The 55,124-nt window shown below is 60.5% G+C and carries 56 protein-coding genes (2 of these 56 only partly in view); 34 read left to right on the top strand and 22 right to left on the bottom strand.

Features of this window, described 5'->3' with window-relative positions; translation table 11 throughout:
- Positions 1-601 carry the 3' portion of an acetyltransferase gene (locus tag N005_RS13035; RefSeq protein WP_047701572.1) on the top strand. The gene continues 20 nt to the left of window position 1, outside the view, so the window shows 601 of its 621 coding nt (coding positions 21-621); the start codon falls outside the window, past its left edge; its stop codon occupies positions 599-601.
- Positions 602-681: 80 nt separating this feature from the next.
- Complete coding sequence (locus N005_RS13030; protein ID WP_047701571.1) at positions 682-1,860, top strand: DegT/DnrJ/EryC1/StrS family aminotransferase; 1,179 nt, start codon at positions 682-684, stop codon at positions 1,858-1,860.
- A 308-nt stretch (positions 1,861-2,168) separates the two neighbouring features.
- Here N005_RS13030 and N005_RS13025 read toward each other — a convergent pair whose 3' ends face one another.
- Positions 2,169-2,807: a hypothetical protein gene (locus N005_RS13025; protein ID WP_047701570.1), complete on the bottom strand. Its 639-nt coding sequence runs from the start codon at positions 2,805-2,807 to the stop codon at positions 2,169-2,171.
- 854 nt (positions 2,808-3,661) lie between these two features.
- Here N005_RS13025 and N005_RS13020 point away from each other — a divergent pair.
- The 4 genes from N005_RS13020 (at position 3,662) to N005_RS13005 (ending at position 7,788) form a co-directional block, all read left to right on the top strand.
- Positions 3,662-5,656 carry a polysaccharide biosynthesis protein gene (locus N005_RS13020; RefSeq protein WP_047701569.1) on the top strand — a complete coding sequence of 665 codons (1,995 nt, stop codon included), beginning with the start codon at positions 3,662-3,664 and terminating at the stop codon, positions 5,654-5,656.
- Between the two features lie 114 nt (positions 5,657-5,770).
- Positions 5,771-6,106 (top strand): ComEA family DNA-binding protein, encoded by a 336-nt coding sequence (locus tag N005_RS13015; protein WP_047701568.1) that lies wholly within the window; start codon positions 5,771-5,773, stop codon positions 6,104-6,106.
- Positions 6,107-6,268: 162 nt separating this feature from the next.
- Positions 6,269-6,922 (top strand): GntR family transcriptional regulator, encoded by a 654-nt coding sequence (locus N005_RS13010; RefSeq protein WP_047701567.1) that lies wholly within the window; start codon positions 6,269-6,271, stop codon positions 6,920-6,922.
- 14 nt (positions 6,923-6,936) lie between these two features.
- Entirely contained in the window at positions 6,937-7,788 is an 852-nt protein-coding gene (locus tag N005_RS13005) for an urea carboxylase-associated family protein (RefSeq protein ID WP_047701566.1), read from the top strand.
- Between the two features lie 165 nt (positions 7,789-7,953).
- Here N005_RS13005 and N005_RS28225 read toward each other — a convergent pair whose 3' ends face one another.
- The gene (locus tag N005_RS28225; RefSeq protein ID WP_072408389.1) at positions 7,954-8,121 is read right to left on the bottom strand and encodes a DUF2897 family protein; all 168 of its coding nucleotides are present in this window, start codon (positions 8,119-8,121) and stop codon (positions 7,954-7,956) included.
- 257 nt (positions 8,122-8,378) lie between these two features.
- Between N005_RS28225 and kdpF the strand changes: the two genes are divergently transcribed.
- From kdpF to N005_RS12975, 6 genes are all read left to right on the top strand, one after another.
- Positions 8,379-8,468, top strand: coding sequence for a K(+)-transporting ATPase subunit F (gene kdpF, locus N005_RS13000; RefSeq protein ID WP_047701565.1), 90 nt, complete (start codon positions 8,379-8,381; stop codon positions 8,466-8,468).
- Positions 8,469-8,476: 8 nt separating this feature from the next.
- Complete coding sequence (gene kdpA / locus N005_RS12995; RefSeq protein ID WP_047701564.1) at positions 8,477-10,171, top strand: potassium-transporting ATPase subunit KdpA; 1,695 nt, start codon at positions 8,477-8,479, stop codon at positions 10,169-10,171.
- Between the two features lie 10 nt (positions 10,172-10,181).
- A complete protein-coding gene (gene kdpB / locus N005_RS12990; RefSeq protein ID WP_047701563.1) occupies positions 10,182-12,233 on the top strand; it encodes a potassium-transporting ATPase subunit KdpB in 2,052 nt (683 codons plus the stop codon).
- Between the two features lie 50 nt (positions 12,234-12,283).
- A complete protein-coding gene (gene kdpC, locus N005_RS12985) occupies positions 12,284-12,829 on the top strand; it encodes a potassium-transporting ATPase subunit KdpC (RefSeq protein ID WP_047701562.1) in 546 nt (181 codons plus the stop codon).
- Between the two features lie 158 nt (positions 12,830-12,987).
- On the top strand, positions 12,988-15,639 hold the full coding sequence (locus N005_RS12980; protein WP_047701561.1) for a sensor histidine kinase: 2,652 nt from the start codon (positions 12,988-12,990) through the stop codon (positions 15,637-15,639).
- A gap of 47 nt (positions 15,640-15,686) precedes the next feature.
- A complete protein-coding gene (locus N005_RS12975) occupies positions 15,687-16,385 on the top strand; it encodes a response regulator (RefSeq protein ID WP_047701560.1) in 699 nt (232 codons plus the stop codon).
- 144 nt (positions 16,386-16,529) lie between these two features.
- On the opposite strand, the gene N005_RS12970 is transcribed toward N005_RS12975, so the two are convergent.
- Complete coding sequence (locus N005_RS12970; RefSeq protein ID WP_047701559.1) at positions 16,530-17,567, bottom strand: patatin-like phospholipase family protein; 1,038 nt, start codon at positions 17,565-17,567, stop codon at positions 16,530-16,532.
- A gap of 207 nt (positions 17,568-17,774) precedes the next feature.
- Between N005_RS12970 and N005_RS12965 the strand changes: the two genes are divergently transcribed.
- The 3 genes from N005_RS12965 (at position 17,775) to N005_RS12955 (ending at position 19,964) form a co-directional block, all read left to right on the top strand.
- The gene (locus tag N005_RS12965) at positions 17,775-18,065 is read left to right on the top strand and encodes a hypothetical protein (RefSeq protein WP_047702214.1); all 291 of its coding nucleotides are present in this window, start codon (positions 17,775-17,777) and stop codon (positions 18,063-18,065) included.
- Between the two features lie 105 nt (positions 18,066-18,170).
- A complete protein-coding gene (locus tag N005_RS12960) occupies positions 18,171-18,932 on the top strand; it encodes a CHAD domain-containing protein (RefSeq protein WP_047701558.1) in 762 nt (253 codons plus the stop codon).
- A 234-nt stretch (positions 18,933-19,166) separates the two neighbouring features.
- Complete coding sequence (locus N005_RS12955; protein ID WP_047701557.1) at positions 19,167-19,964, top strand: acyl-CoA thioesterase; 798 nt, start codon at positions 19,167-19,169, stop codon at positions 19,962-19,964.
- Positions 19,965-19,977: 13 nt separating this feature from the next.
- On the opposite strand, the gene N005_RS12950 is transcribed toward N005_RS12955, so the two are convergent.
- The 3 genes from N005_RS12950 to N005_RS12940 form a co-directional block, all read right to left on the bottom strand.
- Positions 19,978-20,184, bottom strand: coding sequence for a hypothetical protein (locus N005_RS12950; protein WP_052126390.1), 207 nt, complete (start codon positions 20,182-20,184; stop codon positions 19,978-19,980).
- A gap of 288 nt (positions 20,185-20,472) precedes the next feature.
- Positions 20,473-21,954 (bottom strand): methyl-accepting chemotaxis protein, encoded by a 1,482-nt coding sequence (locus N005_RS12945; RefSeq protein ID WP_047701556.1) that lies wholly within the window; start codon positions 21,952-21,954, stop codon positions 20,473-20,475.
- A 231-nt stretch (positions 21,955-22,185) separates the two neighbouring features.
- Positions 22,186-22,992, bottom strand: a complete 807-nt coding sequence (locus N005_RS12940) for a TatD family hydrolase (RefSeq protein ID WP_047701555.1) — start codon at positions 22,990-22,992, stop codon at positions 22,186-22,188.
- A 237-nt stretch (positions 22,993-23,229) separates the two neighbouring features.
- Between N005_RS12940 and N005_RS12935 the strand changes: the two genes are divergently transcribed.
- The 3 genes from N005_RS12935 to N005_RS12925 all read left to right on the top strand — a co-directional run bounded on the left by N005_RS12935 (position 23,230) and on the right by N005_RS12925 (position 25,742).
- Entirely contained in the window at positions 23,230-24,651 is a 1,422-nt protein-coding gene (locus N005_RS12935) for an MltF family protein (protein WP_047701554.1), read from the top strand.
- 100 nt (positions 24,652-24,751) lie between these two features.
- Positions 24,752-25,186 (top strand): DoxX family protein, encoded by a 435-nt coding sequence (locus tag N005_RS12930; RefSeq protein ID WP_047701553.1) that lies wholly within the window; start codon positions 24,752-24,754, stop codon positions 25,184-25,186.
- Positions 25,187-25,436: 250 nt separating this feature from the next.
- Positions 25,437-25,742 carry a hypothetical protein gene (locus N005_RS12925; RefSeq protein WP_047701552.1) on the top strand — a complete coding sequence of 102 codons (306 nt, stop codon included), beginning with the start codon at positions 25,437-25,439 and terminating at the stop codon, positions 25,740-25,742.
- Here N005_RS12925 and N005_RS12920 read toward each other — a convergent pair.
- The 4 genes from N005_RS12920 to N005_RS12905 form a co-directional block, all read right to left on the bottom strand.
- Positions 25,729-26,616, bottom strand: coding sequence for a PI-PLC domain-containing protein (locus N005_RS12920; RefSeq protein WP_047701551.1), 888 nt, complete (start codon positions 26,614-26,616; stop codon positions 25,729-25,731). The genes N005_RS12925 and N005_RS12920 overlap by 14 nt on opposite strands.
- Positions 26,617-26,752: 136 nt before the next feature.
- Entirely contained in the window at positions 26,753-27,250 is a 498-nt protein-coding gene (gene greB / locus N005_RS12915; RefSeq protein ID WP_047701550.1) for a transcription elongation factor GreB, read from the bottom strand.
- A 34-nt stretch (positions 27,251-27,284) separates the two neighbouring features.
- Complete coding sequence (locus tag N005_RS12910; protein ID WP_047701549.1) at positions 27,285-29,789, bottom strand: ABC transporter permease; 2,505 nt, start codon at positions 29,787-29,789, stop codon at positions 27,285-27,287.
- The gene (locus N005_RS12905; protein ID WP_047701548.1) at positions 29,789-30,472 is read right to left on the bottom strand and encodes an ABC transporter ATP-binding protein; all 684 of its coding nucleotides are present in this window, start codon (positions 30,470-30,472) and stop codon (positions 29,789-29,791) included. Before N005_RS12905 ends, N005_RS12910 begins: the two co-directional genes overlap by 1 nt.
- Positions 30,473-30,482: 10 nt before the next feature.
- Between N005_RS12905 and N005_RS12900 the strand changes: the two genes are divergently transcribed.
- The 3 genes from N005_RS12900 to N005_RS12890 all read left to right on the top strand — a co-directional run bounded on the left by N005_RS12900 (position 30,483) and on the right by N005_RS12890 (position 32,641).
- Positions 30,483-31,088 carry an arylesterase gene (locus tag N005_RS12900; RefSeq protein WP_047701547.1) on the top strand — a complete coding sequence of 202 codons (606 nt, stop codon included), beginning with the start codon at positions 30,483-30,485 and terminating at the stop codon, positions 31,086-31,088.
- A gap of 56 nt (positions 31,089-31,144) precedes the next feature.
- A complete protein-coding gene (locus N005_RS12895) occupies positions 31,145-31,438 on the top strand; it encodes a hypothetical protein (RefSeq protein WP_024776677.1) in 294 nt (97 codons plus the stop codon).
- Between the two features lie 231 nt (positions 31,439-31,669).
- On the top strand, positions 31,670-32,641 hold the full coding sequence (locus N005_RS12890) for a L,D-transpeptidase family protein (protein WP_047701546.1): 972 nt from the start codon (positions 31,670-31,672) through the stop codon (positions 32,639-32,641).
- A 127-nt stretch (positions 32,642-32,768) separates the two neighbouring features.
- Here N005_RS12890 and oprI read toward each other — a convergent pair whose 3' ends face one another.
- A complete protein-coding gene (oprI, locus tag N005_RS12885) occupies positions 32,769-33,020 on the bottom strand; it encodes an outer membrane lipoprotei OprI (protein WP_011335311.1) in 252 nt (83 codons plus the stop codon).
- Positions 33,021-33,653: 633 nt separating this feature from the next.
- Here oprI and N005_RS12880 point away from each other — a divergent pair.
- Complete coding sequence (locus N005_RS12880) at positions 33,654-33,935, top strand: GNAT family N-acetyltransferase (RefSeq protein WP_024776680.1); 282 nt, start codon at positions 33,654-33,656, stop codon at positions 33,933-33,935.
- A gap of 73 nt (positions 33,936-34,008) precedes the next feature.
- Here the strand turns inward: N005_RS12880 and N005_RS12875 are convergent, their stop codons facing one another.
- The gene (locus N005_RS12875; protein WP_003183777.1) at positions 34,009-35,085 is read right to left on the bottom strand and encodes a 3-deoxy-7-phosphoheptulonate synthase; all 1,077 of its coding nucleotides are present in this window, start codon (positions 35,083-35,085) and stop codon (positions 34,009-34,011) included.
- 388 nt (positions 35,086-35,473) lie between these two features.
- On the opposite strand from N005_RS12875, the gene N005_RS12870 reads away from it, so the two are divergent.
- From N005_RS12870 to cysB, 4 genes are all read left to right on the top strand, one after another.
- A complete protein-coding gene (locus tag N005_RS12870; protein WP_047701545.1) occupies positions 35,474-36,427 on the top strand; it encodes a putative 2-dehydropantoate 2-reductase in 954 nt (317 codons plus the stop codon).
- A gap of 20 nt (positions 36,428-36,447) precedes the next feature.
- Entirely contained in the window at positions 36,448-37,353 is a 906-nt protein-coding gene (locus N005_RS12865) for a 5'-nucleotidase (RefSeq protein WP_047701544.1), read from the top strand.
- Positions 37,354-37,440: 87 nt separating this feature from the next.
- Complete coding sequence (locus N005_RS12860) at positions 37,441-37,941, top strand: universal stress protein (RefSeq protein ID WP_047701543.1); 501 nt, start codon at positions 37,441-37,443, stop codon at positions 37,939-37,941.
- Positions 37,942-38,051: 110 nt separating this feature from the next.
- Entirely contained in the window at positions 38,052-39,026 is a 975-nt protein-coding gene (gene cysB, locus N005_RS12855) for an HTH-type transcriptional regulator CysB (RefSeq protein ID WP_041020064.1), read from the top strand.
- 6 nt (positions 39,027-39,032) lie between these two features.
- On the opposite strand, the gene N005_RS12850 is transcribed toward cysB, so the two are convergent.
- Together N005_RS12850 and N005_RS12845 are read right to left on the bottom strand one after the other, a co-directional pair.
- The gene (locus tag N005_RS12850) at positions 39,033-39,515 is read right to left on the bottom strand and encodes a GreA/GreB family elongation factor (protein WP_047701542.1); all 483 of its coding nucleotides are present in this window, start codon (positions 39,513-39,515) and stop codon (positions 39,033-39,035) included.
- 2 nt (positions 39,516-39,517) lie between these two features.
- Positions 39,518-39,904, bottom strand: coding sequence for a cytochrome b/b6 domain-containing protein (locus N005_RS12845; protein ID WP_047701541.1), 387 nt, complete (start codon positions 39,902-39,904; stop codon positions 39,518-39,520).
- A 121-nt stretch (positions 39,905-40,025) separates the two neighbouring features.
- On the opposite strand from N005_RS12845, the gene earP reads away from it, so the two are divergent.
- Both earP and N005_RS12835 read left to right on the top strand, forming a co-directional pair.
- Positions 40,026-41,159 carry an elongation factor P maturation arginine rhamnosyltransferase EarP gene (gene earP, locus N005_RS12840; RefSeq protein WP_047701540.1) on the top strand — a complete coding sequence of 378 codons (1,134 nt, stop codon included), beginning with the start codon at positions 40,026-40,028 and terminating at the stop codon, positions 41,157-41,159.
- Positions 41,160-41,207: 48 nt separating this feature from the next.
- Entirely contained in the window at positions 41,208-41,777 is a 570-nt protein-coding gene (locus N005_RS12835) for an elongation factor P (RefSeq protein WP_007955690.1), read from the top strand.
- A gap of 145 nt (positions 41,778-41,922) precedes the next feature.
- On the opposite strand, the gene N005_RS12830 is transcribed toward N005_RS12835, so the two are convergent.
- From N005_RS12830 to N005_RS12820, 3 genes are all read right to left on the bottom strand, one after another.
- The gene (locus tag N005_RS12830) at positions 41,923-42,936 is read right to left on the bottom strand and encodes an alpha/beta hydrolase (RefSeq protein ID WP_047701539.1); all 1,014 of its coding nucleotides are present in this window, start codon (positions 42,934-42,936) and stop codon (positions 41,923-41,925) included.
- Between the two features lie 34 nt (positions 42,937-42,970).
- On the bottom strand, positions 42,971-43,390 hold the full coding sequence (locus tag N005_RS12825; RefSeq protein ID WP_024776690.1) for an organic hydroperoxide resistance protein: 420 nt from the start codon (positions 43,388-43,390) through the stop codon (positions 42,971-42,973).
- A 345-nt stretch (positions 43,391-43,735) separates the two neighbouring features.
- Positions 43,736-44,197: a MarR family winged helix-turn-helix transcriptional regulator gene (locus N005_RS12820; protein ID WP_047701538.1), complete on the bottom strand. Its 462-nt coding sequence runs from the start codon at positions 44,195-44,197 to the stop codon at positions 43,736-43,738.
- Positions 44,198-44,341: 144 nt separating this feature from the next.
- Between N005_RS12820 and N005_RS12815 the strand changes: the two genes are divergently transcribed.
- Positions 44,342-45,091 carry a sulfite exporter TauE/SafE family protein gene (locus N005_RS12815; protein ID WP_047701537.1) on the top strand — a complete coding sequence of 250 codons (750 nt, stop codon included), beginning with the start codon at positions 44,342-44,344 and terminating at the stop codon, positions 45,089-45,091.
- On the opposite strand, the gene N005_RS12810 is transcribed toward N005_RS12815, so the two are convergent.
- A complete protein-coding gene (locus N005_RS12810) occupies positions 45,081-45,935 on the bottom strand; it encodes a LysR substrate-binding domain-containing protein (RefSeq protein WP_024776693.1) in 855 nt (284 codons plus the stop codon). The two genes, N005_RS12815 and N005_RS12810, sit on opposite strands and share 11 nt — an antisense overlap.
- Before the next feature lie 97 nt (positions 45,936-46,032).
- Between N005_RS12810 and N005_RS28215 the strand changes: the two genes are divergently transcribed.
- Both N005_RS28215 and N005_RS12800 read left to right on the top strand, forming a co-directional pair.
- Positions 46,033-46,251: a DUF1127 domain-containing protein gene (locus N005_RS28215; protein ID WP_081993263.1), complete on the top strand. Its 219-nt coding sequence runs from the start codon at positions 46,033-46,035 to the stop codon at positions 46,249-46,251.
- A gap of 64 nt (positions 46,252-46,315) precedes the next feature.
- Complete coding sequence (locus N005_RS12800) at positions 46,316-47,581, top strand: winged helix-turn-helix domain-containing protein (RefSeq protein WP_052126389.1); 1,266 nt, start codon at positions 46,316-46,318, stop codon at positions 47,579-47,581.
- A gap of 77 nt (positions 47,582-47,658) precedes the next feature.
- Here the strand turns inward: N005_RS12800 and N005_RS12795 are convergent, their stop codons facing one another.
- Positions 47,659-49,005, bottom strand: a complete 1,347-nt coding sequence (locus N005_RS12795) for a class II 3-deoxy-7-phosphoheptulonate synthase (protein WP_047701535.1) — start codon at positions 49,003-49,005, stop codon at positions 47,659-47,661.
- A 139-nt stretch (positions 49,006-49,144) separates the two neighbouring features.
- Here N005_RS12795 and N005_RS12790 point away from each other — a divergent pair, with 139 nt between their 5' ends.
- Positions 49,145-49,900: a spermidine synthase gene (locus N005_RS12790; RefSeq protein ID WP_047701534.1), complete on the top strand. Its 756-nt coding sequence runs from the start codon at positions 49,145-49,147 to the stop codon at positions 49,898-49,900.
- A 440-nt stretch (positions 49,901-50,340) separates the two neighbouring features.
- Positions 50,341-52,014, top strand: a complete 1,674-nt coding sequence (locus N005_RS12785) for a DEAD/DEAH box helicase (protein ID WP_024776698.1) — start codon at positions 50,341-50,343, stop codon at positions 52,012-52,014.
- 197 nt (positions 52,015-52,211) lie between these two features.
- Here N005_RS12785 and N005_RS12780 read toward each other — a convergent pair whose 3' ends face one another.
- The gene (locus N005_RS12780) at positions 52,212-52,979 is read right to left on the bottom strand and encodes a DODA-type extradiol aromatic ring-opening family dioxygenase (protein WP_047701533.1); all 768 of its coding nucleotides are present in this window, start codon (positions 52,977-52,979) and stop codon (positions 52,212-52,214) included.
- Between the two features lie 103 nt (positions 52,980-53,082).
- Here N005_RS12780 and N005_RS12775 point away from each other — a divergent pair, with 103 nt between their 5' ends.
- Entirely contained in the window at positions 53,083-53,736 is a 654-nt protein-coding gene (locus N005_RS12775) for a thiopurine S-methyltransferase (RefSeq protein ID WP_047701532.1), read from the top strand.
- Between the two features lie 159 nt (positions 53,737-53,895).
- Here N005_RS12775 and htpX read toward each other — a convergent pair whose 3' ends face one another.
- Both htpX and N005_RS12765 read right to left on the bottom strand, forming a co-directional pair.
- Positions 53,896-54,783, bottom strand: coding sequence for a protease HtpX (gene htpX, locus N005_RS12770; RefSeq protein ID WP_041020684.1), 888 nt, complete (start codon positions 54,781-54,783; stop codon positions 53,896-53,898).
- Between the two features lie 299 nt (positions 54,784-55,082).
- On the bottom strand, positions 55,083-55,124 hold the 3' portion of the coding sequence (locus N005_RS12765; protein ID WP_047701531.1) for a pyridoxal phosphate-dependent aminotransferase. Its footprint extends 1,170 nt past the window's final position; 42 of the gene's 1,212 nt are visible here — the last part of the coding sequence; its start codon lies off the right edge, out of view; its stop codon occupies positions 55,083-55,085.

Here is a 55,124-nt window from a genome sequence, read left to right as displayed (position 1 = left end):
TGGTGCAAGTGGGCATGGGAAAGTGGTCGCCGATACTGCTGAATATTGCGGGTGGGAGGATATTACTTTCTTCGATGATGCATGGCCTTCCGTCACTAGCATTGGCGTTTGGGCTGTGATTGGAACTTGCAACCAGTTGCTTGAGCGAGTCCGTGAGTTTGACGGGATAATTGTAGCTATTGGTAATAATGCTGTTCGCCAGACCAAGCAGGCTGCACTCACTCAGCGTGGCGCTATTTTACTGACGCTGATCCATCCTTCCGCTTATGTCAGTTGCCACGCGACGGTAGGGGCGGGTACCGTGATATTTGCTGGAGCTGTTCTCAATGCCGGTGCCAGAGTGGGGCTGGGTGGGATTCTGAATACAGGGTGTAGTGTCGATCACGACTGCGTTCTAGGTGATTTCGTTCATATCAGCCCTGGTGCCAGGCTCGCCGGTGGGGTCGTGGCAGGAGATCGCAGCTGGGTAGGCATAGGCGCGTGCGTAAAGCAAATGCTGACCATCGGTGCCGCCGGGGTAGTGGGGGCCGGGGCTGCTGTCGTGGCAGATGTGGCAGAAGGTATGACAGTGGTTGGCGTTCCGGCGCGGGTTCTAAAATAATTCCACCAATTTTGGCCATGCGACGGTAGACTTTGTAGCCATATGCATTCTCGCCAGTTTGATGAATCAGGATTAGTTCAATGTTGAATACCCCCTTTTCTCCATGGCCATCTTTCTCTGAAGAAGAGGCAAACTGTGCTCGCGATATCATTCTGTCCAACAAGGTAAATTATTGGACCGGGGAGGAGTGCCGCCAATTTGAGCGAGAGTTTGCCGATTGGGCCGAGACTGATTATGCGGTCGCAGTGGCCAATGGTACGGTAGCGCTCGACTTGGCCCTACAGGCGCTGGGTATTGGCGCTGGTGATGAAGTAATTGTGACTTCCCGAACCTTTTTGGCCTCTGTTTCAAGCATCGTTAATGCCGGTGCCATCCCTGTGTTTGCGGATGTAAATGCGGATTCGCAGAATATTGATGCGTCAACCATCAAGGCAGTCCTGTCTCCTCGTACCAAAGCCATCATCTGCGTTCACCTTGCCGGATGGCCTTGTGATATGGACCCCATCATGGCCTTGGCGACTGAGCACGGGATCCGAGTAATTGAGGACTGTGCACAGGCGCATGGTGCCCGATACAAAGGCAGGGCGATCGGGTCGATAGGCCATATTGGTGCTTGGTCGTTCTGTCAGGACAAGATCATGACTACTGCCGGTGAAGGTGGCATGGTTACGACGAATGATCGTGAACTTTGGGCCAGGATGTGGTCGTTCAAGGATCATGGAAAGAGCTGGGAAGCCGTGTACGAGCGGCAGCATGCCCCAGGATTCCGTTGGCTGCACGAGAGCTTTGGCACCAACTGGAGAATGCTGGAGGTACAAGGCGGAATTGGCAGGATTCAGCTGAAACGGATGCCTCAATGGCACCAGTCGCGGGTGGCTAACGCTCGCCGTATCTGGGATTGTGCCAAGGCTTTGCATGGCTTGCGTGTTCCCGAGACTCCCAGTGACAGCGTGCATGCGGCGTATAAGTGTTATGTCTTCGTAGAGCCGGATCAACTCGCAGAAGGGTGGGATCGGGACCGGATTCTTAACGAGATCAGCGCTCGCGGCGTTCCTTGCTTTTCGGGCTCATGTTCAGAGGTCTATCTGGAGAAGGCTTTCGACAATACGCCCTGGCGACCCGAAGAGAGCTTGCCAGTGGCAGCGCGACTTGGAGAAACAAGCCTGATGTTCTTGGTTCATCCTACGCTGACGGACGCCGAAATAGCCAAGACTTGCGAAGTCTTGACAATGGTCATGCGCGACGCCGCTGGAAAATGAAATCCTGGGTGGTATCTAGCGCATGGAAACATTTGATACCGCCCAAGTTCAATTTGTCTGTCTTTTGTCAGGAGAGACGAATACATGGATTAGGACGGGGTCGGTCTGATCCTACGCGAGGTGGGTTTGGCAGCCGCTTACATTTCGGTGGCAATATAAGCCCGGAGCGGCTGTTGATGAGGTGCGAGACATACGCTGGATGACCGGGGGAACTAACCGCAGCAAAGGCGCGACGCTGATCGTCAGACAACGGAGGTAGCCTCTAAAAAACGAAAAATTGGCTTATGTATGTTTCGCCGGACATCTAATCAAGCTGTTTCACCTAACCGCCTAATCCATTCTTTAATGGCGCCAATGACCAACGCTACGAAAAGAGCGGTGAGCGTGGTGCCAAGTAATATTTTATACATGTTACCGCTGTAAGGAAGCTCAGTGGTTGTAATCTCTGACGAATAGGTCATTGACGAGCGGGATGCATTTTGCAACATGCTTAGGATTTTTATTTCTTTCGTATCTGCCATTTCTAACAAATCTAAGTATTTAATAAATTTTATTTCTTGCTGTTGATAGAGATGGTTCTGCGTCGAGGTTATCTCATTGATAGCGAGCTTAAGTTTTTTAATTGACTCTTCGCGATTCGCTGCAACAGTCGAGACCTCAACGATATTGGTTTTCTTTATAGGGTCTATTGTGGCGAGTTGAGCGTATTTATACATCATCGTTTCTGGACTTTCGAGTAGGTTGGAAGCGCTAGAATCCATGTTTAAGCTATCGCCTATCGCTACGTTCGCAATGCTCATGTGCAACGTCGGTCTGGTAATCGCATAGCCAAGGCCTATGGCAACTATCACAACGAAAATCAATATAATGGTTCGTATCTGCGGAGCCAGAAAACAAAAAAAATCACGCAATGAAATTTCGTCTTTAGAAAAATTTGCCGCCGTCATTCTTCAACTTTCTCCGCAGTATGGAAAAGCAATAACTATTAAATAAATTTTAAAGTTTCCGTCCAGTGTAAGCTTGATTTTATAAGTCTAGTGTTTGAGGTGTTTGGATCCTTATGTATAATGCATATAGTAGTTGATATTGTTTTGACATTATACGCGTTGCGGCTCGCCAGCACAATGCTTGGTCATTTTATGCTTGAGGGTAGTAATTGTTGTCATGGAAAATCATTGGCACTGTTCGTCGGGTATTTAGAATGGCGGCAAATAGAAGTGTAGAACTTACGAGTCGTTACTGCCGTGGAACTGCATATCAGAGATCCTACGGTAAACCGAAGTCTTACGCTGGGAAAGGTGGGGTTATGGATCCCGTTCGTCGGCATTCTCCTAAGCCTGCTGTCGCTACATACGGCTCGGGAGTCATCGAGGCTGCTTTGGGTCTGGTTGATTCTGCTAGGTATCCTTATTGTAGATGCAACCGTTACTTTATTACGACTGCTGCTGCAAAAAGAAATCTACGAGGCTCATCGAACCCTATGCTTATCAGTCTGCCTCCCACCAATATGGTCGGCATCTGTCGGTGACGCTGGCGGTGGTGTCGATTAATATGTTCTGGTTGTTGCCGTTGGCGGCATGTGTCGTATTGTGGAATGTGGATAGAATGTTGGCTGTAATCATTGCCTACGTGCATTAGGTACTGCTGGCCGTCAGCATCTCGTGCTGGCGCGCTTGAGAAGGCTTGATTTAAAGGTAAAAATTCGCGTTTTCTGTTTATAGGTTGTCCAACGGTCGATGACAGTGCCGCGTCTATCGGGATCGATTGGGTTTAGGAGCTGGCCGAGGTGCATGAAGGATTTATGGGTAAATTAAGAACAGCGTTGCTGGGGTTGCCAAGACGCCACAAGCGGGCGATTCAGGTGGCTACAGACGTAATCCTGGTCTGGGTCGCGCTATGGCTGGCGTTTGTTGTTCGCCTCGGAGTCGAGGCATTGGCCACTCCGATCGAAACGCATCTTTGGCTTTTCGCATCCGCCCCACTGATCGCCATTCCGATTTTCATACGCTTTGGCATGTATCGCGCCGTCATGCGTTACTTCGGCAACGATGCATTGATTACCATTTGCAAAGCGGTCAGTCTCTCTGCCTTGCTGCTGGCCCTCGTGGTGTATTGGTACAGCAACCATAAAACCGTGGTACCTCGCTCGATCATCTTCAATTACTGGTGGTTGAGCTTGATCACGATTGGTGGTCTTCGGCTGTTGATGCGTCAGTATTTCCTGGGAGATTGGTTCACCGCTGCCCAGCATGTCCCGTTTGCCAACCGTGACGACGGCTTGCCCAAGGTTGCAATTTATGGCGCTGGGGCCGCTGGGAACCAGCTGGTAGCAGCATTGCGCATGGGGAGGGTAATGCGCCCAGTCGCGTTCATTGATGACGACAGCAGCATCGCAGACCGCGTCATCGCCGGTCTTCAGGTCTACGAGCCCGAGCAGATTCAAAAAATGATCGATGCAACGGGGGCGCAGGAAATCCTACTGGCGATACCTTCATCGTCCCGTGGTCGTCGTCGGGAGATCTTGACCTTGCTTGAGAGGTTCCCGCTGCACGTACGTAGCGTCCCGGGTTTCATGGACCTGGCCAGTGGGCGGGTCAAGGTGGATGACATCCAGGAAGTAGATATTGCGGACCTGCTTGGACGTGACCCAGTACCTGCGCAGCCAGATTTGCTTGAGCATTGCATCACTGGGCAATCGGTTCTGGTCACCGGGGCTGGCGGGTCAATCGGCTCGGAACTCTGCCGTCAGATTCTGGCGCTCAAGCCCACCACGCTTTTGTTGTATGAGCATAGCGAATTTAACCTTTACAGTATTTTGTCCGAACTTGAACCACGAACCACCCGTGAGTCTCTATCTGTTCGTTTACTGCCCATACTGGGTTCGGTGCGGGATCAGGCCAAGTTGTTGGATGTGATGAAGACCTGGAGTGTCGATACGGTCTATCACGCTGCTGCTTATAAACATGTCCCCATGGTCGAGCATAATATTGCCGAGGGGGTTCTGAACAACGTGATTGGGACGCTGAACACCGCCCAGGCTGCATTGCAGGCAGGTGTGTCGAACTTCGTCTTGATTTCTACTGATAAAGCCGTGCGCCCCACCAACGTGATGGGTAGTACCAAGCGGCTCGCGGAGTTGACGTTGCAAGCCCTTAGCCGTGAGCTAGCGCCCGTATTGTTCGGCGATAGTGCCAATGTGTCTCGAGTCAACAAGACTCGTTTTACCATGGTCCGGTTCGGCAACGTATTGGGATCGTCCGGTTCGGTTATCCCCTTGTTCCATAAACAAATCAAATCCGGCGGGCCGTTGACTGTTACACACCCGAAGATCACGCGTTATTTCATGACCATTCCCGAGGCCGCACAGCTGGTGATTCAGGCCGGCTCCATGGGGTTAGGTGGCGATGTGTTCGTCCTGGATATGGGCGAGCCAGTAAGAATTGTCGAACTGGCAGAGAAGATGATTCACCTGTCTGGTTTGAGTGTCCGCTCGGAGAGGAACCCTCAAGGTGACATTTCAATCAAGTTCACGGGCCTGCGACCCGGTGAGAAGCTTTATGAAGAGTTGCTGATTGGTGACAACGTCGTTGCTACCCAGCACCCCATGATCATGAGCGCCAACGAAGATCATCTTCCCTGGGATGTGCTCAAGGCCAAGTTGGCTGAGCTGCTGGCTGCAATTGAACACGATGATTACAACCGGGTCCGCCAATTGCTTCGGGACACCGTTAGCGGATACGCCCCAGACGGGGAAATTGTTGACTGGATCCATCAGCAACGTCGCCTTGAGCCCTGATTATTACACAGTCTGTAACGTACACATTTTTGACAGCGACTCATCATCGCCTAGGTTTGAGAGGCAGCTTCGGAAAAGCTGCTTCTCTCTTAACGATGTCATGGAGCGTCACTTATGCGTACAGGCTATTTCTACTCCCTGGTTTTTGCACTGCTGACCAGCGCCTCTATTGCCGCCATTGCTGCACCTTCAGCCAAACCCGAGACACCGACACCGTCACAGACGATGGATATTTCGGTGAAGCCCCAAGACGCCAAAGTGAACCTTAACGAGGCAGATGCCCCTACGCTGCAGCGCGAGCTGGCGGGTATAGGCGAGGCCAAGGCGAAGGCGATTGTTGCATACAGGGAAGCAAATGGGCCGTTCTCCTCGGTCGAGGAGTTGTTGGAGGTCAAGGGAATAGGCAAGGCAATCCTGGACAGGAATCTCGACAAGCTGGAAGTGAATTGAAATGAGATAGCGAAAAAAGGCCGGTCGAATGACTGGCCTTTTGTTTTCTTGGCGGACACGAAACCATGGCGACGATTCGACGCCGGCCGAGAAAAATGACATCTGGCACAAATCATGATTACTCACTACCAGTCGATTGTTGAACAATCTGAGGCATTGAGCATGAACACGGGACTTTCCCTCGCCGACCAGATCACCTTGCAGCTACGCGCGGACATCATCGGAGGCCGCTTGCTGCCGGGCATGGCCTTGGTGGAGAACGATCTGGTCTCGGCCTACAACGCCTCACGCAATACCATTCGTGAGGCGTTGCATCGCCTGGGCCAGGAAGGGTTGACCCGTTATGTGCGCAACAAAGGCGTGATGGTCCGCAGGTTGGGCAGTGACGATGTGCGGGATCTGTTCAAGGTTCGTCGCACTCTGGAGCTTCAGGCGATCATGAACAGCCAACCATTGGGCGCGTATCGATCCAACCGGATGCTTGAGATTCTCGAGGCGGCCGAGCTGGCCCGGGAGCGTGAAGACTGGCGCGCAGTGGGGACCCACAGCCTGGCGTTCCATCAACACATCGTCGGGTTGATGGGCAGTCCTTTACTCGACGAGTTTTTCACCAACGTGGTTGCGCAGTTGCGCCTGGCGTTTTTCTCGGCGCCTGATGAGCCACGTTTCCAGGCGCCGTGGCTGGCCCGCGACCGGCAGATTCATGACTGGCTGGCTGAAGGCGACAAACAGGCGGCTCAGGAGGCGATGAGCCTCTATCTCGACGATTCCGAACAAATGCTTCTGCAGTTGATGACTCCCATCCATAAACACTGATCGAGGACCGCGCCATGTACAAAGATTATCCAGCCGCTTACCAGGTCAGTAAGGGGTCAGCCCTGCAGGTGGACAAGCCGTTCTATGACAGGATCCGCACCCAGCAAGACCAGCGCACGCTGATCGAGCAATTCGAAGTGCCGATCCGCACCGGTCGTGCCTGGCATGTGCCGGCCGGTCACGTGTTTCGCGTCACCACTCCGGTGGGGCCGCAGGTAGGCGATTTCAACGTCTGGAATGCCCACGATCCACGGGAGCGCTTGTGGGCGGCGCGCACTCGGCAGTTGCAAGGCGCTCATGTCAGCACCCATGACCGGCTCTGGTCGAACCTGCCTTTCTTGAGACCACTGGTGACCATTACCGATGACAGTCTGGCCGGCTACGGTATCGATGAGCATGGCGGACGGTTGCACGACCTGCTGGGTACACGCTGTGATCCGTATGTGAACAGGATGCTGACCGGTGAGGATTTTCATCATCACTGTCATTCGAACCTGACCCGCGCGGTGTTGCCCCATGGCCTTACGGAGTTCGACGTGCACGATGTGCTGAACATTTTCCAGTGCACCGGGCTTAACCATGACGACATGTACTTCATGAAAGCCTGTCCGGCGCAGAAGGGCGATTACCTGGAGTTTTTTGCCGAGATCGATCTGCTCTGCGCCTTATCCACTTGCCCTGGCGGTGACCTGTCGTTGGCGATGTGGGGGCCGGATGCTCAGGATCCGCTCAGCGTCTGCCGTCCCCTGGGTGTGGAGATCTATCGGTTGGAAGATGCATTGCTCGAAGGCTGGAGCCAGCCCGAGCGGGCGGCCTACAAGGGCCTGCATGGCTTGCAGATTGCCAAGGCGGATTGGGAAAAGTAACACTTCCTTTGTGGCGAGGGGATTTATCCCCGCTCGGCTGCGCAGCAGTCGTGAACCGGCCAAGCGGTGTACCTGTTAGAGCAAGGTGCTTGGTTAATCCCGGCGACGCGTCGGGTCGCCCCTATAATCCCCTCGCCACAACGAGCGGTGCGCCGCCCGCGCAGTTCAACGATCCTTGGCCTCCTTCGCATCCATCTCCGCGTTCCGTTCGGCCACGCGCTTGCGTTGCTCCTCGGTCAGTTCGACCTTGTTGGCGGTGTCGCGCAGCATCATCAGGCCTCCGACGATGGAGCCGATTGCAACGATCAAAATCAGCCAGGCATACCAGGGCATAGGACTCTCCTTGAGGGCGGGCCAGTGGGCGTCGTTCACCCAATCCGCCACACCTACCACTTATGAGCGAAGGTTGCTCGCAGTGGTTCAATACTACCCCTGTTCTACCGGACACATCTCATAACACGCCCAGCAAGCCACTGTGCATTTTTACGATTTTTTTATTCCTCGATACCACCCTCGGTCTCGTTCCTTTACAGCCTCTCTGCCGACAATCACTCCACACGCGGCCCGACGCCGCACCACGGAGAAGTCCCATGAGTGTCCTGGACGGGGTGTCATTGCTGCTGGCAGTGGCGCTGTTCATTTATCTGCTGGTTGCGCTGTTGCGCACGGACCGGAACTAGGAGCGGTTATGCACGGTTATGACTACGGGCTGATCTTCGCCTTTTTCGCGCTGGTGTTGATTCCGGCTCCATTGCTCGGGCGGTTCTATTACAAGGTCATGGAAGGGCAGCGCACTTGGCTTTCCCCGGTTCTCGGGCCGCTGGAACGAGGCTGCTATCGGCTGGCGGGGGTGGATCCGCAGGTCGAGCAGAGCTGGCGGAAATACACCCTGGCCTTGCTCGCCTTCAACCTGGCGGGCTTTTTGTTGTTGTTCGCAGTTCTGCTGTTGCAGGGGCACTTGCCGCTCAACACCGAGCAAGTGCCCGGCATGGAGTGGACCCAGGCGTTCAATACAGCCGTGAGTTTCATGACCAACACCAACTGGCAGTCTTACAGCGGTGAAGCGTCCCTGAGCTACCTGAGCCAGATGATTGGCCTCACCGTGCAGAATTTTGTCAGCGCCGCCACCGGCCTGGCTGTGCTGGTGGCGCTGTGTCGTGGGATCGGACGTAAATCGGCCAGGACCCTTGGCAATTTCTGGGTCGACATGACCCGTGCCACCCTATATGGACTCTTGCCGCTGTGCCTGTTGCTGGCGTTGTTTCTGGTATGGCAGGGGGTGCCGCAGACGTTCGCGCACTATGTGCACGGGGTGACGGTGCAAGGCGCCGACCAGGTGATCCCGCTGGGCCCGGCCGCCAGCCAGATTGCGATCAAGCAATTGGGCACCAACGGCGGTGGCTTCTTCGGCGTCAACTCGGCGCATCCCTTCGAGAACCCGACGGCCTGGAGCAATGTGTTCGAGCTCGCGTCGATCATTCTGATTCCCGCTGCGCTGGTGTTCACATTCGGCCACTACGTCAAGGATCTGCGTCAGAGTCGGGCGATCATTGCCTGCATGCTCGCGCTTTTCTTGATCGGCGGTGCGACTTCGTTGTGGGCCGAGTACCAACCCAATCCGGCATTGGCCGATGCGGCCGTGGAGCAGGTTGCACCGCTGGAAGGCAAGGAGTCGCGCTTTGGCACCACCGCCTCGGTGCTGTGGTCGGTGACCACCACGGCGGCGTCCAATGGCTCGGTCAACGCCATGCACGACAGCCTCAACCCCCTCAGCGGCATGGTCGCGCTGGTGAACATGATGGTCGGTGAAGTGATTTTCGGTGGCGTCGGGGCCGGGCTCTACGGGATGTTGCTGAACGTGCTGATCGCGGTGTTCCTGGCCGGCTTGATGATCGGCCGTACCCCGGAATACCTGGGCAAGAAACTCGGCGCTCGGGAAGTGCAACTGCTGGTGGTGACCCTGTTGGTCATGCCTGTAAGCGTGCTGGTGTTGGGCGCCGTGGCCGCAAGTCTGCCCGGGCCTGCCGCTGCGGTGAGCAATCCCGGTGCCCATGGTTTCAGTCAATTGCTGTACGCCTACACGTCGGCGGGGGCCAACAACGGTTCGGCGTTCGCCGGGTTTGGTGCGAACACGCCGTTCCATAACCTGATGCTGGGCCTGGGTATGTTGATCGGCCGTTTCGGCTACATCCTGCCCGTGCTGGCGTTGGCCGGCAGCCTGGCGCTGAAGAAAACCGCCCCGATCGGCCAGAACAGTTTCCCCACCCACGGCCCGCTGTTCGTGACCTTACTGACCGTGAGCATTTTGCTGGTGGGCGGCCTGACCTTCCTGCCGACCCTGGCCCTTGGCCCGATTGCTGAACACCTGAGCATGGGCTTCTGAGGATCCGATGATGAATATGCCCGTCCCCCAAGCGGTGACCACCCAGGCACCGCAAGCGAAAACCGCCATCTCCGCCCTGTGGCGGCCGGCGTTGCTACAAGCTTTCGTCAAGCTCGATCCGCGCCAGTTGCACCGTGCACCGGTGATGCTGGTGGTGGCGCTGACGGCAGTATTCACCACCGTGCTGTGCTTCATTCCCGACAGTGCCGTGCCGACATTCGTTGCCGCGCAGATCGCGCTCTGGCTATGGTTCACCGTGCTGTTCGCCAACTTCGCCGAGGCCTTGGCTGAAGGGCGCGGCAAGGCCCGGGCCGACAGTCTCAAGGCTGGCAGCGAAGGCCTCAGCGCACGTCGCCGGACCGCCAATGGTTTTGAAGTCGTCCCCGCCAGCCGTTTGCGCAAGGACGATGTGGTGCGCGTCGAGGCAGGGGAGATGATTCCGGGTGACGGCGAAGTGATCGAGGGCATTGCCGCAGTCAACGAGGCGGCGATCACCGGTGAGTCTGCGCCGGTCATTCGTGAATCCGGCGGTGATCGTTCGGCGGTCACCGGCAACACGCGGTTGGTTTCCGACTGGTTGCTGGTGCGCATTACCAGCAATCCCGGTGAGTCCACCCTGGATCGCATGATCGCCCTGGTCGAAGGCGCCAAGCGGCAGAAGACGCCGAACGAGGTGGCGCTGGACATCCTGTTGATCGGCCTGACCCTGATCTTCCTGTTGGTGGTGGTGACGCTGCAACCGTTCGCTCGCTTCGCCAACGGCAGCCTGCCTCTGGTGTTTCTGGTGGCGCTGTTGGTCACGTTGATTCCCACCACCATCGGTGGCTTGCTGTCGGCCATCGGCATCGCCGGGATGGATCGACTGGTGCGCCTGAACGTGATCGCCAAATCCGGCCGTGCGGTGGAAGCGGCGGGGGACGTACACGTGCTGATGCTGGACAAGACCGGCACCATCACGTTCGGCAATCGTCGTTGTGCAGCGGTTCATGCCGCACCCGGGGTGAACATCAACGCGCTGGCCGAAGGTGCGCTGTTGGCTTCGTTGGCTGACGACACGGCTGAAGGCAAATCCATCGTGGAATACCTGCGAGCGTTGCATCCGCAACCCGAGCCTGCCTTGGAGTCGTTGGCGGCGGTACCGTTCAGCGCTGAAACCCGTTTGTCCGGTGTCGATTATCAAGGGCGGGTATACCGCAAGGGGGCGGTGGATTCGCTGCTGGGTTTCATCGGCCTGTCGCGCAACCAGTTGCCGTCGATGCTGGCCCAAGAGGTCGACAAGATTGCCCAGAGCGGCGGCACGCCCTTATTGGTGTGCGTGGACGGCAAGCTGCTCGGCGCCATCCGTCTCAAGGATGTGGTCAAGCCAGGCATCCGCGAGCGTTTCGCCGAGTTGCGCAAGCTGGGCATCCGTACCGTGATGGTCACTGGCGACAACCCGCTGACCGCCGCCGCGATTGCCGCCGAAGCGGGCGTCGACGACGTATTGGCCGAAGCCACGCCGGAGAAGAAGCTGGCGCGTATCCGCCATGAGCAGAATGACGGTCGGCTGGTGGCCATGTGCGGCGACGGCGCCAACGACGCCCCGGCCCTGGCCCAGGCCGATGTCGGCATGGCGATGAACGATGGCACCCAAGCGGCGCGGGAGGCGGCCAACATGGTCGATCTCGACAGCGACCCGACCAAGTTGCTGGACGTGGTGCAGATCGGCAAGGAACTGCTGGTGACCCGTGGGGCACTGACCACCTTCTCCATTGCCAATGACGTCGCCAAGTACTTCGCGATCCTGCCGGCACTGTTCGCCTCGATTTATCCACAGCTCGGTGTGTTGAACGTGATGCACCTGAGCAGCCCGCAGAGCGCCATCCTCTCGGCCATCGTGTTCAATGCCTTGATCATCGTGGTGCTGATCCCGTTGGCCCTGCGCGGCGTGCGGGTACAGGCGGCGAGCGCGGCGGCGTTGCTGCGGCGCAATTTGCTGATCTATGGCCTGGGCGGGATCGTGGTGCCGTTCGTGGGGATCAAGGGAATCGATGTGTTGCTGACGGCGTTGGGGCTGGTTTGAGCCTTTTACAGCGGCTCGCCACAGATGTGTTCTCAACTGAGGATTTTGGAATGTTCAAGTTAATTCGCCCGGCCCTGAGCCTGTTACTCCTGATGACCCTGATCACCGGCATCGCCTACCCCCTGCTGGTCACCGCAGTGGCGCAAGTCGCCTTTCCCTTCCAGGCCAACGGCAGCCTTGTCGAGGGCGCCGACGGCAAGGTGCGCGGCTCACTCCTGATTGCCCAGGATTTCCAGGGGGATGCCTGGTTTCATCCACGTCCCTCGGCCGGCACTTTCGCCACGGTTGCCAGCGGCGCGAGCAATCTTTCCCCGAGCAATCCGGCTCTGGCCACGCGGATCATCGATGAGGCCCGCACGCTTTTGGTGCCGGGCCAAGGGCCGGTGCCGCTGGCGCTGCTAACCACCTCCGGCAGCGGGTTGGATCCGCACTTGCCACCGGCAGCGATTGCCTATCAACTGGCGCGAGTCGCTGCGGCGCGCAACCTGCCGGTCTCGACCTTGCAGCAGTTGCTCGACACTCATATCGAACAACCTCTGGTGGGGCCGCCGGTGGTGAATGTGCTGGCGTTGAACCTGGCGCTGGAAAAGCTGTAGCCCCCTATGTGGGCGCGAGCTTGCTCGCGATGGCGGTGCGTCAGCTTGCGGATGCGTGACTGATATACCGCTATCGCGAGCAGGCTCGCTCCCACAAGGGGGCCGTGGAGCCTGTGAGAATGGGCATGCCATCAAATTGAGAGCACGAGATCTAGACCATGAGCGACTCCGGCCGCGCCGATGCCCTGTTAGCCAATCTGCCTCGCGCTGGCCGTGGCCGGCTCAAAGTCTTTCTGGGCGCGGCACCGGGTGTCGGCAAGACCTACGCCATGTTGCAAGCGGCCCACACCCAATTGCGGCAGAACGTGAAGGTCATCGCCGGCGTGGTGGAGACACACGGTCGAGCCGAAACCGAAGCACTGCTCGGCGGCCTGGTGCAGCAGCCTTTGGTGCGTTCCCAATACCGGGGCGTGATGCTCGAGGAAATGGACCTCGACGGTCTGCTCGCCGCCCGGCCAAGCCTGGTGCTGGTGGACGAACTGGCCCACAGCAATGCCCCCGGCAGTCGCCACGCCAAGCGCTGGCAGGACATCCAGGAGCTGCTTGCCGCCGGCATCGATGTCTACACCACCGTCAATGTCCAGCACCTGGAAAGCCTCAATGACCAGGTGCGCGGCATCACCGGGGTGCAGGTTCGCGAAACGCTGCCGGATTGGGTTCTGCAGGAAGCCGATGAACTGCTGCTGATCGACCTGCCGCCCCGTGAACTGCTGGAGCGCCTGCGCGATGGCAAGGTCTATGTGCCGGAGCAGGCCCGCGCGGCAATCGATGCTTTCTTCACCCAGACCAACCTGACGGCCCTGCGTGAGCTGGCGATGCAGACTGCCGCCGCGCAAGTGGACAACGATCTGACGCTGGGCTATCGACAACTGGGGCAGGCCGCCCCGGTGGTGCGGGGTCGGCTACTGGTGGGGGTGGACGGCGACGCCCAGGCCGAGCGCCTGGTGCGCCATGCCAGCCGCGTCGCCCAGCGCCGGCACCTGCCGTGGAGCCTGGTGCATGTGGACAACGGTGGTGCCCGGGACGAGTCCGCGCGCCAGCGCCTGCAAAACGCCCAGCAATTGGCGGAACGTCTTGGCGGTGAAGTGGTACTGCTGCGGGCCGGTGAAGTGGCCAGGACCCTGGTCCAGCATGCCATCGAACGTCGGGCCACTCTGCTCTTGGTAGGGCAGTCCCGACCGCGCCTGCGCAGGCGATGGTTCGGCGGCGGCCTGGCCTCACGCTTGTTGCGTGATGCCCGGGGGCTGGAGATCAACGTACTGGACAGTGATGAACAATTGCGCCCCGCCCGCGTTCACTCAAGCCGCGTCCAGACCGGTTTCGACTACGTGTTGGCGTTGCTGGCGACCGGGGCGGCCAGTGCATTGGCCTGGGGCATTGCGGGGCTGCTGGAGTTGCCCAATATCTCCCTGGTGTTTCTGATGGCGGTCCTGCTGGTGGCGGTGCGCAGCAGTCTCGGCCCGGCGTTGGCCTGTGCGGCAATGTCGTTCCTGGCCTACGACTTTCTGTTCATCCCGCCGAACTTTTCCCTCACCATCCAGCGCGACGAAGACGTGCTGACGCTGGTGTTCTTCCTGCTGATGGCGGCCCTGACCGGCAACCTCGCTGCCCGCCAGCGCCGGCAGTTGCAGGCGCTACGTGACACCCAGCAGGAAACTGGCGAACTGCTCGATCTGTCCCGCAAGCTCACGGCTGCCACCGACCGCCAGGCGGTGATCAGCGCCGCTACGCAGCACTTCAATGGCTGGCACGACTTGCAACTGTGCCTGCTCAATCGAGATGGCCAGAGTGGCTGGAAGATCGAGACCGCCGAGCCGCTGACGTTCGCCGAGGCCGAACGCGCGGCGGCCGACTGGGCCTGGCAACACGACCAGCCGGCCGGCGCCGGGACCGGGACGCTGCCGTCCGGGCGCTGGTGGTGGTGGCCGTTGTCGGTGGAAGGTGGACCGCTGGCGTTGCTGGGCGTGCGTTCGAAAGACGACAGCCCCTTGAGCGGCCAACGTCGGCGCTGGTTGGCGGCCCTCAGCCGGCCTCTGGCCCAGGCGCTGGCCCGGGCGCAACTGGCTCAGGACCTCGAAGCGGCGCGCTTGCACGGCGAGACCGAGCAACTGCGCAGCGCCTTGCTGGCCTCGGTGTCCCACGATCTGCGCACGCCGCTGACCGCCATGCGTGGCAGCATCGACAGCCTGTTGGCGCTGGGTGAGGCGATCCCGCTGGCGGATCGTCGCGAATTGCTCGAAGGCACCCGCGATGAGGCCGAGCGTCTGGACCGCTACATCCAGAACCTGCTGGACATGACCCGTCTCGGCCACGGTGCCCTGAAACTGGCGCGGGACTGGGTGGCGCCGGCCGATATCGTCGGCAGCGCGTTGAACCGCCTAAGGGCGGTGCTGGCGCCGCTGATGGTCAGCGTCGAGGTACCTGACCCATTGCCATTGCTGCATGTCCACGCGGCACTGATCGAACAGGCCCTGGTGAATGTACTGGAAAATGCCGCGCGTTTTTCGCCGGCTCACGGGCGCCTGTCGCTGAGCGCCGACACGACGGACAGTGAAGTGTTTTTTGCCGTGGCCGATGAAGGGCCGGGAATTCCTGAACCCGAGCGGGAGAAAATCTTCGACATGTTCTACACCGCAGCGCGCGGTGATCGGGGCGGGCAGGGGACGGGGTTGGGGCTGGCGATCTGTCAGGGCATGGTGGGCGCCCATGGCGGACGGATCAGCGTGGGCGACGGTCTCGATGGCCGCGGCACTTGCATCACCCTGCACCTGCCATTGCAAGCACAACCGGGCATGGATGATGAAGCCTGAGCCGGGCTACGTTACTCTCTGCCATTGATTTTCAGTGAACGGAACCCATGAGCCAGACCGCGACCCTCCTGGTTATCGATGATGAGCCGCAGATCCGCAAATTCCTGCGCATCAGCCTGGCCTCCCAGGGCTACAAGGTGCTCGAGGCCGGTACGGGGGCCGATGGCCTGGCCCAGGCGGCATTGAACAAGCCCGATCTGCTGGTGCTCGACCTCGGCCTGCCGGACATGGATGGCCAACAGGTGTTGTGCGAGTTCCGCCAATGGTCGACGGTGCCGGTGCTGGTGCTATCGGTACGGGCCAGCGAAGCGCAGAAAGTCGAGGCGCTGGACAACGGCGCCAATGATTACGTGACCAAGCCGTTCGGCATCCAGGAATTCCTGGCCAGGGTCCGCGCCCTCTTGCGCCAGGCGCCGGCCGGAGAGGCGCGGGAAGCGGCGCTGACGCTGGGGCCGCTGACGGTGGACCTGGCTTATCGCCGGGTGCTGCTGGATGGCAGCGAAGTGGCCCTGACCCGCAAGGAATACGCCGTGCTGGCGCAACTGGCGCGGCACCCCGGACGGGTCATCACCCAGCAGCAATTGCTCAAGGACATCTGGGGCCCGACCCACACCGAGGACAGCCACTATCTGCGCATCGTGGTCGGCCACCTGCGGCAAAAACTGGCCGACGATCCGACCCGTCCACGGTTCATTGTGACCGAGGCGGGGGTGGGGTATCGGTTGTTGGGAGAGGGTGGGCTTTAGTTCTTCTTCGCCAGGGCGATTGCCTTCGCGAGCAGGCTCGCTCCCACATTGGACGAGCGGTGTCCACAAACAGGTGTCTTGCCTCGATCCAAATGTGGGAGCGAGCCTGCTCGCGATGAGGCCCTGACACCCGCTGAAAGAATCTCAGCTCCGTTCACTCTCATACCGATCCAAAGTATCGCTGGCAATCTCCCGCCCCAAGGCGATCAACTCCGGCGCCTTGTAGAACTCGAAGAATCGGCACACCCGTTTCGGCACGTTGATCAGTACGTCCGGGGGATACCCGGCGATCTTGTATTGGGCCAATGAGGTCTGCATCACTTCGAAACTCTGGTTGATCAAATCCAGTAACGAGGCCGGGCCGACGTTATCGATGATGAACGAACCGGTGGCGGACTTCGGTGCGCCTTCAGTCTCCGGCGCGGCGGCCGGTTGTTGGCCTTCGGGTTCGACGGATTCGAGCCAGGGGTTGATGTCGGCGGCCTCGGCTTTCAACGCTTCCTGCTCCAGCAATAACAATTGCTCGGCCTGCTTGCGCCGAAACGGCAACTTCGAGCCCAGGGAACTGATGAGGTTGTCGAATCGGCTCCGGAATGCGGCGGGACGTGGAATCACTGGCAGGCTGTACTGTCGCTGGTTGGTGGCGTTGAGGTTGACCGCGATGATCAGATCACAGTGGCTGGACACCACCGGCACGATCGGCAGCGGATTGAGCAGGCCACCGTCCACCAGCATGCGGTTGCCTTGCATCACTGGCGTGAACAGGCTGGGAATCGCCGCCGAGGCGCGCATCGCCTGATGCAGGCAACCTTCCTGGAACCAGATTTCCTGTTGGTTGGTCAGGTCCGTGGCCACGGCGGTGTAGGGAATGCGCAAGTCTTCGATGTTGAGTTCGCCGACGATCTTGCGGATCTGTCCGAAAACTTTTTCACCGCGGATCGCACCGAGGCGAAAACTGACATCCACCAGCCGCAAAACGTCCAGGTAATCCAGGCTTTCGATCCAATTGCGATAATCCCGGAGCTTGCCGGCGGCATAGATGCCACCCACTACGGCCCCCATCGAGCAACCGGCGATGCAGGCGATGTCGTAGCCGCGCCGTTCTATTTCCTCGATCACTCCGATATGGGCGTAGCCCCGGGCGCCGCCCGAACCCAGTACCAATGCGACACGTTTTGTCATGACCCGGCCTCTTGTCGAACAGACTTCAACAATGCACTTATCGAGCGCCCGGCTCAATCGTTGTGGCACGGGCGTCGTTTTCTGACACGCAGGTGTGACATTTTTGTATGCTCGCCCACACTTGAATTAAGGCGGTCGGGCCAAGGCACTTTTCGCCTTTGCGACCGTCTTACCAGCACGACTGTTTGACCTGACTGAGGTGTAATGATGAAAGCCCGGAACTGCCTGCCCCTGGTAGCATCCCTGATGGTTCTGGCCCTGGCCGGTTGCGCAGGCAAAACAGCTTATCGTGACAGCTGCGGTAGCCAGCTCGATGCCGCGTGGCATGAACTGGACCTCGCCAAGGCCGAAGGTTTTGCCGGTACTGTCAGCTACTCCAAGGCCCTGTCGCTGCTGACGGGTGCCAAGACCCAGCAGCAATTCGAAGCGTTCGAAGGCTGCTCCAAAAAGGCCGAGAAGGCGCGCTTCTACATCCGCGAGTCCCGTGCGGGACGATAAAAGCAGCGGCAAGTTGTCGGCGACAAGCTGCAAGAGAGAAGCACGCGACACGCCTCTCTTGCAGCTTGAAGCTTGAGGCTTGCAACTGGGTACGGAGTACGTCCCATGATCGATCGGCTGGTGGCCCGGATACTGGGCCTGGAAGTCCGCCTGTTGGCCTGCCAGGCCCGCCTGAACGCCCATACCGACAGCGAAGCGCTGCATGACCTGCGGACCACGGTTCGCCGTTTGCGCAGCCTGCTGCGCCCGTTACGCGGCTTGCCGGGTGTCGAACAGCTGGAAACAGCCGCTTCGGCAGTCGGCACCCTGACTACACCATTGCGTGACCGGGAAGTGTTGGCGGCCTATCTGGAGGAGCACGGCAATACCGACGCGGCACAACGGCGCCGGCTGCAGATGGCCGACGCCTATCCAGCCGTGGCCGCGAGCCGGGAGGTGACGCAACTGTTGATGATCCTCGACGCATTTCCGCGCTTCATTCGCGCTGCCCAGCGTCAGGGCCTGCTCAAGGGGTTGCGCAAACGCATCGAAAAGCGTCTGGACAAACAGTGGAAAAAACTCGGTGAAGCGTTGCGTGATCCGGCCCATGACCGCCACCGGTTGCGGCTGCTGATCAAGCGCGTGCGCTATGCGATCGAAGCCTACCCGGAACTCGATCGCCTGCCGGAAGCGGCCATGCCACGACTCAAGTCCGCCCAAGGCGCCCTGGGCGATTGGCATGACTGCTGGCAATGGCTGGCCCGCGCCGAACAGGAACATGACCTGCAACCCTGCGTGCCGGTCTGGCGCACTACCATGACCCTGGCCGAAGCCAAGGCTGACAAGGTCCTCGATAAGTTGATTGCCAGCTGCTTTCACAAATCCTGAACTCCACACCTATCCCCCTGTGGGAGCGAGCCTGCTCGCGATAGCGCCGGGTCAACGTGCATCCATGTTGCCTGCCCCTCCGCCATCGCGAGCAGGCTCGCTCCCACAATAGTCTTTCGGTGGATTCCAACGTGGCGGCCTATCTGTCAGCCTCTTTGGCCGGAATGAGCGCTGTGTCGCTGATCCCGGCTGGTTAAGATTCCTTCATCTTTTTCCCATGCTTTCGAGGTTGCCATGCGCTTTTCCGATTTGATCGAGGCTGTGCGTCGTCAGCCAGATGCCGTGACCATCGCGCCTGAATGGGGTCAAGGACGCGCTACTTTTGGCGGGCTGGTGGCGGCACTGCAGTATGAGGCGATGCGTGCACAGGTGCCGGCGGACCGTCCGGTGCGCTCCCTGGCGATTACCTTCGTCGGCCCGGTCGAACCGGACGTGCCCGTCAGCTTTGAAGTCGAAGTGCTGCGTGAAGGCAAGGCGGTCAGTCAGGTGCAGGGGCGTGCGGTGCAGAACGGCCAGGTGGTGACCGTGGTGCAAGGCAGCTTCGGTGCATCACGTTCCTCCGTAGTGGCGGTGCAGGCCGATCCCGCACCAGAGTTCAAAAGCGTCGAGCACTGCCAGGAGCTACCATACATCAAGGGTGGTACGCCGGAGTTCATGCGGCATCTGGCGATGTGCTGGAGTGTCGGTGGCCTGCCGTTCACCGGCAATAAATCCCGCAGCATGGGCGGCTGGGTACGGTTGCGTGGGGACGTGAAGGAAGAGCCGCTCAATGAAGCCCACATCCTCGCGCTGGTGGATGCCTGGCCACCCGCGCTGTTGCCTCATCTGACACAAATGGCGCCGGGCAGTACGCTCACCTGGACCATCGAATTCGTCCAGCCGGTGCTGGCGCTGACGACGTTGGACTGGTGCAAGTACCTGGCCGAGATCGAGCACGCCCAGGACGGCTACGGTCACGTCGCCGCGAAGTTCTGGAGCGCCGATGGCCGCCTGATCGCCATGAGCCGGCAGACGGTGACGATTTTCGGCTGAGGTACGTGGGCGCTCAGTGAGGTTGACGCAACAATCCCAGCGAGGCGAATACCGCGATGATGCCAATGCTGATGTCCGCCAGGTTCAGGTTGAGCGCGCCCGAGACGATCAGCAACGACGCGATGATGAGCAAGGGCACGGCGATCAGCTGCAACCCCAGATGGGTCGGGTTGAAGGCGCGCCATTGCCAGCCTGCAAGGGGGAAGTGAGGTTTGTGCATGATGCGGTTCCTTATTCCTGACATCGATTGATACAAGAATAGGCGCGGCGGGGTGGGGCGGCGAATCGCGGTTGGCTATGGATGCGATAGGTGACCATGACTGTGGAGGTGAGAGTTACTTTTGTGGCGAGGGGATTTATCCCCGTTGGGGGGCGAAGCGCCCCTCTCAAAAGCAGCCTTCATAAGACTTGAAACTTTGGTCAGCTGTATTGGGGTCGCTGTGCGACCCAGCGGGGATAAATCCCCTCGCCACAAGGGAAGCGCAGTCGAGGCCTCCCGCACGCAGTTCTAAAGCTTGAGCTGCCCGATCGCCTTGCTCAGTTCGCCCGCCAGGGTCGCCAGTTCATGACTAGTGGTAGCCGAGTCCACGGTCTGGCGCACGGTGTTTTCGGTCACGTCGCGAATGCCCACCACTGCCCGGTTCATTTCCTCGGCCACCTGGCTTTGTTGCTCGGCGGCGACGGCGATCTGCGTGTTGCTCTCGCGCATCTGGGCCACCGCTCCGGTGATCTGCGCCAGTGCCTCGCCGGCTTCGCGGGCCTGCTGTACGCAATCGTCGGCCTTGTAGGAGCTTTCCTGCATGAAGTCCACCGCGTCCTGGGTGCCCGCCTGCAGGGCTGACACCATGGTGGTGATTTCATCCGTGGAGATCTGCACCCGTTTGGCGAGGTTGCGTACCTCGTCGGCCACCACGGCAAACCCCCGTCCCATTTCCCCGGCCCGCGCCGCTTCGATGGCGGCGTTGAGAGCCAACAGGTTGGTCTGCTCCGCGATGCTGTGGATCACGCTGACCACGCTGTTGATCTTTTGACTGTCTTCGGCCAGGCGCTGGATCATTTCGGCGGTCTGCTGCACCCCGGAGGACAGGCCGGTAATTGACTGCTCCACCCGATTGACCACCTCGCGGCCATTGCCGGCCAGGGTGTCGGCGGCTTTCGACAGGTCGCGAGTGGCGCCGGCATGTTGGGCGATGTGATACACCGTGGCGGACATCTCATTGATCGCCGTCGCCGCCTGATCGGTTTCGCTCTGCTGCCCAAGCATGCCGTGGCGAACCTCGCTCATGCTCGAAGCCAATCGTGCCGCGCCACTGTCCAGTTGGCGGGCGGTGCTGGCCACGGTATCGACCACCCGTTGATAACCGGCCTGCATGGCGTTGAATGCGGCGGCCATCTGGCCTACTTCATCCTCGCAGGCCAGGGGCACGCGGGCGGACAGATCGCCGGTTTTCTCCACATGCAGCATCACGTCCTTCAGGGTGTTGAGCTGGCTCAACAGGAAGCGGATCAACAGCTGCGACGCGCCCAGCATGGCCAGCATCAATACGAATACCGCCACGGCGTATTGGCCGAAACGCTCGCCGAATACCTGACTCAGGCTTGCACCCTGGGCCAGGATGGCAAGTTGTTGGCCGTTGCCGCGTTGGATGACTTCAGCGCCCAGCAACGGCTGATGACCGACGAGCGGCTTGGGATCCAGATCGACCCAGCCCTGCGCCTGCGCCAGGGAAGGCAACGACTGAGCGTTGAACGTGGGCGCCTGGCCTTGCTGGAAAGCCAGCAGGTTGTCGGCCTTGGGCAGCGCTTGCCCGGCCGGCCAGGTGCTGAACAGGCGCGCCTGGGCCTGGGCATTCTCCCGGGCCGCCTGATTGCGGGCCTGTTGTTCGAGTTGCACCGCATAGAGCACGAGCAGCAAGGTGGTCACGAACGCGACCGCATTGACCGCCCAGAATTTGTATTTCAATGAGATATTGCTAAGCCAGGCACCCATGGAAGGTCTTCTCTGATAGCGGAAACAGTTTTGGCAAGGTGCCATTATTCTGCCGCTATTTCGGAGGCTGGAGTTTTGATGTGGGTCAACAGAGCTGATGGCTGGCCAGAAGCTTTTGTAGAAGGGCCCCCGTGGGAGCGAGCCTGCTCGCGATAGCGGTGGGTCAGTCACCTATCTGCAAGCTGACTAACCGCCATCGCGAGCAGGCTCGCTCCCACAAGGGATCTGGGTTCAGGAGATCGTGGGCAACCCGAAGAAGGCCCGCGCGCATGCTGTGCTGTGTGCCGCCAGGTCATCCTGGGTTTCGCCCCGATGCAAGGCGATTTCCCGCAAGACTTCCGTCAGGTAGGCCGGCTCGTTGCGACCGTTCTTGGGTTTGGGACGCAAGGTGCGGGGCAGCAGGTAGGGAGCATCGCTTTCGAGCATCAGCCGCCCGCGAGGGATCTCGCGTACCAACGGATGCAAATGCGTGCCCCGGCGTTCATCGCAGATCCAGCCGGTGATGCCGATGTGCAGGTCCAGGTCGAGGTAGTTGAACAGCGCCTTCTTCTCGCCGGTAAAGCAATGCACCACAGCCGCCGGCAGACGGTCGCGGAAATCCCGCAGGATCTCCAACAAGCGCTGGTCGGCGTCGCGTTCGTGCAGAAAGACCGGAAGCTGCAGCTCTGCCGCCAGGGCGAGGTGTTCTTCCAGGACCTTCTCCTGTTGTGGGCGAGGGGCGAAGTCCCGGTTGAAATCCAGTCCGCATTCTCCCACCGCACGGACGCGGTTTTGCTTCAGCAGGTCCTTGAGGTGCCGGGCGCTGTCGGCGGTCCAGTCGCTGGCGCTGTGGGGATGGATGCCGGCGGTGGAGAACAGGCGTTCGCCGCTCTCATCCAGCTGTTGACAGAGTTCAAGCGCCTGTTCGCTGCCCTCGATGCTGGTGCCGGTCAATACCAATTGGCACACCCCCGCTTCATAGGCGCGCTCAAGCACCGCCTGGTGTTTGTCAGCGAAACTGGGGTTGGTCAGGTTGACGCCGATATCGATGAGTTGCATGGTGCTACCTCGGCCCAAAGGCCGGAAAGCATATCAGAGCTGTAGATTTATAAGAAAAGCCAAGAACTACAACGAGTTGAGGCTGTCTGTTGAGGCCACGAGACAGGTCGGGTTGGTATAAAAGCCATCGCTGTGCCAGTCTTGCGCACTTTTCAGCGCCCCAGGTGCTCTGTTTCTGTCGACCCAAGCCTCTTTTTTTCAGGAAGGCGGGGGCGCGGTATTCCTTCCGGAGAGTGGATGACACGTCCCCAGGTGTTGCTACTGCTGTGTTGCTCACTGTTGCTGCCGATGCCGGCCGAGGCGCGGCTGCCCGGGCCCGTGCAGGCGGTGGCGCCAGGGACGGTGCGCGACTTGGCGCAGATCCGCAGCAGTCGCGTACTGAAAGTATTGGTCAACCAAAGCCGCAACAGCTCCGGGGAAGTCCAGGGGCAACCCATCGGTGTCGAATATCATCGTTTGCGGGCATTCGAACAATACCTCAACGGTCATGCCCGGGATGGCCAGGAAATCACCCTCAAGATCATTCCCAAGGCCAAGGACCAATTGCTCGGTGCCCTGCAGCGAGGAGAGGGCGACCTTGTCGCGCCGGGCGAATTGCTCGAGCCCCTGGCCAGTCACGCGGTCAGTGCCAGCGATCCGATTCGCAGCGGCGTGCCGCTGATGCTGGTGGGCATCAAGGGGGAGAAACGCTACACCCGGGTGGAACAGCTGTCCGGCAAGACCCTGGCCTTGCCCAATGGCAGTGCGGCGGGGGAGGCGGTGGGCCAGATCAATCAGAAGCTGGCGCTGCTCAAGTTATCGCCGGTGAAGATCGAATGGGTCGACCCCACCCTGGCGGTGGAGGATGTGCTGGAAATGGTCCAGGGCGGGATTTTCCATCTGACCATTGTCGAGCAACCCATCGCCGAGCGCTGGGGCAAGATCCTGCCCAAGCTGCGTTTCGATCGGCAGTTGCTGATCGGTGACCCGGATAACGAACATTGGTTCGTTCGCCGCGACGCCGCCATGCTGCGAGCGAGCATCAACGGCTTCCTGACGACCTACAAGGCACCCTCCAACGAGGACGCGGCTTTCCTGCGCATCTACCGCCGTTTGTACCAGGTTCATTATCCGCTGGCCCGGGCCGACCGCCAGCGGCTGGAGAAGCTGCGCCCGGTGCTGCAAAAACATGCCGAGGCCCAGGATATGGACTGGCTCAACCTGGCGGCCCTGGCCTTCAAGGAGTCCGCCCTGCTACCCAGCGCCCGCAGCGGTAGCGGCCCCACCGGGCTGATGCAGATCACGCCGGCGGCGGCCCAGCGGGTCGGGGTTGGCAACATTCAGAACCTGGACGCCAATGTCCAGGCCGGTGCGAAGTATCTGGCCATGATTCGCCGCAAGTTTTTCTCAAGTCCCAAGCTCAACGAGCGCGAACGCATGGCTTTTGTGCTGGCCGCCTACAACATGGGGCCCGAGCGCGTCCAGGGCATGCGTGCCGAGGCCCGGCGGCGGGGATTGAATCCCAACCAGTGGTTTTTCCAGGTCGAACGCATTGCCATGGAGCAGGTAGGAATGGGCGCCGTCAGCTACGTTAATAGTGTGAACAAATATTATCTGGCGTTTGATCGGGAGCGGGAGTCGTTGGAACCGAAGGAGCAAAAGGTTGCACTGCGCAAGTGATCGAATAAATAGATTTGTATGGCGCATTTTTTGCGCTTTTCATATGAATTTAACTGATTAATATGGCGCCCCATCCCACACATTCCAAGGAAATGAACCTATGAGCTCCTTCATCAACAAAATCCTGTCTACCCGTGCCGGCTTCGGCCTGACCGTCCTGCGCATCGCAGTCGGTGTCATCTTCGCGGCTCACGGCTCGCAGAAGCTCTTTGGTCTGTTCGGTGGCTACGGGCTGGCGGGTACCGCGCAGTGGATGGAAAGCATCGGCCTGACACCCGGCTACGTAATGGCCACATTGGCCGGTGGCACCGAGTTTTTTGCCGGGCTGGCATTGATCGTGGGCCTGCTGGCTCGTCCGGCGGCGCTGGGGCTGGCCTTCCTCTCCCTGGTGGCCATTTTTTCCGTGCACATCGGCAACGGCCTGTTCATGGCGAACAATGGTTATGAATTTGCCCTGGCGTTGCTGGCCGCGAGTATTGCGGTGTTGATCGAGGGCGCCGGCAAGCTGTCGATTGATCGCGCCATCGCCGGCTGATCACCGAGTCGAACCCTCGAAGGCCCGTCTGGTACGGGCCTTTTTTGTGGCTGCAGATTCTTGACACTGGCCCGTCGGCTTCTCTAGGATGCTGCTCATGCGCCGATTTAAACAGCTACTTGCGGGGCGCCAGGTGACTCATCCAGTCATCGTGAGAAGCTTGGAACAGGCTTCGAAATACCGCTAAAGCGCTGGTTCGGTGTTGCCTCTCACCTGCCATGCAGACTTTTTGAGGCAGAGACACGACACGATGAATGCACCCAGCCCCCTTGTACGTCTTGCGCCGATCACGGCGAGTCTTCAACGCAATCCAAAAATCCTCTTGGGCGGTACCCATCAGCCAACGCTGTTGCGTTATCTCGATGGCTGGCCGCGTCGCAGCCACGGGCCCGCTGCGTTCCTGATCCAGTTTGTCGAAGATGGCGAGTCCCTGGCACGTTTCGCCAACGACAGTTTCGATCTGGCGGTCATTCAATCACCCAGCGCGGCGGATGCTCCTGAAATGATCCGGCAGTTGACCCGTGTGGCGCGGCAAGGGCTGATCACTCGACGTTGAGGCTGTCTGCCTTGGCCATTGCCCTTATTCCGTTGGCGTGCATGCAGTTGAATACAATTCGGCTGCGGGTCGACCAATCGGTATTGATGATGTGGAAGCGCTGGATATAACTGTTGCTGTTCCTGGACTCGAACCACTCATCTATCTTTCCACTGAAGTCGTCGGGAAGATGAAAGGGCAGCACGTATTTGGCGCATTGTATCGAGCGCAATACGAAGTCAGGTTTCTTCCTGGCGGATTGTTCATCCATGAATGTCTTCAAGGCTGCGGTAGTGTTCAGGTTCTGGCCGCTCCATTGATGCTCCACGCCTTTCCAGTACTTGGCCCTCACGCGATGATTGTAGGCAATGACCACGGTCCTCTCCGGGCGATGAGTCCATATATCTCCCAGCGTTGAACGCCGCCAGTTGCGGGGGACCAGCCGTTGTCCGATTTTCGAGTCGATCAGGCTGTGCAATTCCCGGTGGATGGCTCGGTTGAAATGCTTGAACTTATGGAAGTTCAAGATAACGATTTCCCTTGCCCTCGCGGCCTTGTGTTCGGGGTCATCGTAAAACTCATTCAATGGTGCCAGAACGTCACCGCCCACCGTGCGTCCGGAGGAGGTGAGGTGAAACAGTTGGAAGCGCTTGTCGCTGCCGACGGAGGCATTGGCGGAGAACTCCACGCGCAGGTCGAGCACGCGAAAGCCTGCCAGGATCTGTTCGATGATCGGTACGTCCTGGGTTTTTTCCTGAGGCAGTGTAGGGTTTGGGGCTTTTTTGTCCGCGCCGGAGTCATGGGTGCCGGGCAGAATCAGTTCGTCGATGCGCAGTTTGTATAACTGAGGGGTGTTGTACATCCAGCAGTCCAATCCATGGTGGGTAGCCTTCATGATTATTCATCCTTGAATAATGTTCTGAGCGAAAGGCGCGAGGCAGCGCGCGCCGTTCATTCTGCGCAGCGCTGTCATCTTGTCAAAGGATCAAGTTTGCTGGGATGTTTCGAGGCGGAGGGGCTTTATCAGCGGGTCATGGATAAGTGATGTCCACGATATAGACCAGTTTCTCGCCTGTCGGTGTCAGCACCCTGACTTCAGCGTCCAGTGCCTTGCCAATCAGTGCCCGCGCCAGCGGCGAGTCGATGCTGATCAGGTTCTGCTTCAAGTCCAGTTCATCAGGCCCGACGATGCGATAGCGAGCCTCGTTACCGTCCTCGTCCTCGACCGTGACCCAGGCGCCGAAATACACCTTGTTCGGGTCGCTGGGTTTTTCACTGACGACTTTGAGTGCTTCGAGGCGCTTGGTGAGGAAGCGGACGCGGCTGTCGATTTCCCGCAGCATTTTCTTGCCGTAGGTGTATTCGGCATTCTCCGAACGATCCCCCTGGGCCGCCGCCTCGCTGACCGCCTGGGTCACTTGAGGGCGGCGCACATGCCAAAGCTCGTGGAACTCGGCGCGCATCCGCGCCTCGCCCTCGGGGGTGATCAGCGCGGTGCCAGCGGTGCGAGGTGGGCGATAACGGCTCATGGCAATTTCTTGTGATGGTGAGGACGGAAGTCTATCAACCCTCGCGCAACACTGTCAGCGGGCTGGCGTTGAGCGCCCGCCGGGTGCCGAACACCCCCGCCGCACCGATCAGCAAAGCGCCTACCAGCGGCAACATCAATAACCATGGATGCGGATGCCAGGGCAGATCGAAGGCAAAGCGGTAGAGCACCAGGCTGACCAGTTCCGAGCCCAGGGCCGCCAGCAACCCGCTGACCGCACCCAACAGGCCGAATTCGATGCGACGGGCCTTGACCAGCAGGGGGCGCTCCGCCCCCAGGGCCCGCAGCAGCGCGCCTTGGCGAATCCGTTCATCAAGGGTGGCCTGCAGTCCGGAGAACAGCACCGCCATGCCCGCCGCCAGCACAAACAGCAGCACATACTCCACGGCCAGGGTCACCTGGGCCAGGATGCTGCGCAGTTGTTGCAGCAAGGCTTCGACCTGCAGGATCGTCACGGCCGGGAAGGCCCGGGCCAGGTCGACAATCTGCTGGTCGTGACCGGCGGCCAGGTAGAAGCTGGTGAGGTAGGTGGCCGGCAAGTCCTTCAGGGTGCCGGGTTGGAAGATCATGAAGAAGTTGGGTTGGAAGTTGTCCCAGTTGATCTCCCGCAGGCTGGTGACCTTCGCTTCGCGGTTGACGCCACCCACGCTGAACACCAGCCGGTCGCCCAGCTTGATCTGCAGGTTCTCGGCCACTTTGCCTTCCACCGACACCCCTGGTATATCGTCCGGCGGCTGCTGCGGCCACCAGTTCCCGGCGGTGACGACGTTACCTTCCGGCAGGTCCGCGGCCCAGGTCAGGCTCAGGTCGCGTTGCAGTGCGCGGTCCCCGGCCGAGTCCTTGGTGACGAACTCCCTGGCCGGTTCGCCGTTGATGCTGATGAGCCGCCCCGGCACCACGGGATAGAGCGGGGCCGATTGCGCCGACAACTGCAACAGCTTGTCGGTGAAGGCCTGCTTGTCATTGGGCAGGATGTTCAGGGCGAAGTAGTTGGGAGCATTTTTCGGCAGCTGGTTCTGCCAGGTGTCCAGCAACTCGCCGCGCAACAGTGCGATCAAGGCCATGGACAACAGGATCAGGCCGAATGCCAATGCCTGGCCTGCGGCGGCGAGGGGGTGGCGCAACAGCTGGCCGAGCCCCAGCCGCCAGGGCAGGGACGCACGGGCAAGCATCCGACGCAGGCTTTGAAGCAGCAGCAACAGCAGGCCGCCGAGCACCAGCGCGGCGACGACACCGCCGCCGAGCAGGGCGAAGGTCAGCACCAGGTCCAGGCTCAGGCGCCACATGATCAGGCCAAGGGCACCCAGCGCGGCACCATAGACCACCCAGGTACTGGAAGGGATGGGCAGCATGTCCCGGCGCAATACGCGCAATGGCGGCACCCGCCCCAACGCGGCCAGGGGCGGCAGGGCGAACCCCGCCAGCGCCACCAGCCCGGTGCCGATCCCGGCGATGGCCGGCAACAGGCCGCCCGGCGGTACCGTGGCGGGGAGCAGGTCATGCAGCAGGGCGAACAGTCCCAACTGGGCGATCCAGCCGAGCAGGGCGCCGCTGAGACTCGCCAGCAGGCCCAGTACCGTCAGTTGCAGGCTGAACAGCAGCATGGTTTCCCGACGTGACAGGCCCAGGCAGCGCAACAGTGCACTGGCATCGAAGCGCCGGGTGGCGAAACGATTGGCGGAGAGCGCCACCGCGACGCCGGACAACAGCACCGCCACCAGGCTGGCCATGTTCAGGTAGCGCTCGGCCTTGCCCAGGGCGCCACCGATCTGCCGGTTGCCGTCGCGGGCATCTTGCAGGCGCTGGTTGGCTTCCAGGCCCGGCTTGATCAGGTCGCGATAGGTTTGCAGGGCGGATGCCGGGCCTCGCCAGAGGTCGCGATAGCTGACGCGGCTGCCCGGCTGCACCACGCCGGTGGCTTCCAGATCCTTGAGGTTGATCATGACCCGGGGCGTGAGGCTGTAGAAATTGCCGGCGCGATCCGGCTCGTAGGTCAGCACCCGGCTCAGGCGCAAGGTGGTGTTGCCGACGTCGATGCTGTCGCCGATCTTCAGGTCCAGTGCTGTCAGCAGCCGGGCTTCGACCCACGCCTCGCCCGGGTTCGGTCGTCCGCCGGGCTCTTCCGGGGCAAAGGGGGAAGGGGCGCTCTTCAGCTCGCCGCGCAGCGGGTAGAGGTCGTCGGCAGCCTTGACGCTGGAAAGCTGGATGCCGTTGTCGGTGGCGACGACGCTGGAAAACTCCACCACACGGGCATGCTCCAGGCCCAGCTCGGTGCCGCTGCGGATCTGCTCGGGACGGGCAGGCGAACTGCCTTCGAGCAGCAGGTCCGCGCCGAGGAATTCGGTAGCGCGCAGCATCATCGCGCCGTTGAGCCGGGCGCCGAAATAGCCGATGGCGGTACTGGCCGCCACGGCGACCAGCAAGGCGAAAAACAACACGCGCAACTCGCCGGCGCGGGCGTCGCGCAGCAATTGACGGACAGCGAGACTGAACAGGCGCAACAGCGGCAAGCGTGCCATCAAGGCTCCAGGGGCGCGACCATCTGGCCGGCTTCAAGTCGGATCAGGCGCCGGCAGCGATGGGCCAGGCGTTCGTCGTGGGTGACCAGCACCAGGGTCGTACCGCTTTCCTTGTTCAGTTCGAACAAGAGATCGCTGATGCGCTCGCCGGTGTGGCTGTCGAGGTTGCCGGTGGGTTCGTCGGCAAAGAGCACATCGGGCTCGGCGGCGAAGGCACGGGCAATTGCCACGCGCTGCTGCTCGCCACCGGAGAGCTGGCGAGGCGAGTGGGTCAGGCGCTGACCCAGGCCGACCCGTTGCAACAGTTCCGTGGCGCGTTCGCGGGCATCCTTGCGACCGTCCAGTTCCAGCGGCAGCATGACGTTTTCCAGCGCATTGAGGCTGTCGAGCAGTTGGAACGACTGGAAGACGAAGCCGACATGCTCGGCGCGGATCCGCGCCCGCTGGTCTTCATCCAGTGCGCTGAGGGCCTGCCCGGCGAGGGTCACTTCACCGCCGCTGGGCAGGTCCAGGCCGGCCAGCAGGCCCAGTAGGGTGGATTTGCCGGAACCGGACGCGCCGACAATGGCCAGGCTGTCGCCCTTGTTCAGTTCCAGGCTGAGTTCGTGCAGGATGGTCAGTTCACCTTCCGCGCTGGGAACCACTTTGCTAAGGTCCTTCGCGGTGAGAATGCTTGAGCCCATGGAGAATCCGATGCGTGTGTGGTTTTTGAGTGCCGGCCTGGCCTTGATGTGCATGGTCCAGAACGCAGCGGCGGGTACAGTCCTGATCGTTGGCGATAGTATCAGCGCGGCTTTCGGCCTGGATACCCGGCAAGGCTGGGTGTCGTTGCTCGAACAACGGCTCAAGACCGAGGGTTTTGATGACAAAGTGGTCAATGCGTCCATCAGTGGCGACACCAGCGCGGGAGGCCAGGCGCGGCTGCCGGCGCTGCTTGCAGCCCATAAGCCGGACCTGGTGATCCTGGAGTTGGGCGGCAACGATGGCTTGCGCGGACAGCCGCCAACACAATTGCAACAAAACCTTGCAGCGATGATCGACAGCGCCCGCGCCAGCGGTGCGAAGGTGCTGCTGCTGGGTATGCAACTGCCGCCCAATTACGGCCGGCGCTACACCGATGCCTTCGCCAAGGTCTACAGCACCCTGGCCGAGGAGAAAAAAGTGCCGCTGGTGCCGTTTTTCCTCAAGGACGTCGGTGGGGTTCCAGGGATGATGCAAGGCGACGGACTGCACCCGTCCGTCGCGGCCCAGGGCAAGTTGCTGGAAAATGTCTGGCCGACACTGAAACCGCTGCTTTGACGCTTTTCTAGAGACGGTCTTTCGGCTAATGTGGCGCCCCCGATTTGGAGCCCCCGATGCCGCGTCCCGCCTGGTCCCTGTTTGCCTACCAACTGATCGAGCCTGACGAACAGCTGGACCTGTTCGCCTGCCAGGAAGTACGGGTGCATCTGGTGACCCGGCAACTGGAGCTCGGTGGTTCGGCGGACCGTACACTCTGCGGCAGCCTGCTGCCGGCCCAGCCGCGCTGGTCGGCCGTCGATCGGCGGATATTCCAGGATCATCGCCTGTGCTCGCTGTGCCGGGCGATCCTTGAGTCCCAGAAGCGCGGTACCTCGCCGATCTGGCCGGAGCTGCGGTTCGAGTTGTAGGCCCCGGGATTCAAACATGCCCCTGTGGGAGCGAGCCTGCTCGCGATGACGCCGGCACATCCAACATCGCTGCAAGCTGATCCACCGCTTTCGCGAGCAGGCTCGCTCCCACAGGTGCGAGCTGGACGGCAATGTATCGGACGGACCATCGCCGCTCTCCCCGTAATACCGGGCTGCGGTGTACAATCGCCGTCTTCATACCCTCTGTTCGATCTGCGAAGGATGTCCCGGATGTTGCTGCGCTTGCCTGCCGTCGCCCGCTGCCTGTCTCTTGCCGCCCTGTGTACGGCGGGGCCCGTTGCCGCACTGGAGCTGCCCCTGCCACCGCCGGGCGAGGACATCGTCGGCCAGGTGCAGGTGATCAAGGCCAAATACGAAGACACCTTCGCCGACCTGGGCACGACCTATGACCTGGGCTACACCGAGATGGTCGCCGCCAACCCGGGTGTCGATCCGTGGTTGCCGGGCGCTGGCACGGAGATTGTGCTGCCGACCCGTTTCATCCTGCCGCCAGGTCCGCGCGAAGGCATTGTGATCAACCTTGCCGAGTACCGCCTCTACTACTTCCCCAAGGGCAAGAATGTGGTCTACACCTTCCCGCTGGGCATCGGTCGTGAAGGGTGGGGCTCGCCCATCGCCCACACCAGCATCACCGCCAAGACGCCGAACCCGACCTGGACCCCGCCAGCCTCGATCAGGGCCGAACATGCTGCCGACGGCGACCCGTTGCCAAGCGTGGTGCCGGCGGGTCCCGATAACCCGCTGGGGCCATTCAAGTTCACCCTGGGCACCCCGGGCTACCTGATCCATGGCTCGAACAAGAAATTCGGTATCGGCATGCGCACCAGCCATGGCTGCTTCCGCATGTTCAACAACAATGTCCTGGAAATGGCCGGCATGGTGCCGGTGGGCACGTCGGTACGGATCATCAACGACCCCTACAAACTGGGCCTGAGCGGCGGCAAGGTTTACCTGGAAGCCCATACACCACTGGATGACAAGGGCAACCCATCGGTGGTGGACAAGCACACCGCGGTGATCAACGCGATGCTCAAGCGCGAAGACATCACCAGCAACCTGCGCATGGACTGGAACGTGGTGCGTGACGTGGTGGCCGCCGAAGATGGCCTGCCGGTCGAGATCGCCGTTCCGAACGCTTCGGCGCCGATGGTTTCGAGCGCACCGATCGACCTGCAGCAGTAAGCTCCTGTTTCGACCCGCCGGCGTCTTGCGATGCGCGGCGGGTTTTTTATTGCCTGGGGGAAAACACCGGGCAATAAAAAAGCCGACCCAGGAAATGGGTCGGCTCGATAACAATCCCGAAGGACTATTACTTGCGGCTAGCTTTTTCCAGCATGCGCAGAGCACGCTCGTTAGCTTCGTCAGCAGTCTGTTGTGCTTTTTGAGCAGCAGCCAGAGCTTCATCAGCTTTACGGTAGGCTTCGTCTGCACGAGCTTGGGCGCGAGCTGCTGCGTCTTCGGTAGCAGTCAGACGTGCTTCGGTTTCTTTCGATGCGCTGCTGCAACCGGTAGCCAGAACTGCGGCCAGGGCCAGAGCAGAGAATTTCAGAACGTTGTTCATCGTGTTCCCCTTCAAGGACTTTCTATTTAGTGACTGTCTCCTCAGAGTGAGGAGTTAGCCGGCGTACATACTACCCATTACTTGTAGTAAGTAAACTGACGTAGCGCAAGAAGCAAAAAAATTGTAGGCGGTGATTCTTTTTCGAGCAACTTTTCTTGCTGTTGTTTAAAAAATATACAGCGCCAAGCCCTTGAATGGAGCGCGCCAGTGCACAAAAGTTCCGCTAGCCCGAGGAACTCTTGAGGGGGCGCTAAAGTCGCTGTTTATTGATTCGCCTACACTTTTGTTCATTTTTTGTGCAGTGTCCGGGCATCTTTATTGGCAGCTCTGGTGACTTTAACTACGCACGCTCGTCTCAAGACTCAACAACTGGCGATGTTCAGCTATTGCACCTTCGCTGACTTCAGTGCAGCGATGGCGTTCAAGTCGCTAAATCCGACGGGGCTACCCTCCAATGACAGGTGTGCCTTGAGCATTTGCGTCATTGGTGCCTACTATTCACGACGTGCTCGGGTTTGAGTGATTGATTTTTTGCGCTCGGTGACCGGACAGGCACGGGGTGGCGTAGATGTTCCTTCGCCGGAAAAACATCGGTAAGGTAGGGGTCAGCATTCAGACCCGCGAGGAGTAGTGATGAGCGAGGCGTTGTCCATCCACCATGACCAGGCTGGTCATCAGTTCGAGACCACTGTGGACGGTCATCGTGCCTATCTGACCTATATGGACCTGGGCAAACAGACCCTGGATATCTATCGGACGTTCGTGCCCAACGCCCTGCGTGGCAGGGGGATTGCGGCGGCACTGACCGAAAAGGCGCTGCAGTACGCCGAAGACATGGGCTACACGGTGATCCCGTCCTGCTCCTACGTGGAGCGCTACATGGAGCGTCACCAGCGGCACGCGGCGAAGCTCTGAGGCAACGGATTCCACAATAAAAAACGCCGGGTTTGAAAGCCCGGCGTTTTTTATTGTGCGGCGAAATGATCGATCAGCTGCGTTGACGCTTCGGCAGCACGTCCTTGAGTTTGGCGTGCATGCTGCGCAGGGTGTTCTCGGTCGCGCTCCAGTCGATGCAGGCATCGGTGATGGAGACGCCGTACTGCAAGTCGGCGAGGTCTTTCGGGATCGCCTGGCAGCCCCAGTTCAAGTGGCTCTCGACCATCAGGCCGATAATCGACTGGTTGCCTTCCAGGATCTGGTTGGCCACGTTCTCCATCACCAGGGGTTGCAATGCCGGGTCCTTGTTGGAGTTGGCATGGCTGCAGTCGACCATGATGTTCGGCTTGATCTTCGCCTTGTTCAGCGCCTGTTCACACAGGGCGACACTGACCGAGTCGTAGTTGGGCTTGCCGTTGCCACCGCGCAGCACCACGTGACCGTAGGCGTTGCCCTTGGTGGTGACGATCGACACGCCGCCTTCCTGGTTGATACCAAGGAAGCGGTGAGGGCTGGAAACCGATTGCAGGGCGTTGATGGCGACCGTGAGGCCGCCGTCGGTGCCGTTCTTGAAGCCCACGGCCGAAGACAGGCCGGAGGCCATTTCACGGTGGGTCTGGGACTCGGTGGTGCGCGCGCCGATGGCGGACCAGCTGATCAGGTCCTGCAGGTATTGCGGGGAGATCGGGTCCAGGGCTTCGGTCGCGGTGGGCAGACCCATTTCGGCCAGGTCCAGCAGCAGTTGGCGACCGATGTGCAGGCCGTCCTGGATCTTGAACGAGTCGTCCAGGTACGGATCGTTGATCAGGCCTTTCCAGCCGACGGTGGTCCGGGGTTTCTCGAAATACACCCGCATGACCAGATACAGCGTGTCGGAAACTTCCGCCGCCAGCACTTTCAGGCGCTCGGCGTATTCGTGGGCGGCCTTGATGTCATGGATCGAGCAAGGCCCGATGACCACGAACAGGCGATGGTCGGTGCCGTCGAGAATGTTGCGGATGACTTCCCGCCCCTTGGTCACGGTGCGCAGGGCAGCGTCGCTCAGGGGGATATCGCGCTTGAGCTGGTCAGGCGTGATGAGGGTCTCGTTGGAGGCGACGTTAAGGTCATTGATCGGTAAATCAGCCATCGTGTTACTCGTCAGGTCACGGGTGCCGGCCGCCAGCGATCCCCGCGCGGCGGTGCACAGCGGATTTAAGCGCGTCGGGGAGCCGAACCTTAGCGCGTTACGAGGTTGCTCGACAATGGGCAGGTCGGGGTTTAATCCCCTGTTGGCAGGGGAAAAGGTGTTGTAAGTGAGTCTTGCAGGGATTGTTCTTCGATTCAGTCTGGATTTCATTGTGGCGAGGGAGCAACGAGGGCGACCCGGCGCTTCGCCGGGCAAGCAGATCAGTTGATCTGACCGGGAGTTGGATGATCAGGTTGTGGGACTGCTTCGCAGTCCGGCGGGAGCAAGCTCCCTCGCCACAGGGGGCTGTGTAATGATTGCCGAGTGTTCCACCAGAGGAGTCGCAAAGATGCAGGCAGGCGTAAAACCCCGGATCGGGATGATGGGTACCGGAGCCATCGGCGGCTTCTACGGGGTGATGCTGGCGCGCGCCGGCTTTGATGTGCACTTTTTATTGCGCAGTGAATTCGGCGCGGTGGCCGAGCACGGCTTGCGTATCGACAGCGCGGTCCACGGCCCCTTGAGCCTGGATCCGGTCCAGGCGTATCGCAGTGCGGCGGACATGCCGCGCTGCGACTGGCTGCTGGTCGGTGCCAAGACCACCAGCAATGCCGACCTGGCCCCGGCCATCGTCCAGGCAGCGGCTGACGGTGCGAAGGTCGTGCTCCTGCAGAACGGCCTCGATGTCGAAGAGGCGCTGCGTCCGTTGCTGCCAGAGTCGTTGCATCTGCTGGGCGGCTTGTGCCTGATCTGCGTACACCGCGTCGGCCCGGGCGTCATCGCCCACCAGGCTCTTGGCTCGGTCAACATCGGCTATCACAGCGGCCCATGTCACGACCAGGCTGAACGCATGACGGTTGTCGAGGCGGCAGCAGCGCTGTTCCGGGCCGCCGACGTGGAGGCTCAGGCAATGCCCGACCTGCAACAGGCGCGCTGGCAGAAACTGGTGTGGAACGTGCCGTATAACGGTCTTTCGGTGCTGTTGGGGGCCAGCACCACGCCGCTGATGGCCGACGATCACAGCCGTGGGCTGATCCAGGCGTTGATGGCCGAAGTGGTGCGCGGCGCCCAGGCCTGCGGTCATCAATTTGCACCGGACTACGCCGGGTATTTGTTCGCGATGACCGAAAAGATGCCCGATTACTGGCCGAGCATGTATCACGATTATTCCCACAAACGCGTGCTGGAACTGGATGCGATCTACGGCCGGCCATTGGCGTCGGCGAAAGCGGCGGGGTGTGAGCTACCGAAAATCGAGGCCTTGTACCAGGCGTTGGCGTTCATGGATCGGCGCAACCGCTGAACAGGCGAAGGGGGAGCGACATGGCAAGCAACATCGATGACAAACTGGTGCTGGCGATTTCGTCGCGGGCGCTGTTCGACCTGCGTGAAAGCCACAAGGTGTATCTGTCGAGCGGCGTCGAGGCCTATCGGCAATACCAGATCGAACATGAAGACGAAGTCCTCGAACCCGGCGATGCGTTCGCCCTCGTGCAGAAGTTGTTGAGCCTCAACCAGCACCTGGGGCGTGCCCGGGTCGAGGTGATCCTGGTGTCGCGCAACAGCGCCGACACGGGCCTGCGGGTGTTCAACTCGATTCACCACTATGGTCTGGCGATCTCCCGCGCCGCGTTCGTCGGCGGGCGCAGTCCTTATCCATACCTCAAGGCGTTCGGCTGTGATCTTTTCCTGTCCACCCATGCCGAAGACGTGCGCAGCGCCCTGGACGCCGGCTTTGCGGCGGCCACGATCCTCTCGGGCGGTGCCAGTCGCGCCGCCAGTGAGGAACTGCGTATTGCCTTCGACGGCGATGCGGTGCTGTTCTCCGACGAGTCGGAGCGCATCTATCAGACCGGTGGTCTCGAAGCGTTCCAGGCCAGCGAACGGCAGTCAGCCCGCGAGCCGTTGCGAGGCGGGCCGTTCAAGGGCTTCCTGGCGGCGCTCAATGCCCTGCAACGAGAGTTCCCGGAGGATGCCTGCCCGATCCGCACGGCACGGGTCACCGCCCGTTCGGCGCCGGCCCACGAGCGGGTTATCCGGACCTTGCGCGAGTGGGACATCCGTCTGGACGAATCGCTGTTTCTCGGTGGCCTGACCAAATCTGCGTTCCTCGAAGCCTTTGCCGCCGACGTGTTTTTCGACGATCAGACGGGCCACTGCGAACTGGCTCGCGAGGTGGTTGCCACCGGCCACGTGCCCCACGGCATCAGTAACGAAGTGAAGCCCTGACTGTCCCGTTTTCCAGGGCCCGTCGCACTCTTCAAGGCACTGCTAAGCTGAATCCATCTCCGCCATTCTGGCACGCGAGGAGGTCACATGATTCGCTCGATGCTGTACGCCACAGACTTGGGGCTCTACGCCCCTTATGTGATGCAGCATGCCTTGGCGTTGGCACGGACGTTTAAAGCCGAGTTGTATGTAGTGCATGCGGTAGAACCGATGGGGCTGTTTGCCGAATCGGTGTTACAAAGCTATCTCGACGAGCAGGCGCTGAACGAATTCCATCGACAGGGTCTGAATACGGTGATGGCCAATATCGAACAGCGGGTGCTCGACAGTTTCCGGGAGGAGTTGGGGGAGGGGCAGCAGGATTTGAAGCTGATCAGGTCGGTCAGGGTGTTTCAGGGCGATCCTTCCCAGGTCATTCTCGAACAGGCTGCGAAACTCTCCGTCGATTTGCTGATCGTAGGCAGTCACTGCCAGGGGGCCAGTGGTGAAACGCCTCTGGGCCGTACCGCCGCCCGGGTTTTGCAGTTGGCTCGGGTGCCGGTCTATCTGGTGCCGCTGGTGCAGCGTCGGCGCCAGGGAGAAGCTTAAGGCCAAATGATGGCTTTTTATAAAAAGTTCTAGATTTATTGCCACGACCATTCATATAGTTATATACCGTCGCTGATGCCCGTGGCGTCCAACTGCTTTGAGGGATACATATGAAGCTTCAACAACTGCGCTACATCTGGGAAGTGGCGCACCACGACCTCAACGTTTCCGCCACCGCGCAAAGCCTCTACACGTCACAACCCGGCATCAGCAAGCAGATCCGCCTACTGGAAGACGAACTGGGCGTCGAAGTCTTCGCCCGCAGCGGCAAGCACCTGACCCGTGTGACCCCGGCGGGCGAACGCATCATCACCACGGCCGGCGAGATCCTGCGCAAGGTCGAGAGCATCAAGCAGATCGCCCAGGAATTTTCCAACGAAAAAAAAGGCACCTTGTCGATCGCCACCACCCACACCCAGGCGCGTTATGCACTGCCGCCGGTGATCAGCAACTTCATCAAACAGTACCCGGACGTGGCACTGCACATGCACCAGGGCTCGCCGATGCAGATCGCCGAGATGGCTGCCGATGGCACGGTGGATTTTGCCATCGCCACCGAAGCCCTCGAGTTGTTCGGCGACCTGGTGATGATGCCTTGCTATCGCTGGAACCGTTGCGTGGCGGTGCCCCAGGGCCATCCGTTGACCAAGTTGCCCAAATTGACCCTGGAAGCCTTGGCCGAATACCCCATCGTGACCTACGTGTTCGGCTTCACGGGCCGTTCGAAACTCGACGAGGCCTTCAGCCATCGCGGGTTGACGCCGAAAGTGGTGTTCACCGCGGCCGACGCCGACGTGATCAAGACCTACGTGCGCCTTGGCCTGGGTGTGGGCATCGTGGCGAAGATGGCGGTCGATGCCAAGCTCGACAGTGACCTGGTGGTGCTGGATGCCAGCGAGTTGTTCGAATCCAGCGTGACCAAGATCGGCTTCCGCCGCGGCACCTTCCTGCGGGGATTCATGTGCGATTTCATCGAGAAGTTCGCGCCGCACCTGACCCGGGAAGTCATGGCCAAGGCCATCCAGTGCCACAACAAGCAGGAGCTCGAAGAACTGTTCGAGGGCGTCGAACTGCCTGTGCACTGATCTTCGCTATATCGCCTCGGTGACAGCGAACTGTTGCCGGGCGCCCGCTACGACGATCTCCACTTCATCCCCTTCGAACTTGCCCAGCAGGCCTCGGCCCAGCGGCGAGCGAGGGGTGATGACCGTGATCGGTTGCCCCACCAGCGAGACTTTCAATCCCGCAGCGTCAGGCCCCAGGAACAACCATTGCTGGCGACCGTCTTCATCCTCCAGCCCGACCAGGGCACCCACCTGGATGCCGCGCTGCGCGTCATAGGGCCTGAGGGCCAGGTTCTGGCAGAGGGCGAGGGCCTGGCGGATTTCTTCCACGCGCCTGGCTTGTCCGGCGGCGAGGTAGGACGCTTCGAGACCCAGGGTGTCGTATTTGTTCTCGGCGATGTTTTCTTCGTGGGTCGCGGTTTCGTAGGCGGTCTGCGCGGCGCGTTCGGCGATGTCGAGATCGACCTTGAGCTTGTCGAGAATCAACTGGTGGACGGTCTGTTTGTTCATGATCAGTCGCAGAATTGCAAAACGTTGGCGCGGGTCTTCTCGCTCGGCGCGTTCCGATCCTGTTCCAGCCAGAACTGGCACTTGGGGTTGGATTGATTGCGCGGGTTGCTGCGCGCCTGGTCGAGGGCTTGCCGTTGTTCGTTACGGTGAAGGTTCTGCTGGTACTGCTCGAACATGGAATTCTGCGGTTCGGGAGGCGGTTGCACGGCTGGCGGTTGCGCCAGTTGGTGCACGGCGGCGGCCACCGGGGCGAGTTGTTCACCCAGGACGAATCTAGACAGCAGCCAGCCCGTCAGCACAATAGCGAGGAATCCCAGCCACAGACCCAGGGCAATGCTGATGGTCAGTTGCAAGGCGGTGAGGCGCGGGGCGGGAGGGTGATCAGGCATGGCTGCTTCCTGGCAGGGGCACGTGTAGGCTGTGATTGTCGCATGAAGATTAATCGCCGTCGGCTCTTCTGCATCATCGGTTTATTCGGGACAATCGAAGCTTTGCCACAGGGAATCGGGAATGACCGTGCGTTGGGACATTTTTTGCACCGTCGTCGATAACTTTGGCGACATCGGCGTCACCTGGCGCCTGGCCCGGCAATTGGTGGCCGAGCACCAGTGCGCGGTCCGGCTATGGGTCGATGACCTGCGAGCCTTCGAACGGCTCTGTCCGGAAATCGACGTCACGCTGGCCGAGCAATGGCAACAAGGCGTGGATGTGCGCCATTGGCCCAAGGACTGGCCGGGCACCGATGCCGCCGATGTGGTGATCGCTGCGTTTGCCTGCCAGTTGCCCGGCGCCTACATGGACGCAATGGCGGAGCGCCAGACCACGCCGCTCTGGATGAACCTGGACTACCTGAGCGCCGAGGACTGGGTGACCGGCTGCCACGGGTTGCCTTCGGTCAAATACAAGCATGTCCAGAAGTATTTCTTTTTCCCCGGCTTTCGCGAGGGGACCGGCGGCTTGCTGCGTGAGTCTGGCTTGCTGGAACGGCGTCGGCAGTTTCAACAGGACGTCACGGCGCAACGGACGTTCCTGCAAGGTTTGGGCGTCGAGCGGGCAGCGGATGCGCGGCTTATTTCGCTGTTTGCCTACGAAAATGCCGGCCTGGCCAGTTGGTTCGATGCGATGGCCGGCGATACCCGGCCGTCCCATGTGCTGGTTCCCGAAGGGCGGGTGCTGGGGGATGTCCAGCGTTGGCTCGGGGTTACCGATCTCAAGGTCGGTGCATTGCATCGACGCGGCGCCCTGACGGTACAGGTGCTGCCGTTTGTCCGGCAGGATCAATACGATCGGTTGCTCTGGTGCTGCGATTTCAATGCGGTGCGGGGCGAGGACTCCTTCGTGCGCGCGCAATGGGCGGGTCGACCTTTCCTCTGGCATATCTACCAGCAGGAAGAAGACGTTCATCTGGAAAAACTCGACGCATTTCTCAGGCTTTACACCCAGGGGCTTCCAGAGGCGGCCGAAAAAGCGATGAGCGGTCTCTGGCGGGCGTGGAATGCCGGCCGAGACATGTCCCAACACTGGAACACCACCTGCGAACAGCTGCCGACGCTGGCTGAACATGCCCGTGCGTGGTGCCTGGAACAGGCTTCGCGAGCCGATCTTGCCGCGGCGCTGGTGAAGTTTTATGGAAATTGGATATGATACGCGGCCTAGATTTTTGTCACTCCCATCCAAATTCGGATATTCGCAATGAAAACTGGTAAAGAACTCAAACCCGGTACCGTGATTCGTATCGACAACGATCCTTGGCTGGTTCAGAAAGCTGAATTCACCAAGTCGGGTCGTAACAGCGCGATCATGAAGACCAAGCTGAAGAACCTGCTGACCGGTTACAAGACCGAAACCGTTTACGGTGCGGACGACAAACTGGACGACGTGATCCTCGACCGCAAGGAAGCGACCCTGTCCTTCATCAGCGGCGACTCCTACACGTTCATGGACACCACTGACTACACCATGTACGAGCTGAACGCCGAAGACATCGAAAGCGTTCTGCCATTCGTGGAAGAAGGCATGACCGACGTCTGCGAAGCCGTATTCTTCGAAGGCCGCCTGGTTTCCGTAGAGCTGCCGACCACCATCGTGCGTCAGGTTGACTACACCGAAGGTTCCGCTCGCGGCGACACTTCCGGCAAGGTGATGAAGCCTGCCAAACTGAAGAACGGTACCGAGCTGTCGGTTGCTGACTTCATCGAAATCGGCGATATGATCGAGATCGATACCCGCGAAGGCGGTTCCTACAAAGGCCGCGCTAAATAAGCGAAGTCTTGTGTATGAAAAAGCCCGACCATTGAGTCGGGCTTTTTTATTTCTCTTGGCCTGAACAGGTTTTTTCGGGGCTGGACGCTGTGGCGAGGGAGCTTGCTCCCTCGCCACAGTGGCTGCGCCTGGCTTTCCTGTGCGCTTATTTCAAGTGCTGCTTGAGCTCTTCAGATGCTTGCAACATCGCCGAGCGCACCGCCGGCACCTGGCTGACCACGTTGAGCAAGCCATAGTCGTGGATCATGCCGTTGTAGCGCACCGCCGTGACCGGCACGCCCGCCGCATCCAGTTTGCGTGCGTAGGCTTCACCTTCGTCGCGCAGTACATCGGCTTCGGCGGTCTGCACCAGTGCGGGCGGCAGGCCCTTGAGTTGTGTGGTGCTGGCCCGCAGCGGCGAGGCGTAGATCTCGTTACGTTGCCCGGCATCGGTGGTGTAGTTGTCCCAGAACCATTTCATCATGTTCTTGCTGAGGAAATGTCCCTCGGCGAATTGGTTGTAGGACGCGGTCTCGAAGTTCGCATCGGTCACCGGCCATAACAGCGCCTGGAAGCGGATCGCCGGCGTGCCCTTGTCCTTGGCCATCAAGGCCACGACGGCTGCCATGTTACCGCCGACACTGTTACCCGCCACGGCCAGGCGCTTGCCGTCGACATTGATCTGCTTGCCGTGCTCGGCCACCCACTTGGTTGCGGCATAGGCCTGGTTGATCGCCACCGGGTAATGCGCCTCGGGGGAGGGCGTGTAGTTGACGAACACCGCCACGGCTCCCGATCCCGCCACCAGGTCCCGAACCAGGCGTTCGTGGGTCGGGAAATCTCCCAGGACCCAGCCACCGCCGTGAAAGAACATGAACACGGGCAACTCACCCTTGACCCCGGCCGGGCGAACGATGGTCAGACTGATCGACTGGCCATCGACCTGGATGGTCTTCTCGCTGATATCCGCCTTGGGCAAGGTCAGTTTCACCCCCGCCTGGGCACCGACCAGTACCGCGCGGGCGTCCTTCGGTGACAGTTGTTCCAGGGGCTTGCCGGTGCCGGCATTCAATGCGTCGAGAAACGCCTGGGTGTTGTGCTCGACGATGCCGTCGGCGAAGGCGCTGCTGACGCCAAGTGCGAGAAGGGTGCCGGTCAGGGCCTTGGTGAACGTGTTCATGGAAATCTCCTTGGGTTCGGTCCGGATCGGTGGGTTAAACGGTCACGTGCAGGCGCACATCAACGTTGCCGCGGGTGGCGTTGGAGTACGGGCAGACCTGGTGAGCCGCGTCCACCAGGCTTTGCGCGTCGGTCTGGTCCAGGCCGGGCAAGCTGATGTGCAGGTCGATGTCGAGACCGAAACCGCCGGGAATCTGACCGATGCCGACATGAGCGGTGATCGAGGCATCGTCCGGGATCTTGCGCTTGCTTTGGCCGGCGACGAATTTCAGGGCGCCGATGAAGCAGGCCGAATAGCCGGCGGCAAACAGTTGTTCCGGATTGGTCGCCGCACCGCCGGCACCACCGAGTTCTTTCGGGGTGGCGAGTTTGACGTCGAGGATGTTGTCACTGGAGATCGCACGACCGTCACGGCCGCCGGTGGAGGTTGCGATTGCGGTGTAGAGAGTTTGCATGATGAGAGCCTCGTTTCTGGGTGGTGTTTTTGCGCTAAATGTTTGCGCGCTAAGTAGGTGTGAAGCGAATATAGATCGCTAATATTTAGTGTGCAAGATAAATTTTTGTTCGAGGGACTGTTTTTCGGGCGCAATGGGCATGAAAGCCTTGAATTAGAGCTGTTTGGTTGAATTGAATTTTTTTTGCGGAGGCTGGAGTGACGCTATCGCGAGCAGGCTCGCTCCCACAGGTGGCCGTGGTGGACGCGATTTCTGTGGACGCTCAGAACCCGGGTGGGAGCGAGCCTGCTCGCGATAGCGGTAAGAGGATGTTTTCGCAAACGAGCCCATCCCCTGGGGATGAGGCTACAGACTGTCCTGCAAGTGGCTGCGCAGTGCCTGCAGGTCGAGTTGCAGCTTTTTCAGCTGTTCCAGTGTCTGGCCGCTGGCGGCGAGGATGCACTGGGGAATATCGAGGGCTTTTTCATGGAGTGCGCGGCCCTGTTCGGTGAGTTCGACGATGACCACCCGTTCATCTTCACGGCTGCGGGTGCGGCTCAGCAGGCCTTCGGCCTCCAGGCGCTTGAGCAGGGGCGTCAGCGAGCCGGGGTCGGTGAGCAGGCGCGTGCTGATTTCACCGACGGTCAAGCCGTCTTTTTCCCACAACACCATCATCGCCAGATACTGCGGATAGGTCAGGCCCAGGGCTTGCAGCAACGGCTTGTAGACCTTGGTCATCATCAGTGACGTGGAATGCAGGGCAAAGCAGACCTGGTTGTCGAGCAACAGGGCTTCGCAGGGTTCGGGAGTGTCGCGCTGGGGGCTCATGGCAAAACCTTCAATCGATAATGCTATGAATCTAGCGTGCGAATCTTTAAGGCGCCAGATAATTCCGACGTTCTGATCAGATGTTGCGTTTCCCCACTGACGCCAACTGCGTAGGATAGACGCCCTGATGAAGGGGGAACGTCTGTGATCGAAGTTGCATTGTATCTGGTGCTGGGGGCTGCGTTGGGCATCTTGGGGGGATTGTTCGGTATCGGTGGAGGGCTGATCGCGATTCCGGTGCTGGGCGTATGGTTCGGTCTGGACCAGCAGATCGCCCAGGGCACCGCCCTGGTGATGGTGGTTCCCAATGTGATGCTCGCGCTGTGGCGTTATCACCAGCGCAATCGCATCGAATTGCGTCATGTACTGCCGCTGGCCTCCATGGGTTTCTGCTTTGCCTGGCTCGGCTCGATCTGGGCCGTCGGTGTCGACGCCGAAAGCATGCGAATCGGCTTCGTCGCGTTCCTGGTCGCCCTGGCGGCCTATAACCTGATCCGAATGTTTTCCGCCACCGCACCGGCTTCAGCGCAGATGCGCCACGGCTGGCCATGGCTGGGGGTGCTGGGGGCGGCATCCGGGACCATGGGCGGTCTGTTCGGTGTCGGCGGTGCTGTCGTCGCGACACCAATCCTGACCAGCGTGTTCGGCACTACCCAAGTGGTCGCCCAAGGATTGTCGTTGTCGCTGGCCTTGCCCAGTACCGGCGTCACCCTGGCCACCTATGCATTCCACCATCAGGTGGACTGGTGGATCGGTTTGCCATTGGCCGTTGGCGGTCTGCTGAGCATCAGTTGGGGCGTCAAAGTCGCCCACGCCATGCCGGAGCGGCTGTTGCGCGGGCTGTTCTGCGGGTTCCTGGTGCTGTGCGCGGTCCTGCTCGCCTTTAAAGTTTGAAGCCTTCGACGATGTGCTCGGCCAGGCACTCGGTGATGGGCGAGGGATTGTGCAGGTTGCGGATCAGCATGATGCTGGCCTCGGGCAGCTCCGGCAGGTTTTCGGCCTCGCCGAGCACGCGCATGTCCGGTGTCAGCAGGCTTTCCAGTTGCGCGGTGATCGCCAGTCCCGCGCCCACCACTGCCATGAGGGCCGACAGGCTGGAGCTGTTATAAGCCACGCGATATTCGCGGCCCATGGCATCCAGGGCATTGCAGGCCCATTGCCGGCAGAAACAATCGCTATTGAACATCGCCAGCGGCAGCGGTGTTTTCTCATGGGCGCTGAAGCACGCCGCTTCAGCCCAGACAAAGCGTTCCTTACGCAATAGCTGGCCGATTTCATCCCCCGGTTTGCGGGTAACGATGGACAGGTCAAGGTCCTGGCGCAGCAGCAACTGCTTGGACGATTCGCAGTGCACTTCAATCTCGATCAACGGATAGAACTGGGCGAAGCGCTGCAGGATGCCGGGCAGGAAGCGCATGACGTAGTCATCCGGCGTGCCGATGCGCACGGTGCCGACCATGTGCGGTTCACGCAGGGTATTGAACACCTCACTGTGCAGCTTGAGGATGCGTCGGGCATAACCCAGCAGCACCTGGCCTTCGGCGGTGAGTTTGACCTGGCGCCCGTCACGCTCGAACAACCGTCGCTGCAATACATCTTCCTCGAGGCGCTTCATCTGCATGCTGACGGCGGATTGGGTGCGATTGACCAATTCACCGGCGCGGGTAAACCCGCCCTGGTCGGCGATGGCGACGAAGGTCCGCAGCACTTCCGTATCGATGCTCGGGTAACTCGACAATTGATCAATCTCCGAGATGTATTGCATAAGAAACATTCGTTGGATTGATCTTAGCCTTGGGGCGAGACTTGAACCACCCCCAACGGAGGACATCACGATGAAAGGTCAGAAAGGATACGTATCGATAGATAGACATTCATTCCATTTTTCCCTCGGCGACCTGCTGCACAAGTTTAGCCGCTGGTATGAATTGCACCACGAGCGTGAGTTGCTCGCCGGTCTGAGCGACGAGGCGCTCAAGGACATCGGCGTCAGCCGTGCAGATGTAGAACAGGAAGTGGTTCGGCCATTCTGGGATGACCCACTGCACAAATGAGCCATCCCTCCCTACACAAATCGATAACTGGTGAGGTAGGTTGCGAGCAGAGAAGGAGATCTCCATGCCCGCGACTGTATCCTTTACCCTCAAACAGGCCCGGCGTCTGGCGTTGGCCGCCCAGGGATTCCATGGGCGGCTGCCGCCGGCTTCGGTGCAACCCTCACGCCTCAATCGCCTGATCGAACGCCTCGGCGTGCTGCAGATCGATTCGGTCAATGCCCTGGTACGTTCGCATTACCTCCCGCTGTTTTCCCGCCTCGGTCACTACAACCCCGAACTGCTCGATCAAGCTGCCTGGAGCCTGGGGCGACGGCGCACGCTGTTCGAATACTGGGGGCACGAAGCGTCGTTGTTGCCCCTGTCGATGTATCCGCTGATGCGTTGGCGCATGGCCCGCGCGGCTCGTGGCGAAGGCATCTATCAACAATTGGCGCGGTTCGGCCGTGAGCGGCAGGATGTCATTCATCGCGTCCTGGCGGCGGTCCGGGAGCAAGGCGCCCTGGGCGCTGGGAGCCTGTCCACTCGGGCGGAAAAGGCCGGCCCCTGGTGGGACTGGAGTGCCGAGAAGCATGCGCTGGAGTGGCTGTTCGCCGCGGGCGAGGTCACGGTGGCCGGGCGACGCGGCTTCGAGCGGCTGTACGACTTGCCGGAGCGGGTGTTCCCGGCTTCGATCCTGGAACAACCGGTTCCGGACGAGGCCCAGGCCCAGCGCGCCTTGCTGCTGCATGCCGCCGGGGCATTGGGCGTAGGGACCGAGAAAGACCTGCGCGACTATTTCCGTCTCGATCCGGCCGATAGCCGTGGGCGCCTGGCCGAGCTGGAGGAAGCCGGTGAGCTGTGGCGCTGTCAGGTGCAAGGCTGGAAGCAGCCGGCTTGGTGTCTGCCGACAGGGAAAATTCCCCGCAACGTGACGACCAGCGCCTTGCTCTCGCCGTTCGACTCATTGGTTTGGGAGCGCAATCGTACCGAACGGCTGTTCGACTTCCGTTATCGACTGGAAATCTACACCCCGGCGCACAAGCGGGTGTATGGCTATTACGTATTGCCGTTCCTGCACAACGAACGCATTGCCGCTCGGGTGGACCTGCGGGCGGAGCGAGCCCATGGCCGGTTGGCGGTGCACGCTGTGCATGAGGAGCAGCCAGGGTTGGACGAGAAGGGGATACAGACGTTGGCGATGAATCTGCGGCGCATGGCCGACTGGTTGGGGCTGGAGCGGGTTCAGCTCAATTGCCAGCGGGCGAGTGGGGTTCGGTTGGCGGGGGCTTTGGCCGGGATCTCGGTGATTGATCCGGCCCCATCGCGAGCAGGCTCGCTCCCACATTGACCGTGCTGTTCACAAATGTTGTGTTCGCCGAATCACCTGTGGGAGCGAGCCTGCTCGCGATGGCAATCTGAACGACGCTAGCGCCGAACCTGCTTCAATGTCTCGGCAATCAAGAACGCCAGCTCCAGCGACTGGTCGGCATTCATCCGCGGATCGCAATGGGTGTGATAACGGTCCGACAGCCCGTCCTCGGTAATCGGCCGTGCGCCGCCGATGCATTCGGTGACGTTCTGCCCGGTCATCTCGATGTGAATGCCGCCGGCGTAAGTGCCTTCGGCTTCGTGGACCTGGAAGAACTGCTTCACTTCGCCGAGGATCTGCGCGAAGTCCCGGGTCTTGTAGCCGCTGCTGGCCTTGATGGTGTTGCCATGCATGGGATCGGAGCTCCACAGCACCTGCTTGCCTTCGCGTTGCACGGCTCGCAGCAGTTGTGGCAGATGATCGCCGACCTTGTTCGCGCCCATCCGCGCAATCAGGTTCAGCCGGCCCGGGTCGTTGTCCGGATTGAGTACGTCGATCAGGCGGATCAGGTCGTCAGGGTTCATGCTCGGGCCGACCTTGACCCCGATCGGGTTGTTCACGCCGCGCAGGAATTCGACATGGGCACCGTCCAACTGGCGGGTGCGGTCGCCGATCCACAGCATGTGGGCCGAGCAGTCGTAGTAATCGTTGGTCAGGCTGTCACGGCGCACGAACGCTTCTTCGTAATTGAGCAGCAGCGCTTCGTGTGCGGTGAAGAAGCTGGTTTCGCGCAGTTGCGGCGAGCTGTCCATGCCGCAGGCACGCATGAAGGCCAGGGTTTCGTCGATGCGGTCGGCCAGGTGGCTGTATTTTTCCGCCAGGGCCGAGTTGGCGATGAAGTCCAGGTTCCACTTGTGCACCTGGTGCAGGTCTGCAAACCCACCCTGGGCGAAGGCCCGCAACAGGTTCAAGGTGGCGGTGGACTGGTGGTAGGACTGCAGCAGGCGTTCCGGGTCCGGCACGCGGCTCTGCTCGTCGAAGCCGATACCGTTGACGATGTCGCCCCGGTAGGCCGGCAGGGTGACCCCGTCGATGGTTTCATCGTTGGCCGAACGTGGCTTGGCGAACTGCCCGGCCATGCGCCCGACCTTGACCACCGGGCAACCGGCGGCAAAGGTCATGACGATCGCCATCTGCAGCAGGACCTTGAAGGTGTCGCGGATCTTCGCCGCCGAGAACTCCGCGAAGCTTTCGGCGCAATCGCCGCCTTGCAGCAAAAAGGCCCGGCCCTGGGTGACTTCGGCGAACTGGCGACGCAGTTCCCGGGCTTCTCCGGCAAACACCAGCGGCGGATAGCTGGCGAGGGTCTGCTCGACTTGCAGCAGGTGCGCCGCGTCGGGGTAGCGGGGTTGTTGCTGGATCGGCAGGGCGCGCCAGCTGTCAGGGCTCCAGGGTTGGCTCATCATGATCTCTAGGTGGTTGACGCTCGGGCGGCCATGTTATCAGCAAAGTTATCGGCAAATTAGTGCGTGACCTGTTCCCGTCGCTTGGCCGACAATCGCGCTTTTGCCGCCGCCCGCCCGGCAACCATCAGGAGATGAAATGACAGAGGAGCGCGTCGAGCATCTGCTCGCCGAGGTGCACGACGAGTTCGGCATGATCCGGGTCTTCGAAGTGGCCGATTACCGGTTTCTCGAATTCGGCGATGCCATCGAGCAGAGCTGCGTGTTCACGGCCGATCCAAGCTGGCTCGAATATGACTACACCCGCGCGATGCTGATCGGCGCGTTGTGCCACGAGCAACCGGAAAGCGCGCTGTTCCTGGGCTTGGGTGCCGGTACGCTGACCCAGGCCTGCCTCCGGTTCCTGCCGCTGGAAGACGTCGAGGCCATCGAACTGCGCCCCGACGTGCCGCGCCTGGCCATCGAATACCTGGGCCTGGATGACGATCCACGGCTGTACATCCGTGTCGGCGACGCGTTGGAGTTGCTGGAAACCGCAGAGCCCGCGGACCTGATTTTCGTCGACCTCTACACCGATGTCGGCCCCGGCGTCGGTCACCTGGCCTGGGGTTTCCTGGAAAACTGCCAGAAGCGCCTGAACCCCGGCGGCTGGCTGGTGATCAACCAGTGGGCCACCGACGACGGCAAGCCGCTGGGCGCGGCGTTGTTGCGCGGTTTGTACCACCGGCACTACTGGGAGCTGCCGGTGAAGGAGGGCAACGTGATCCTGATCGTGCCCGCGGACCTGGAGCAGACAATGGACATGGAAGGGTTGATCGCCCGTGCCGAAGCGTTGGCGCCACGGCTGGGCTATTCGTTGCTGCCGTTGATCAAGGCTATCCGACCGGCAACCTGATTGACTTGCCAGGTCGAAAATTTTTTGTGGCGAGGGAGCTTGCTCCCGCTGGGGCGCGAAGCGGCCCCTGGCTATCTGGGCCCCATAAGAGCAGCGTCTGCTGCGCAGCCGAGCGGGAGCAAGCTCCCTCGCCACAGGTCCCTGTGGCTGGGCTGCACTCCTTGCGTGAAACGTTTTAGCTACTCTAAAAAAATCTCCCTTTTCAGGCGAATTCCGGTATAGTGCGCGCCGGCCTTTAGCCGGGCCGCGTCAAGGTAGCGCAATTTCGAAGCCAGCTTCGGTTGCATGTCCGCACAACGGATGCTTCCACGACGTTCTTTTTCATTCATTCGTTTTCGCAAATCCCCGCCGACAAAGCTGCCAGGGCGACTCTTGAGTCTCAACACGGCATGTGCAGCTTTGGAGCATGGGTCTTTGCGGATGCACTTAGAGGCAGACCCATGACCCAGGAAATCGGCGGCTTCGCCGCTCTTGAACTTCATCCCAATATTGTCGCTGCAGTAGTCGCTACCGGCTATGAAGAGCCTTCGGCCATTCAGCAGCAGTCGATCCCGATCATTCTCGCCGGTCACGATATGATTGGTCAGGCGCAAACCGGTACGGGTAAGACCGCCGCGTTCGCCTTGCCTATCCTGCACCGCATTGATCCGTCCAAGCGCGAGCCGCAAGCTCTGATCCTGGCCCCAACCCGTGAGTTGGCGCTGCAAGTTGCAACTGCTTTCGAAACCTACGCCAAGCAAATGCCGGGCGTAACGGTTGTGGCTGTCTACGGCGGCGCGCCGATGGGCCCACAATTGAAAGCCATCCGTAATGGCGCACAAATCGTTGTCGCCACCCCTGGCCGTCTGTGCGACCACCTGCGTCGCGACGAGAAAGTCCTGGCCACCGTGAACCACCTGGTTCTCGACGAAGCCGACGAAATGCTCAAGCTGGGCTTCATGGATGACCTGGAAGTGATCTTCAAGGCCATGCCGGAAACCCGTCAGACCGTACTGTTCTCGGCCACCCTGCCGCAGTCGATCCGTGCGATCGCCGAGCGTCACCTGAAAGACCCGAAACACGTCAAGATCCAGAGCAAGACCCAGACCGTCACCGCGATCGAACAGGCTCACCTGTTGGTTCACGCCGACCAGAAGACCTCCGCTGTCCTCAGCTTGCTGGAAGTGGAAGACTTCGACGCCCTGATCATGTTCGTGCGCACCAAGCAAGCGACCCTGGACCTGGCCAGCGCCCTGGAAGCCAAAGGCTACAAGGCTGCTGCGCTGAACGGTGACATCGCCCAGAACCAGCGCGAGCGCGTGATCGACTCCCTCAAGGATGGTCGCCTGGACATCGTTGTGGCGACCGACGTGGCTGCCCGTGGCCTGGACGTTCCGCGCATCACCCACGTGTTCAACGTGGACATGCCGTACGATCCTGAATCCTACGTTCACCGTATCGGCCGTACCGGTCGTGCCGGTCGTGAAGGTCGCGCACTGTTGCTGGTGACGCCGCGCGAGCGTCGCATGCTGCAGGTGATCGAGCGTGTCACCGGGCAGAAGGTGGCCGAGGTTCGCCTGCCGGACGCCCAGGCCGTTCTCGATGCTCGCATCAAGAAGCTGACCAACAGCCTGTCGCCACTGGTGGCTGACGCCGAATCGACCCACGGTGATCTGCTCGATCGCCTGACTGCCGACATCGGTTGCAGCCCACGTGCCCTGGCCGCCGCCCTGCTGCGCAAGGCCACCAATGGTCAGGCGTTGAACCTGGCTGCCATCGAGAAGGAACGTCCTCTGGTGCCGAACAGTGCACCACGTGGCGATCGTCCCGAGCGTAGCGGTGACCGTCCGGACCGTGGCGACCGCGAGCGTCGTGCACCGATCCCGCTGGCCGAAGGCCGTGCCCGTTGCCGTACCGCCCTGGGTGCCCGTGACGGCATCGCTGCCAAGAACCTGCTGGGCGCGATCCTCAACGAGGGTGGCCTGGCCCGTGAAGCCATCGGTCGCATCCAGGTGCGTGACAGCTTCAGCCTGGTGGAACTGCCGGAAGATGGTCTGGAGAAATTGCTGACCAAGCTCAAGGACACCCGCGTAGCCGGCAAGCAACTCAAGCTGCGTCGTTATCGCGAAGACTGATCGGCCCTTGGGTTGATTGATCGAGCATGAAAAATCCCCGACTGGTTCGGGGATTTTTTATGCCTGTCGTTTGGTGTTCGGTCTGTTGATGGTGTTGTCCCTTTCGCGAGCAGGCTCGCTCCCACAGGGTTTGGGTGGCCACAGAGATCCCATGTGGGAGCGAGCCAGCTCGCGAAGGGCGCGACTCGGTTCCTGGATCAATCGAACCGGTAGATGTCCATCCCCAGCGTTCCCATCGTGAATCCTTCATGAGCCACGCTGAACCTGGCACCGGCACCGCGGGCGAAATACAGCGGCAGCAGGTGCTCGTCGCTGGGGTGGCTGCGCACGGCGTTGGGGGCCTGGCGACGGTAATCATGCAGGGCGGCCTCATCGTCGGCCGCCAGTTTCTCCACGATCCAGTCGCGAAAATCCTTCGCCCAGGACTCGACGCTCTCGGGGCCGGCGTTCCAGTCCAGGTCGCGCAGGTTGTGAGTGATACTGCCGGAGCCAATCAACAGGATGCCCTGCTGGCGCAGGCTCGCAAGCGCCTGGCCGACCCGTGTCTGCAGCGTGGGTCCCTGGTCGCTGGGCAGGGAAACCTGCACCACCGGGATGTCGGCCTGGGGATACATCAAGGACAGTGGTACCCAGACGCCGTGGTCGGATGGCCGCTGGACGTCGAGTCGTGCCGGCAGATGCGCGGCGTTGAGAAGCTCGGCCACCCGGGCGGCCAGTTCCGGCTCTCCCGGTGCGGGATATTGCACTTGGTACAGGGCCGGTGGGAAGCCGCCGAAGTCGTGCCAGGTACGCGGTTGTGGATTGGCACTGACCAGCAGTTCGCTGCTTTCCCAATGGGCGGACACAATGACGATGGCTGTAGGCCTGGGCAATTGCGCGGCCAGGCGAGCCAGCGCCGGGCCGCTGTCGCCGGGCTCGAGGGCGAGCATCGGTGAGCCGTGGGAAATAAACAGGCTGGGCAGCATGGACGAGCTCCTGAGCGTTAAGATGTGGTCATCTTCTGTCAGGTCAATGATCTAAATCTAATATAAGTTTTAACCTGTTTTGATCGAATTTTTGGAGCGAATCATGGAGCCCGAGTTTTGGCATAAGCGCTGGTCAACCAATCAGATCGGTTTTCATTCGTCGGAAGTCAATCCGTACCTGCAGCGATTCTGGCCGCAACTGGGTTTGGCGCAGGGCAGCCGGGTACTGGTGCCGTTGTGCGGCAAAACCCTGGATCTGCTGTGGCTCGCCCAGCAGGGGCATTCGGTATTGGGGGTGGAACTGTCGGAGAAGGCCATTACTGATTTTTTCGATGAACATCAGTTGAAGCCGAGTGTGAGCGAAGAGGGGGCTTTCAAGGTATTCCGTGCCGGGGACATCGAAATCCGTTGCGGTGATTTCTTTGCCTTGGGTCGGGATGACTTGGACGATTGCGTGGCGCTTTACGATCGGGCAGCGTTGATTGCCTTGCCTGGGCAGATGCGTGAGCGATACACGGCGCACCTGCAAAGCGTCCTGCCAAGCTGCGCCGGTTTGCTGATTACCCTTGAATACAACCAGGCTGAAATGCCAGGCCCGCCATTTTCCGTGAGTGATGATGAAGTGCGGCGGTTGTTGGGGAGCAACTGGAAGCTGGAGGTCTTGCAGGAGCAGGATGTGCTGGGGGAAAGCTGGAAGTTCCTGCAGGCCGGGGTGACCCGGTTGGATGAGCGGGTATACAGAATTTTCAATCGCTGAGTAGCGGGTGATCGTTCCCATGCTCTGCGTGGGAATGCAGTCTGGGACGCTCTGCGTCCCTAAAGGCCGAACGCGGAGCGTCCGTTGAGGCGTTCCCACGCAGAGCGTGGGAACGATCATCGAGGCTCCCTCGCCACAATTCTCTTCAGCTCCGGACGATCAACCGCGGCGACGCAGTGCGTCGATACGCTCTTCCAGCGGTGGATGGCTCATGAACAGGCGAGCCAGGCCCTGCTTGATGCCACCGTTGATCCCAAAGGCATTCAAGGTGTCGGGCATGTGTACCGGCAAACCTTGCTCGGCACGCAGGCGTTGCAGGGCGCCGATCATGGCGCTGGTGCCGGCCAGGCGTGCGCCGGCATCGTCGGCGCGGAATTCGCGCTTGCGCGAGAACCACATGACGATGGCGCTGGCGAGGATGCCCAGTACCAGTTCGGCGAAGATGGTCGCCACGTAGTAGGCAATGCCCTGGCCTTCTTCGTTCTTGAAGATCACCTTGTCGACGAAGTTGCCGATAATGCGGGCAAAGAACATCACGAAGGTGTTCACCACGCCCTGGATCAAGGCCAGGGTCACCATGTCGCCGTTGGCGACGTGGCCGATCTCGTGGGCCAGAACGGCTTTGACTTCATCCGGGGAGAACCGCTCGAGCAGACCCTGGCTGACGGCGACCAGTGCGTCGTTCTTGTTCCAGCCCGTGGCGAAGGCGTTGGCCTCATAGGCTGGGAAAATCCCGACTTCCGGCATCTTGATGCCGGCTTCACGGGACAGCTGCTCGACGGTTTGCAGCAGCCATTGCTCGTGGCGAGTGCGCGGCTGGCTGATGATCTGCGTGCTGGTGCTCATCTTCGCCATCCACTTGGAGATGAACAGCGAGAACAGGGAACCGGCGAAGCCGAACACCGCACAGAAGATCAGCAGCTGATTGAGGTTGAGATCAACCCCGTTGGCCGCCATGAACCCGTTGAAGCCGAAAAGGCTCAGGGTGATGCTGGCAATCAGCACGACCGCCAGGTTAGTGGCCAAGAACAGCAGGATGCGCATCATGGTGGTAGCAATCTCCTCATGCTAAAGATGTAGCGTTATGCGGGGTATATAAGGTGCTGCCGCAGGCTATTCAACTCAGCGACTATTTCAAACTGTGTCCTACAGGCGTCCTAAATGAATGAAAGACTTTTCTGAAAGTCACTGAGGAAAAGCCGGATGTCGTCCTTGCCCCGTGAACGTTGGGCCCCGTCGCCCGTCCGCTGCTGAGGATTCAGTGTAGAAGGCCTGCCGGGGCCGGCGGAGCGGATATGTTGCTGAATCAAACAGCGCGCGAGGCGAGGGGCCTCGCGCGCTACGGCTTATTGTCGGTAGGACTTGAGGAAGTTGCCGATCCGGCCAAT

Origin of the sequence: Pseudomonas mediterranea CFBP 5447 (assembly GCF_000774145.1) — a bacterium.
Classification (GTDB): domain Bacteria; phylum Pseudomonadota; class Gammaproteobacteria; order Pseudomonadales; family Pseudomonadaceae; genus Aquipseudomonas; species Aquipseudomonas mediterranea.
The sequence above is the reverse complement of the archived record's forward strand: the minus strand, read 5'-3'. Positions and strand labels throughout refer to the sequence as shown.

What these genes read in the sequence shown, in the direction of transcription:
- N005_RS13030 (WP_047701571.1), top strand. Translation starts at nt 682, where the DNA reads ATGTTGAATACCCCCTTTTCTCCATGGCCATCTTTCTCTGAAGAAGAG.
- N005_RS13025 (WP_047701570.1), bottom strand. Translation starts at nt 2,807, where the DNA reads ATGACGGCGGCAAATTTTTCTAAAGACGAAATTTCATTGCGTGATTTT.
- N005_RS13020 (WP_047701569.1), top strand. Translation starts at nt 3,662, where the DNA reads ATGGGTAAATTAAGAACAGCGTTGCTGGGGTTGCCAAGACGCCACAAG.
- N005_RS13015 (WP_047701568.1), top strand. Translation starts at nt 5,771, where the DNA reads ATGCGTACAGGCTATTTCTACTCCCTGGTTTTTGCACTGCTGACCAGC.
- N005_RS13010 (WP_047701567.1), top strand. Translation starts at nt 6,269, where the DNA reads ATGAACACGGGACTTTCCCTCGCCGACCAGATCACCTTGCAGCTACGC.
- N005_RS13005 (WP_047701566.1), top strand. Translation starts at nt 6,937, where the DNA reads ATGTACAAAGATTATCCAGCCGCTTACCAGGTCAGTAAGGGGTCAGCC.
- N005_RS28225 (WP_072408389.1), bottom strand. Translation starts at nt 8,121, where the DNA reads ATGCCCTGGTATGCCTGGCTGATTTTGATCGTTGCAATCGGCTCCATC.
- kdpF (WP_047701565.1), top strand. Translation starts at nt 8,379, where the DNA reads ATGAGTGTCCTGGACGGGGTGTCATTGCTGCTGGCAGTGGCGCTGTTC.
- kdpA (WP_047701564.1), top strand. Translation starts at nt 8,477, where the DNA reads ATGCACGGTTATGACTACGGGCTGATCTTCGCCTTTTTCGCGCTGGTG.
- kdpB (WP_047701563.1), top strand. Translation starts at nt 10,182, where the DNA reads ATGAATATGCCCGTCCCCCAAGCGGTGACCACCCAGGCACCGCAAGCG.
- kdpC (WP_047701562.1), top strand. Translation starts at nt 12,284, where the DNA reads ATGTTCAAGTTAATTCGCCCGGCCCTGAGCCTGTTACTCCTGATGACC.
- N005_RS12980 (WP_047701561.1), top strand. Translation starts at nt 12,988, where the DNA reads ATGAGCGACTCCGGCCGCGCCGATGCCCTGTTAGCCAATCTGCCTCGC.
- N005_RS12975 (WP_047701560.1), top strand. Translation starts at nt 15,687, where the DNA reads ATGAGCCAGACCGCGACCCTCCTGGTTATCGATGATGAGCCGCAGATC.
- N005_RS12970 (WP_047701559.1), bottom strand. Translation starts at nt 17,567, where the DNA reads ATGACAAAACGTGTCGCATTGGTACTGGGTTCGGGCGGCGCCCGGGGC.
- N005_RS12965 (WP_047702214.1), top strand. Translation starts at nt 17,775, where the DNA reads ATGAAAGCCCGGAACTGCCTGCCCCTGGTAGCATCCCTGATGGTTCTG.
- N005_RS12960 (WP_047701558.1), top strand. Translation starts at nt 18,171, where the DNA reads ATGATCGATCGGCTGGTGGCCCGGATACTGGGCCTGGAAGTCCGCCTG.
- N005_RS12955 (WP_047701557.1), top strand. Translation starts at nt 19,167, where the DNA reads ATGCGCTTTTCCGATTTGATCGAGGCTGTGCGTCGTCAGCCAGATGCC.
- N005_RS12950 (WP_052126390.1), bottom strand. Translation starts at nt 20,184, where the DNA reads ATGCACAAACCTCACTTCCCCCTTGCAGGCTGGCAATGGCGCGCCTTC.
- N005_RS12945 (WP_047701556.1), bottom strand. Translation starts at nt 21,954, where the DNA reads ATGGGTGCCTGGCTTAGCAATATCTCATTGAAATACAAATTCTGGGCG.
- N005_RS12940 (WP_047701555.1), bottom strand. Translation starts at nt 22,992, where the DNA reads ATGCAACTCATCGATATCGGCGTCAACCTGACCAACCCCAGTTTCGCT.
- N005_RS12935 (WP_047701554.1), top strand. Translation starts at nt 23,230, where the DNA reads ATGACACGTCCCCAGGTGTTGCTACTGCTGTGTTGCTCACTGTTGCTG.
- N005_RS12930 (WP_047701553.1), top strand. Translation starts at nt 24,752, where the DNA reads ATGAGCTCCTTCATCAACAAAATCCTGTCTACCCGTGCCGGCTTCGGC.
- N005_RS12925 (WP_047701552.1), top strand. Translation starts at nt 25,437, where the DNA reads ATGAATGCACCCAGCCCCCTTGTACGTCTTGCGCCGATCACGGCGAGT.
- N005_RS12920 (WP_047701551.1), bottom strand. Translation starts at nt 26,616, where the DNA reads ATGAAGGCTACCCACCATGGATTGGACTGCTGGATGTACAACACCCCT.
- greB (WP_047701550.1), bottom strand. Translation starts at nt 27,250, where the DNA reads ATGAGCCGTTATCGCCCACCTCGCACCGCTGGCACCGCGCTGATCACC.
- N005_RS12910 (WP_047701549.1), bottom strand. Translation starts at nt 29,789, where the DNA reads ATGGCACGCTTGCCGCTGTTGCGCCTGTTCAGTCTCGCTGTCCGTCAA.
- N005_RS12905 (WP_047701548.1), bottom strand. Translation starts at nt 30,472, where the DNA reads ATGGGCTCAAGCATTCTCACCGCGAAGGACCTTAGCAAAGTGGTTCCC.
- N005_RS12900 (WP_047701547.1), top strand. Translation starts at nt 30,483, where the DNA reads ATGCGTGTGTGGTTTTTGAGTGCCGGCCTGGCCTTGATGTGCATGGTC.
- N005_RS12895 (WP_024776677.1), top strand. Translation starts at nt 31,145, where the DNA reads ATGCCGCGTCCCGCCTGGTCCCTGTTTGCCTACCAACTGATCGAGCCT.
- N005_RS12890 (WP_047701546.1), top strand. Translation starts at nt 31,670, where the DNA reads ATGTTGCTGCGCTTGCCTGCCGTCGCCCGCTGCCTGTCTCTTGCCGCC.
- oprI (WP_011335311.1), bottom strand. Translation starts at nt 33,020, where the DNA reads ATGAACAACGTTCTGAAATTCTCTGCTCTGGCCCTGGCCGCAGTTCTG.
- N005_RS12880 (WP_024776680.1), top strand. Translation starts at nt 33,654, where the DNA reads ATGAGCGAGGCGTTGTCCATCCACCATGACCAGGCTGGTCATCAGTTC.
- N005_RS12875 (WP_003183777.1), bottom strand. Translation starts at nt 35,085, where the DNA reads ATGGCTGATTTACCGATCAATGACCTTAACGTCGCCTCCAACGAGACC.
- N005_RS12870 (WP_047701545.1), top strand. Translation starts at nt 35,474, where the DNA reads ATGCAGGCAGGCGTAAAACCCCGGATCGGGATGATGGGTACCGGAGCC.
- N005_RS12865 (WP_047701544.1), top strand. Translation starts at nt 36,448, where the DNA reads ATGGCAAGCAACATCGATGACAAACTGGTGCTGGCGATTTCGTCGCGG.
- N005_RS12860 (WP_047701543.1), top strand. Translation starts at nt 37,441, where the DNA reads ATGATTCGCTCGATGCTGTACGCCACAGACTTGGGGCTCTACGCCCCT.
- cysB (WP_041020064.1), top strand. Translation starts at nt 38,052, where the DNA reads ATGAAGCTTCAACAACTGCGCTACATCTGGGAAGTGGCGCACCACGAC.
- N005_RS12850 (WP_047701542.1), bottom strand. Translation starts at nt 39,515, where the DNA reads ATGAACAAACAGACCGTCCACCAGTTGATTCTCGACAAGCTCAAGGTC.
- N005_RS12845 (WP_047701541.1), bottom strand. Translation starts at nt 39,904, where the DNA reads ATGCCTGATCACCCTCCCGCCCCGCGCCTCACCGCCTTGCAACTGACC.
- earP (WP_047701540.1), top strand. Translation starts at nt 40,026, where the DNA reads ATGACCGTGCGTTGGGACATTTTTTGCACCGTCGTCGATAACTTTGGC.
- N005_RS12835 (WP_007955690.1), top strand. Translation starts at nt 41,208, where the DNA reads ATGAAAACTGGTAAAGAACTCAAACCCGGTACCGTGATTCGTATCGAC.
- N005_RS12830 (WP_047701539.1), bottom strand. Translation starts at nt 42,936, where the DNA reads ATGAACACGTTCACCAAGGCCCTGACCGGCACCCTTCTCGCACTTGGC.
- N005_RS12825 (WP_024776690.1), bottom strand. Translation starts at nt 43,390, where the DNA reads ATGCAAACTCTCTACACCGCAATCGCAACCTCCACCGGCGGCCGTGAC.
- N005_RS12820 (WP_047701538.1), bottom strand. Translation starts at nt 44,197, where the DNA reads ATGAGCCCCCAGCGCGACACTCCCGAACCCTGCGAAGCCCTGTTGCTC.
- N005_RS28215 (WP_081993263.1), top strand. Translation starts at nt 46,033, where the DNA reads ATGAAAGGTCAGAAAGGATACGTATCGATAGATAGACATTCATTCCAT.
- N005_RS12800 (WP_052126389.1), top strand. Translation starts at nt 46,316, where the DNA reads ATGCCCGCGACTGTATCCTTTACCCTCAAACAGGCCCGGCGTCTGGCG.
- N005_RS12795 (WP_047701535.1), bottom strand. Translation starts at nt 49,005, where the DNA reads ATGAGCCAACCCTGGAGCCCTGACAGCTGGCGCGCCCTGCCGATCCAG.
- N005_RS12790 (WP_047701534.1), top strand. Translation starts at nt 49,145, where the DNA reads ATGACAGAGGAGCGCGTCGAGCATCTGCTCGCCGAGGTGCACGACGAG.
- N005_RS12785 (WP_024776698.1), top strand. Translation starts at nt 50,341, where the DNA reads ATGACCCAGGAAATCGGCGGCTTCGCCGCTCTTGAACTTCATCCCAAT.
- N005_RS12780 (WP_047701533.1), bottom strand. Translation starts at nt 52,979, where the DNA reads ATGCTGCCCAGCCTGTTTATTTCCCACGGCTCACCGATGCTCGCCCTC.
- N005_RS12775 (WP_047701532.1), top strand. Translation starts at nt 53,083, where the DNA reads ATGGAGCCCGAGTTTTGGCATAAGCGCTGGTCAACCAATCAGATCGGT.
- htpX (WP_041020684.1), bottom strand. Translation starts at nt 54,783, where the DNA reads ATGATGCGCATCCTGCTGTTCTTGGCCACTAACCTGGCGGTCGTGCTG.